The organism is Paraburkholderia sp. WS6 (genome assembly GCF_030464835.1).
Taxonomy (GTDB): Bacteria; Pseudomonadota; Gammaproteobacteria; order Burkholderiales; family Burkholderiaceae; genus Paraburkholderia; species Paraburkholderia madseniana.
In genome coordinates this window covers 1-57,671 of the sequence record NZ_JALQCK010000034.1, presented here as the reverse complement: position 1 = coordinate 57,671, position 57,671 = coordinate 1, and the positions used below count along the sequence as shown (strand labels likewise).

The window sequence follows — 57,671 nt, the reverse complement described above, 5'->3', positions numbered from 1 at the left end:
GTGTTCGACTTCGCGAGCGGCTTCTCGTCACGCGAACTTGCCAGTTTCCAATCCTGCTTCGCCACGGGGGGGATAGGCTGGGTCGGCATCCTCGCCGTGCCTCAGCTAACGAACGAACTTCAGCGCAGTGTGATCCGGCGGTATTTCTCACGGTTTGTCACCGTTCCTTATGAGCTCGACAGCCTTGTCGATACCATTGGGCATGAGCATGGCATGATGGTACTCAGCACGGAACCAGATCCGCTCACGGTTGACAATGAAATGGTCGGTACCTGTCGTACGATGAAAGAGCTGTTTCGCGCCATAACCAAAGTTGCGAACAGCGACGCACCCGTGCTGATTTCCGGCGAGTCGGGCACGGGTAAGGAATTGACGGCCGTGGCCATCCACAAGCGTTCGGTGCGGCGCAATGGCCCCTTGGTAGCAATCAATTGCGGGGCGCTTCCCTATCATCTCGTGCAATCCGAGTTGTTCGGGTATGAACGCGGAGCCTTCACGGGTGCGTTCCAACGTAAAATTGGCCGCATCGAGGCTGCGCACGGCGGCACGCTGTTCCTCGACGAGATCAGTGATTTGCCGTTCGAAAGTCAGTCTATCGTGCTGCGTTTTCTGCAGGACAGGAAGATTCAGCGGCTCGGTAGTACGGAGTCCATCGATGTGGACGTGCGGATCATTTCCGCAACTAATGTCGCGCTCGAAAAGGCCGTCGCCGAGCAAACGTTTCGCGAAGATCTCTATCACCGGCTGTGTGTGCTGCGCATAGCGGAGCCACCGCTCAGGGAGCGTGGCGAGGACATCGAGGTACTCGCATATCACATACTGGAAAAATACCGCGCCGACGCCGCTCATCGGATCCGCGGATTCTCCGGTGAAGCGATTAAGGCGATGTACGCGCATAGCTGGCCCGGTAATGTTCGCGAACTCGTGAACCGCATCCGTCGTGCGATCGTGATGTCGGATAGGCGCGTGCTTGGCCCGGCCGAGCTGGAACTGGACTATCTGTTGAGCGAAGGCGACAACACGCTGACCCAGGTGCGCGAAGCCGCGGAACGAAATGCCATTGCAGCGGCCCTGCGTCGTCATCGCGGCCGGTCACTTCACGCAGCACGCGAGCTCGACATCTCGCGTGCGACACTCTACCGGCTAATGGCGAACCACGACGGCCGTGCGCATCGGGACGGCATTGCCGCTTCCACGCGATGCCCGGATGTCCCCGCCGCATGCGACGCGGAACAGGAAGCGTGGGAGGATCGCTACGCCAAAGTGGGCAACACCCGGCGCAAAGATTGAGCGCGTCAGGAATGCATGCGTCCATAGTTGTCCTCGAACCTGACAATGTCATCTTCGCCCAGATACGTACCGGACTGCACCTCGATCATCTCAAGCGCTGTCTTGCCCGGGTTGCTCAGGCGATGCACCGTGCCGAGCGGAATATAGGTGGACTGATTTTCACTCAGCAGGAAGGTCTTTTCGCCGCACGTCACCTGCGCTGTCCCGCGAACGACAACCCAATGCTCTGCCCGGTGGTGATGCATCTGCAGCGACAGGCTGCCGCCCGGCTTGACGACGATACGCTTCACCTGAAAGCGATCGCCCGAGTCCAGCGAATCGTAAAAACCCCACGGCCTATGCACCATGCGATGGTGATCCGCTTCTGAACCGTGCTCAGCACGAATACGTGACACGACGGACTTGATCTGCTGGGCGCTCTGCTTGTCCGCGACGAGGATCGCATCCGCTGTTTCGACGACTACTACGCCGTTCAAACCAACGCACGCAATGAGACGACCTTGGGAGTGCGCAAAGGTGTTGACGGTGTCTTCGAAGATGACCCGGCCGCGCGCCACGTTTCCACTCGGATCCTTCGGCATCATCTGCCAGACGGCATCCCATGAGCCGACATCGGACCACGACGAATCCATCGGCACAACAACGCCGCAGGTGCCCTTACATTCGCCGAGTCGTTCCATTACACCGTAATCGATCGATTCGTCAGGACAACCGTCGAAGTCTCTCGCAGCGAGATGCACGAACTTGCCGACCAGTGAACGGTTGCGGTGTGCGGCCTCGCAGGCGGCGTAAATCGCCGGGTGCAGCTCATGGATAACCGATAGCCAGACCGAAGCCCGGACAACGAAGATGCCGCTGTTCCACCAATATTCGCCGGACCGAACGTACTGCTCCGCAAGCTCACGGTGTGGTTTTTCGACGAACCGGTCGATGACGAAGCCGTCATCGCTTCCCAACGGCACGCCTACCCGAATGTATCCGTAGCCCGGCTCGGCGTGGCGGGGCACGATGCCGATGGCGACGACGGCGCCGTCGGCGGCATAGTGCGCGGCGCGCGACACGGCGCTCTGGAATGCGGGTGCGTCGGGGACAACGTGATCTGCAGGCATCACAACGAGCACGGCATCCTTGTCCCCGGCGACCGCCTCCAGCGCCGCCGCAGTAAGCGCAGGCGCTGTGTTGTGTGCTGACGGTTCAAGGAGAATGCGAGACGGTTTGCCGCACTCGCCTAGCTGTTCCGCACTGATGTGGCAATGATTCTCGCCACACACTAAAAGCAGGGTGCTGGAAACCGGCCACAACGTTTCAAGGCCATCAAGGCGTCGTGCGGTCGTGGCCAGCAGGGACTCCTCTCCAATCAGCTCGATGAGTTCTTTCGGATATTGCTCGCGGGAGAGGGGCCACAGTCGCGTGCCGGCCCCGCCCGCCAGAATCACCGGCTGGATCGATAGTCGCTCGTCAGTCATGGACGTGAACTGCAGCAGTTTCGATTGAGGCGCAAATGCGATAGTCATCCGGCGGCTCCGTTTTAGGTGGGCAAGCCTTCGTCATTGCGAAGGGTCTCGCCCTGATTCAGACAACGAAGTGGTAACGGGGACACCATATGTCGGTAACAGGAGCCTCTCTGTGCGGATTCGAACTTAACGATTTGCGACGTGGTTATGTAATACGCGAAGCATGGTTAGCCACGCTAATCCGCGCGTCGTTTAAAGTGATGATTCGTATGATTAGAAAGAGGAACGCAGGATAGCGAATTAATCATCCAGACGTGATGTCTGGAGTTTAAGCATGGTTCAGAACTGAGACACTTTTGGTTCGAACTCGGGTGTTCGGCGCTGCCCTCTCTCGCGCTCGCGGGGCGTATTGCGAACCCTATCTTCCGCCATAGCCCGCAGGGCGTACGTCTATCTCGAAACGCACCGCGTCGCAGCAATTATTGCGCCGCGCCACAGAAATTCGCTGAGCCCGCAAAGTTGTTCAGATATGAGACGGTTCGCGGACCGAATCCGGCGCCCGATCTACATCTATTAATAAAGTCCTTTAAAAACAGTCGTTTGAAACGTATGGCACGCCTCTGGCTAAAGAAGGAATGCCCATGGGGTAATGCCTTCGGGCATTTCTACCGGGCACTTCAGTGGACTATCGCAGTGCAGTAATTTTTAGGCGGTAAACCGTTGCCCTCACACTCTGCATGCCTTTTGGTGTGCTAAGACCGGCAGGAAACGACCATGCTCGACTTTACGAACTATCCATTCGCGAATCACCTGCTAGCCGTCGTACCGGAGCCCGAGATGGCATTGATGGCTCCTCACCTCAAGCTTCAGCGACTACACGCTGGTGAATTACTCTCGGACTCAGGCGAAACCGTCAAACACGTGTATTTCCCGACTACGGCGATTGTGTCGATGCTCTTTCTGATGGCGGACGGCGCGACTGCGGAGGTGGCCGCTGTCGGTAACGAAGGCGTGATCGGCGTTCCGGTGTTGATGGGCGGCGCGACGATGCCCAACCGTATCGAAGTGCGCAGCGGCGGCTATGCCTACTCCATGAGCGCCCAGATATTCAAGCGCGAGTTCGAGCAGCATGGCCCCGTGCATAAGCTGATGCTGCTTTACATCCAGGCGTTACTCACCCAGATCGCTCAGAATGCGCTTTGCAACAGGCACCATCACATCGTCAAGCAGGTGAGCTCCTGGCTCCTGCTCACCCATGATCGGCTGAAGTCGGACGAACTGGTCGTCACCCAGCAACTGATCGCGACCATGCTCGGCGTCCGTCGCGAGGGCGTGACGGAAGCGGCGGGCAAGCTCCAGGACGCCGGACTCATCAGCATGCGTCGGGGTCACATTACCGTACTCGACCGCGAAGGTCTGGAAGAGCATGCCTGCGAGTGCTATGGGATCGTCAAACGGGAATTCCGCCGGCTGCTGCTCGCTAGTGCGGCAGAGAAAGAAGGGGCCACACCGATTGCCCCGCCACCGCCCGTGTACCGCAGAGACAGGGAGCGCGAACGCCAGGTGGTCTGTAGCGGACGTTGACGTCTGAAAGTCACGTGGCGGGGCAGCACCCAGAGTCAGTTGCCGCTTTTGTCATGATCGCGAGTTCGCAGCACGGCCGCCAGCCAGCGCCACGTCATGCGCTTGCGGAACGGGGCCCGCCGCACGTGCCGACGCACGCCGGCAACCTGCCGTCGGGCCTCGACTTCGTCGTGCGATAGCGCGCGTTCCGTTCGTTCATCGGTGCGCCGCGCCGCCACGCATAACGATACGGCAAAAATTACCGCAACGATTTCGAGTATGGCAAGGATGGTCAAAAGGCGCATGGCGTCCACGAAAAGTCGCGCTGTGTCGCGCGGAATAATGGGTTGACAGTCATAGTGTGACATACGGCTCGGGCCGGGCATTTTTGAAAGAACTGCCAATATTCGCCGCTATTCGACGAATAGCCGTGGTCTGCGATCGGGCGGTGGCCGGTTACGATTCGGCATCCGAACCACTTTGTAACGATCCTGATGCGGAGCCGCCGGAAGGGGCTGTGTTCGCATTCGCACATTGCTCATGATTTGGGGCGGCTACAGTCACTGCGCAATGTATTCCCTCCTCCTCTTACGACGATGCTTAGACGCAGCCTGCTCGCCAACTATGCTGGCCAGATTGCTACCGTTGCGCTCGGCATCGTCATGGTGCCGGCGTACGTTCGATATCTTGGCGTCGAAGCGTATGGTCTGATCGCGCTCAATGCCGCGTTGCAAGCGTGGGTGCAGATATTGGATCTTGGACTTTCGCCCACATTGTGTCGCGAACTTGCGCGCGCGCAGGATGAAGCATCAAGGAAGGAGGCGAGTGTCCTCCTGCAGTCACTCGAAAAATTCGTGGCGGCCATGTGCACGCTGCTCTTCGTGCTTTCTTTGCTGGTGGCACCGTTCTTTGCGAAAGACTGGTTGCACGCGGCAGGGTTGCCTGCGCACGAAATCGAAATCGCGTTTGTCTTGATGGTTTTAACCGCTTCGTCGCGTTGGCTTTCTTCGGTCTATCGAGCAGGCATGGTGGGCATAGACAGGCAAGCCACGCTCAACGGAGTGGTTGTGGGCTTTGCCGTCATCCGGGCTGCGCTCGTTGTTCCCGTCATCGCGAGGTGGCCGCAAATCGACGTTTTTTTCCTGTGGCAACTGGGCGCAATTGCCGGCGAAAGTCTGGTCATGCGATTGCTGCTTGCCCGCGTGATAAAAGCGCCGCTACTCACACGAACGTTTTCGCGCACCGCATTATCGGCGCGCGCAAGATTGTCACTGTCCATCGCGTTCTCCGCGCTCGTGTGGGCGACCACCACGCAGATCGACAAGGTCATTCTGTCGAAGGTTCTGTCTCTGCAAGCATTCGGCGTATTTAGCATGGCCACGCTTCTCGCCAGCGGTATCCTGCTGCTGGCCAATCCGGTCCAGCAGGCGTTTATTCCGCGCTTTTCCGCCAACGGCGTGGGCGATAGCCGGAACATCATACCGAGCTATCTGCTCGCGAGCGAGATCACGATGATCGTGGTCATTCCTGCTGCAATGATCTTTGCGATAGCGCCTGACCTCGTTCTCAGGCTGTGGTCAGCGAGCGCGCCCTCGACGCCGGAAGCCTGGCGTGTCCTGCAGTGCTATGCAATCGGTAACGCATGTTCCGCTATTGCGGAGTTGGCTTTCCTCGTGCAATGCGCGCAAGGAAATCTGTCCCTGCAGATCAAGGGTAACGTCGCATTCCTGGTGATTCTCGTACCGGCCGTTTTCCTGGGTTCGCTCAACAATGGGGCAGTCGGCGTGGCTTATGCGTGGCTTGCGTTAGGTCTGTTCCGGGTGCTCGTCTGGGTCAGTATCGTGCACCGCAAATTCCTGCCAGGTATCAACATGAGGTGGTACAGGGATATGGTCGCGCGCACTGTGGCGACGGGATTAGTAGGCTTCGCATTTCACTACACAACCCTGCTTCGCGCATCGAGAACTCAGATTTTCGTTTTCCTCCTCCTCATGTGGCTGTCAATGATGGTGGCCGCCGTGGCTGTCTCACCGATCTCGCAACGCAAAGCGCGCAGTCTCGCCGGGCGTCTCGTCTTCAACTGAACGCGTTGCATGTTCTCTTCGACGTGATCGTCGGCGACGTCGCAAATTCATCGTTCAGCCGGAAGGCCTTCTGTGCGAATCCGAACCGAAGGGTAGCAAGGTGCCGCCTAGGATCGGCAGTAATGGCGCACTGCGGCATGACCGCGCCACGGTTGCTGAACCGTTCAATCATGGAGGTATCGCGATGCGGGTTGCAATTGTTCATGAATGGTTAGTGACATTTGGCGGGTCCGAACGCGTGGTTGAACAGATGCTCGAATGCTTTCCTGAAGCCGATGTCTTTAGCTTGATCGACTTCATGGATGATCGTGCTTTTTTGAAAGGGAAGAGGGCGACGACCTCGTTCGTGCAAAAGCTGCCGTTCGCCAAACGCAAGTACCGTAATTATTTGCCGCTCTTTCCGCTAGCGATCGAGCAGTTTGACCTGTCTGCTTACGATCTCGTTCTTTCAAGTTCGCATGCCGTTGCGAAGGGCGTGTTGGTAGGACCCGATCAACTTCATATCAGCTATGTTCATTCGCCCATCCGCTATGCGTGGGATCTGCAGCATCAGTACCTGACGGAAGCGAATCTGCTGAAGGGCTTTCGTTCGTTGTTCGCGCGCGTCGCGCTGCACTACATACGCACGTGGGACGTGCGTACGGCGAACGGAGTCGATACGTTCGTTGCCAATTCGGACTTTATTGCGCGCCGTGTTAATCGTGTTTACCGCCGCGATGCGACAGTCGTTTACCCCCCGGTAGACACCGAAGCGTTCGAGTTAGGCACGCACAAGGAGTCGTTTTACGTCACGGTCTCCAGAATGGTGCCGTACAAAAAGGTGGATCTGGTAGTGGAGGCCTTTTCGGCCATGCCTGAACGTTCGCTGGTGGTGATCGGGGACGGTCCGGATATGGAAAAGATCCGTTCCAAGGCAGGACCCAACGTCGTAATCCTGGGGCATCAGCCCTTCCCCGTCCTCAGGGACTACCTGCAGCGTGCGCGGGCATTTGTATTCGCTGCAGAGGAAGACTTCGGCATCTCGATTGTGGAGGCACAGGCATGCGGCACCCCTGTGATTGCGTTCGGTAAGGGCGGGGCGTGTGAAACGGTGATCGACGACACACAGCCGCAGCCGACGGGTGTGTTCTTCGACGAGCAGACAGTCGAATCAGTGCAAGCTGCGGTACGCAGATTTGAAGCGAGCGCCGATCAATTTTTGCCCGACAGTTGTCGCGCCAACGCGGAGCGGTTTTCCGAGGCGGCTTTTCGTCGGGGGTTCCTGGCAGTCGTCCTGAAGGCCATGGAATCGCACCGGAATTCTCGCGTCTGGCGCAAGCTCCGTGCGTCAATTCGACCGCCGGTGTGCGCCATGGCAGTCGAAGAAGAACCGGCGGAGTTTGGCGTGACTTCGCTTCCATCCTAATCGGTCTGGAAGGTCTGCCGGCTGCTCAACACGAGGAAATGCCAAGTGAACTCAACCATCAGAATCGAATACGCATCACTGCCTGAACTGGGCGTCACTCCATTTCCTGCCCTGACGAATAAAGTCGCACTGGCGGCCGCGGACATTGTTGGCTTTACTGTGGCACTCCTGGTGACGAATCGCGTGCTGGGCAGCTTTGTCGCCGAGTCGCAGAAGAGCGTGTGGTCGATCTTTTCACATCAGCCCATGCTGATCTACCTGGCGCTAGCCTGCATTGGAACCGTGTGGTTCTGGGCGAGGTTGCGGCACTACTCCTGTCGCAGGCCCATGTGGCGTGAGCTCCAGGAGATTTTCCGGATGTTGATCGTGCTCGCGGTCATTCATCTGGCGCTTACCGCACTGGCCAAAGGTACGTTTTCGCGCGGATGGTGGGCCTTGACCTGGAGCGGCGCCCTGATCTGCGTGCCCGTGTTCCGATCGGTGACAAAGCGCGCACTCGACTGGGCAAACCTGTGGAAAAGGCCGACGCTCATTGTCGGGTGTGGGGAAAGCGCGTTGGAAGCCAGGCGGGCACTGTCGAACCAGTCGTTTCTGGGCGTGGACGTGATCGCCTATGTCGCGCCGGACGCCCAGGCTGCTGTGGACAAAGAGGCGATCTTTGTCTCGGACGCCCCCATTCTGCAGGGCATTACCCCCGCGACGTTCAGATCGTTGCCTGGCATACAGGTTGTGATAGCGCTGGAGCACGATCACCGCGCTTTGCGCGATATGTGGGTTCGTGGACTCACGAAGTACGGCATTCGCGACGTCACTGTGATGGCGTCAATGCGTGGCGTGCCGTTATGCGGTACCGACATATCGTACTTCTTCGGCCATGAAGTGATGATGTTGCGCGTGCAAAACAACCTCGCGCGTTTTTCGGCCAGAGTTCTCAAGCGGATTTTCGACGTCGTGGTGGGAGGATTTCTGTTACTCATGCTGCTGCCCATCTTCGCGATCATTGCGGCCCTGGTGGCCAAGGATGGTAGCTCTGCGTTTTTTGGGCACACGCGTATCGGACAAAACGGCAAAAAGTTCAACTGCTACAAATTCCGTTCGATGGTGCCTGATGCGGAGAAGGTGCTGAAGGAATTGCTCGAACGCGATCCAGTCGCAAGGGCCGAATGGGAGAGGGATTTCAAACTGAAGGACGATGTCCGGATCACGTCAATTGGTGCGCTACTGCGCAAAACAAGCCTCGACGAATTGCCGCAGTTGTGGAACGTGCTGCGCGGGGATATGAGCCTTGTGGGACCGCGCCCGGTAATCGAAAAGGAGATCGTCCGGTACGGTGAGGAATCCGCTTACTATTTCTTGGCAAAGCCGGGCATGACGGGTCTCTGGCAGGTGAGCGGTCGCAATGATACGGATTACGCGCGGCGCGTTTTCCTGGATGCGTGGTATGTGAAAAACTGGTCGCTTTGGTACGACATCATGATCATGTTGAAGACGGTCGCCGTGGTGATCCGGCGCGACGGCGCATACTGATCGACGGGATGCGGATACCGGCGCCGGCTACTCGGACCGACGACACCGTAGGTTACTGTCTATCAGCAATGAGGTAACGGGGCATCGGGCCCACTCGCCAGTCGAAGCTTTGTGCCGTGATCGTTACAGGCGTATCGACACCTTGCCAGTCGCGCTGAACATATCTTCCGGCCGGCAGGTGTAAGGAGGCCGTACTTTCCTTGCCGTCGGTGGTCCAGCCGACGACGACCGGATCATCGGTTCCGTACTGATACGCCTTGACGCTCTCGGCGTCGACTAGCGCCTTTGCCCAGTTACGCTTGCCGACCGTGCTGCTCAATACGGAAGCAGCGACGAACGCCGGTTTGGGCGTCAAATCGTGGTGCAGCAAGCCAAAGTTGTGCTCGATGTTGTTGACGTCGGTGCCATCGTCGACAAAGTCGTACCAAAACACCACCTTAACCGTGCCATAGCGCCGCGACAGCAAATAGGTGCGCACGAGATTGGACGCCTGCGTTGCTTCATCTTGCCCCGGGTCTTTAGGATTCACAGGCCAGCCTAACTCCGTCACCCAAATCTGTAGTGGTCGCCCATCTGCTTTCACATTGTCTGCAGTCAGTCGTTTCAGGTAGGGCCATACCGTTGGGATGCTCACGAAATCGATCGGCGCGCCCGTGGCTCGATAGCCTCTCTCTGGCGTATTGGGCGGCATATAGGGATGTACGCTAAAGCCGTCCTGGTCGTTCAGCCCCCCGTCCTTCATCAATCCAACAATGCAATCACCCCCCGGGCCGCCGCCCGAGCCGCCGCCGCCGCAGGAAATCACGGATGCGTCCGGACTTCGTTGCTTGATGGCGCCGAACGTGTCCTTCAAAAGGGCAAGGTAGGTGGGGTAGTTGATCTTGCCGAAATCCGGCTCGTTCCAAACCTCCCAATGCTTAACCGTCCTACCGTACCGGGCGACCACAGCATCAACGTATCGGGCAAACCGCGCCCGGGCCTCGGGTGACTGCGGAAAGTTCGATTGCGAAAAGAGCGCCGGGTAAGCAACCGGGTTACCGTAGTCGAGAACGACTAAAGGCGAAATGCCGAACTGGGCACATGCGGCAAGGTACGTATCGAAACGCGCGGGAAAGTTAAAGCGTCCTGGCGTTCGTTCGATTGCCTCCCAATAGAGTTCGTCTCGAATCCACGAGAACCCGGCCTGCTTGACGAGCGGCAACAGTACCGAAGGCGGCGGTGTGCCGCCCTGAGCAAAATGGGTGACGACACCGAAGTCGGAAGGCCCCACTTCGTCGCGTTTCGTGACGACGGCCAGCGTGGTCGCTGTCTTGTCGAGCGTTTCTCCATCTGGCGATTTGAAGGTCGCGTCGACGCGGAACAAACCAGAGCGCGGTACGGCTATGCTGACGTCGATCGCCTTGCCTCCCGGTATGTCGCTGATGGCTTTCTGGTACGTGGTGAGCGCAGCCGGCATCAATTTGCCGTTGCTGTCATAGGGGAACACGCTAACCGTTAACTTTGCCTGGCGCATATCGTCCGGCGTCGCGACGACGAACCGGACGATCTTCTTTCCGTTTATCGGCATGACTAGCGAGCCCGGCGGACTAGCGAGGCGTATCTGAAACTGAGCATATGAGGCGCTCGAGAAAGCCAGAAAAAAGAATGCGGACAGCGTAGTGCGCCGGAGTAGGGATGGTTTGAAAAGGCTTCGATGGAGGTGAATCGTCAGCATGGGATCATCCTCGTTGAATCGCTCGTGGAAATAGCCCGTTCGGTTCGACGAGCAAAGATGCGGGTGCTGAGAGGCCACGCGGGATGCCGCTTTTTCTGGGCAACAGGCCAGACCAAAATAGGGTGCGCGGCTCCACTCATCAGTACGGAATCGAACTTTCAAAGCGGTCGGCGGCGCACTTACGTTTGCCGCCGGGCCTTGTGTGTGAAACCGTACTGAGGGAGCTTCCCGCGAGATTGCTTAATGCAGCCTTGGGATGGCTGGCGACCGGCTTCGGCACCCGCACCGTCTGGCACGCCTGAATGGTGCGACAAATCGGAAGGCGACGTAATTCGAACGTTGCGGGCGAAACCTGGGCGCACGGCGCTGCGGTCTCAGGATCATCTGGGGAGATATCTGATGGACGAGTTTGCGGAGCGATCCAACACTCATCGGAAAGTTGTTTCCGTTCCGACGGCGACGCCAACCGACGCTGGCGCGATGCAAAGTCGCAACTGGCCGGTACCGTTTGCGGGGTTTGCAATTAACGGCAAATTCGCATCGCAGCGGATCACTGGCGTGCAACGCGTTGGCTATGAACTGGCGATGGCGTTTCAGCGACTGTTTCCCGAGGACACCGACCTCCCGTTGCTACTTCCCGTTGACGCGCGCACGGACGTCGCGCTGCCGAAAGCAAAAACGGTCGGGCGCTGGTTGAAGGGTTCTTCGTGGGAGCAACTTGCGCTGCCGTTCGCGACCGGCGGGCGAACACTGCTTAGCCTCTGCAACATGGGGCCGTTGTTCGCACGTCGTCAGGTGGTCATGATGCATGACGTGGCGGTCTACGATTTGCCGGAAAACTATTCCTGGAAATTCAGACTCTGGTATCGCTTCGCGTTTTCAATCTTGAAGCACAGCGCCAGTCACATCGTGACGGTGTCGGAATTCTCGAAGAAAAGAATCATGGCGCGTCTCGGGATAGACGCGTCGCGTATTTCGGTCGTCTGGAATGGCGTGGACCATTTCGACAGAATCGCGGCGGACAAGTTGATTTTGTCACGGCTGAATCTACAGCACGACGGTTATGTCCTCGTGGTCGGCAATCTGTCAGTAGGAAAAAACCTTGCCCGTGTGCTTGCCGCAATCGAGCGCCTGAGTGAGCGTCACGACTGGAAGTTTGTGGTTGTCGGCGGGTGCGATTTGCGGATCTTCAATCCTAAAGCCAAGGTGGGCTACGACCTCTCGGAGAACATCGTCGCCGCCGGCTTCGTATCGGACGGTGAGTTGCGTGCGCTGTATGAAAATGCAGCCTGTTTTGTGTTTCCCTCGCTTTACGAAGGCTTCGGCTTGCCGCCGCTCGAGGCGATGTTGTGCGGTTGTCCGGTGGTTGTATCGCGAGAAGCCTCGCTGCCGGAAATATGCGGCGATGCCGCGGTCTATTGCGACGCGCGCTCTGTTGAAGACATCGCCGACAAAGTGGCGCAGTTGATGGGCGACGCAGCGCTACGCGACGTCTGGCGCGCACGCGGCAGAGAGCATGCGCGCCAGTTCCGGTGGGAGCGCTCTGCACGTCAGTTGCTGGATGTTCTCGAGCAACAGCTCGGGGCGGGCGGGGCCGCTCGCCCGGTCTGCGCACCTCCCGTCGCATCAAGGTTTTGACTTGTTACGCTTGCCTGGTAGCCAGGGATCAGAACCGCAACTTGAGCCTCGGTGCGATTCCGAACATAGCGTTTCATATGCCACCAAGTACTCTTGCTTGGTGGAGCGCACCGCGCTTGCTTGACAAGAGGCAGGCATGCAGCAATACAGAGTCTTGGTTATCAACGATTTCGAGCAAAAGGGCGGGGCGGAGGTCGTCTATCGGCAGTCCGCTGACCTTCTACGCGCAATGTCCGGCGTGGAAGTGGAATGCTTTGACGTCAGCCGATTCCAGGGGAGTTTGTCGTTGCTATCCAGATCGTGGAACCTGGCGGCCGCGCGCGCGCTCAAGCAAACTCTTGGCGCCTTTCGGCCGGATAGGATTCTTGTCCACAACTACCACAATGCTTTATCAGCATCGGTACTCGGCGTGATCGCTCGACATAAGCGAGAGTTAGGTTACGCCGCGTATATGACATGTCACGATTTTCATCTTATCTATTACAACCCGACGCTGCACTACATGGTGAACGGCAATATCGAGCATTTGACGCTCGACGCGTTGCAAACGGGGCATGTCTTGATGTTGCGCGTCAGCGCAAAAGGCGCAATCCATGACATCTTTTCGAAAGCCTACTGGCATACAGTGCGCGCGGTGTACAAGCCAGAGCGCATCTTCGATCGGATAATTTGTCCAAGTGATTTCATGCAGGAGGCTTTGCATCGCAGAGGGATCGACAACACGGTGGTCCTTTACAACCCCTCGGTCGTCGGTGTGACGAACAAGCCGGTGAGCGTGCGCGATCGGGAGCGCTTCAGCCTTGCATTTGTCGGACGCGTTGTACGCGAGAAGGGTCTCGCAGAATTTATCGCGCTCGCGAGCTCGATCGATTTTGCGCGTATCGAGCGCATAGGTGTTTTCGGCGACGGTGCCGACCGCGAAGAGATCGAGCAACGATATGCGCCGCTGGTCGAGTCGGGAAAGCTTGTTTTCTTCGGCAGCCTGCCGCAGGACCGGTTGTTCTCGGAACTGCGACGTTTTGCCGATGCGATCGTCCTGCCCTCAGTGGGGGTGGAAGTCGCACCGCTTGTCATTGTCGAGGCGGCGATGCTGGGGTTGCCCACGCTGATCCGGGAGGGTGCCCATCGGTTGGATTTTGGCAATGCCGTCGGCAGCAAGATAACGTATCGCGATGACCCTGAAAGTCTTCGAGCGGCGCTTGATGGGCTTGCCGCGCATCTCGCTACGCCGGAGCGGCGTTACGACGTTAGCCCATTTTTGCCTCAGTGCTATGCGGAGCGGCTGGCACATATCATGCGGATGACATAGACCCAGACACGGACCGCCGGCAGCACGCATGGCAGGCGGTCTCCATAGGTGACGGTGGTCGAAAATTATTGAACATATCCAAGCGTAGAAAAGTCGATCGGGCAACTGCTCTGTGGTGGATGCGCGCGTAACTCGCGCACCATCTCCTCCTGTATTCAGAGAATCGGTGAATAACCACGGACTGACCCACTATGGCGCACGGAATATTGCGGAACATGCTGGCCCTGTCGGTCTTGCAAGTGGCGAATATGGTGCTGCCGCTCGCGACGTTACCGTATCTGTTCCGCGTGCTGGGTCCCAACCACTTTGGCGCCTACGTTTTTGCTCAGGCGGTGGTGACCTATCTGGTCCTGCTGGCCGACTACGGCTTTAACTGGTCAGCTACGGGTGAGATTGCAAGGGTGCAGAACGACCGCGACGCTGTTTCGAGAATTTTCTGGAAAACGCAGGTGGCCAAAACGCTGGTAGCGTGCGTTGGCCTTGCGCTTCTGGTACTTGGCGTTTTGCTGGTGCCGAAGTTCATTGAGATTCGGCCCATCATATTTGCGACCTTTCCGTTGGTGATCGGCACCGTGTTATTTCCGCAATGGCTCTTCCAGGGTTTGGAGCGGATGTCCTTTGTCACCATATCAACGTTGAGCGCACGCTTGCTTGTCATACCCGCTACCTACCTCCTCGTCCACTCGCCCGACGACACGTGGCGAGCGGCGCTCATCGCATCAATGAGCACCGTCGTCGCCGGGCTGATCTCACTGACGCTGATCGCGCGCATGAGATTGATCTCGTTCTGGCTTCCGGGCGTAAGCGATGTTATCGGAGCCTTCAGGGACGGATGGCACGTGTTCATGGCGACCGCTGCAATCAGTCTTTATACGACGACGAACAGCGTGTTGCTCGGATTTCTGGCGGGCAACGTAACGCTAGGTTACTTTGGTGCCGCCGACAAGATTCGCAACGTGGCGCAGTCCCTGATCGCGCCGCTCAGCAACGCCATGTATCCGCGCGTCAATGCACTGTTTGCCGAGGACACCGTGAAGGCCTATGCGCTCGTGCGCAAGGCGCTTTACGCGATGAGCACAATCATGTTCGCCGTATCGGTGATGCTCTGGGCGCTTGCTCCATGGATCGTTCGCATTGGTATGGGACCTCAATATGCGCCGGTGGTCGACGTTTTACGGTGGATGGCGTTTGTGCCGTGGATGGTGGCGCTAAACAACGTGCTTGGGCTCCAGATGATGCTACCGCTCGGCATGAAGAAAAAATTCAGCGAGATCCTGCTGGGATCCGGTGTGTTCAACATCGCGCTGTTGGTGCCGCTTTCGATTCGTTTTGGGGCGCAAGGCGCAGCGATGTCGATACTTGCGACAGAAGCGCTTGTCACCGGCTGCATGGCGCTTTACCTGGTTAAGAAAAGAGTTCCGATTTTCCTGGCAAGGGCATCGACTGATTAATGCCAAATGCACGAGTTTGTTAAAAGGAGTTGACGCATGAACACATCGCATCCAGACGTTGAGGCACGCAGAATGGCTGTAGTGATACTTGCGTGTCGCGACTATGCGGCGCTCGAGTTGGCGCTTGCGAGTCAAATGGCTTACCGACCGCCGGGTGTGCCGTTCTACGTGCTGCAGAATTGCCGCGGCGGGTACGACGCCGAGCGGACCCTCGGTGTGGCCCGGCGCTACGAAAGACTGTTTCCCGGTGTCGTCAACGTCGTCGACGACATCGTGCCAGGGGACCCCTATCGGTCGATCAGGAAGTTACTGTCCAAACCGGAGTTCGAAAACATCGACCTGGTTTGCAAGGTCGACGACGATGCATTCCCGATTGCGCATCAATGGCTCGACCAGATGGTCGAGGCCTATGACAGCGCTGAGCGAGGAAATGGCCGGAAGCTGGCGTACGTCACGCCGCTCATCAATAACAACGCATGGGGTTTTCCTCAGCTGCTGAAGGCGATGAATCTGGAGCAGGAGTACTTTGCCACGCAGGCGCATCCGCATTTCGTCGGGTCGGGCAGCAGCGGGCGCTTTCCGCTGCGGATCATTCCGGCGGAGCAGATCGAGACCGGTACGAACGGCACCATATGGGGCTATCCGCACATCGCGCGCTGGCTGCACGAGCGCACCACCCTTCAGCCTGACGCATTCATCGCTGCGACGCAATCGCTGGAGCAGTGCGATGTGCCATCGCAATCTCGCTATTCGATCGGCTGCATCCTGTTTCGCAAGTCGCTGTGGAATGCGATCGACGACGGAGGCCGCGATGACGAGCATATGATGCACATGCATTGCGAACGCAACGATCTCCGTATCGTCTGCGTGCGCCGCGTACCGTTTGTTCATCTTGCGTACTTCACGCAGCGCGAGGAGAACCGCGACATCGTGGACACGGCGCTCGCGCTCTATGGCCCGCGGCTTGCGCACCCGTTTCCTCTAGTGCTCTACGCTGATCGTGAGCGGGAAAATGAGGCGCGATTGCGCTGGCTTGAAGATCGATTGAATGCACCGGCCGCGCCCAGGTCGGAGTGGCTTGGGAAGCTTACGCCGAAACGGATAAAAGGTGCCGTGCGGCGGCGCCTGGTTTGGCTTTGGCCGGCGCGCAGCGCGCGTGGCGTGCCAGGGGAGCTGAGATAATCGGGCGCGAAGGCATTTTTGAAATTGGGGGGCTGAGTAGATCCGGCTTTAGCGATAGCGGGAGAGACGCAAGGGAAAGAAGGCGGGTGAATGACGAGGGCTGCCCGAGACGCGCGCGTGAGTTGACGTGCACGGCTTGCCCCGGGCAGCTTGATCAGTTAAAGGCCATAGGCATGGACCACATGGTCGCTGCCCGCGACGAAGACCTGACCGTTCACGACCGACGGCGACGAGAAGTTACCCTCGCCGGATTGAACTGGCGTGTAGTGGTCGTGGAAAAGTATGGCTCCGGTTGTCGCGTTGAATGCATACACATCGTTGCCCATCCCGTCGGCGTAGTAGACCACACCGTTTGCGGCGACCGGCGGAATAGCCGGATTGAAGTTGGGGCTGTTGATGCCGACTTGCGTCTGCCACACAGGTTTGGGGGTGACGGAACAGGTGCTACCGATGGACAGTGCAATGAGCCCGTGTTTATATAAAGTCCCCGAATCGGAGGGAGACACGACGTAAAGCTGATTGAGCACCGGGTCGAACGCAGGCATGCCTATGTTGCTGCCGTCGTTCGAACTCTGGGCAATCGTCAACGTTTGAATGGGACCCGCCTGCTGAATGGTGGCCCGGTTATAAATAAACAGAGGGCCCGACTTGTTGTAGGCAGCGAGCATCGTCGGGCAGTTGGGACGCTGGAACAGCAATGCCGTAGCGCCGAAGTCGATGTCTGCGTTGGGCGAGGGAGTCAGTGGCGAGTTCGACGCGGCCACCGCCAGGGTTGGGGTGAGCTTCACGACGTGTTCGGCGAACCCTGCGTTTTCGGGGGTGGCGAATGCGTTGCCCGTCAGTGCATAGACGACTGTACCGTCAGGTGGAATCGATACGCCCCCAAAGCCCCATATGCCGCCCCCGTTCGGTCCGGTTGCCCCGGTGGGGAACCAGCGTTGCAGAATGGCGGCTGGGTTGGTGGTCGAGGCGCGGATAACCTGTCCGTGGTACGGCTGCGTATCGCAGGGGTCACCGGCCGTCGCAACGTATATTGAGGAACCGTCGGGACTGAGCGTCAAACCGCCGTACACCATCGTTAGCGGAGAAGCATTCGCCGCGTCGAGGAGAGGCAAGTTGAAGCCCGGGAGATCGACGCCGGTCGCCATATCGTACGCATGCAAGTAACCTTTCCCGCTCGCGACGAACAGGCGGTTGTTGGCATGGTCGATTACGGGCGTCCCCTGCACACCAATCTTGCCTTGGAATAGCCCGCTACAGCCCTGCGACAGAGTTGCCTGAGGGATGGGGGCACTCTTCCAAATGGTGGCCCCCGTCGTGGCATTCAGCGCCCATGTTGTGTTTCCCTCCGTCGCAACATAGACGATATCGGTCGGAACGTTGTTGATCAACACGCCGGTAGCCAAAACCGGCTGAGTCAGGATGGCGCCGTCAAGAACAGGGGACGCCCAGTGTTGTTTCAGCGTGCTCACGTTGGTCGCGTTCAGCACCGTCTCGACAGGGTTATACCCGGTCCGCTGCCTGTTCATGCCATACGTCGGCCAGTCGGTTGCTGTAAAGGTCGCGGCGGTGGAGGCTCCCGGTATCCGGGCCAACGTAGCAGCGGTTGCTAGTTCGGGAGCCTGGAATGGCGTATCGGCGGCCGGCCCGCTATCGTCGCGGAATCGATTCGGATTGACCGTGTTTCCGCCGTTCTGTTTGTCTATCTGCGATCCGTCGAGCGCGCTGGCGGGCGCGACGTGCGGTCCGTTGCCGAACGGGTGGAGGCCATGAGGGAACGGGAACGGTACCTTTGCTGCCGCCGCTGCGGCTGCCCCAAGATCCGGCGCGAGCGCCGCTGCTGGTGCTGCGTTCGAGCTTTGCGCCTGTACGCCTGAACCGGCCATTCCGGTGAGCATCAAAGCGGCAACAAGTCGAGCAGCGTTGATTCTGTTTAGTGCGTTGGTCATAAATCCACCTCCTGAACATCAAGTTATTGCAATGTTGAGAAGTCCGCAAACAGGCGACTTCTAACCACGATTTACGACAAGGACGCGCGTTGCAATCGTGAAATCAATCCTAGGAGGCGATCAGAACCGAAGCGCAAGAAAAGGCGTTATTTGACTAAGCTTTGTCGAAACGACAGTTCTCCTTACGAATGATAAATATTAATAGCGCGCTCCATGCGAGGAGGAAATGACGCTTCAACTGTAATGTGCGGGTATGCGGCGGTAGGCCTATCAAGGGAGGTCGTTTGCTGCGGGCCCCGTCGGGCTCAGGAATCGCCAAGCGATCTCTTCCAGTCGGTCGGTCTGACCGTATCGAACTGCCTTCGACCCACTGCCTGTTCAAAGTAGCGGACATAGAGCACGATGACGCTAAAACGGCGATCACCGAAGACGAGAATACGAACAAGCCTTCTTGCAAAAATCGATGCGGCCCAAAATGGCGCGGGACCGCGATGCCTGAACACCATATCGACATAGTTGCGCAGCCCGCACGCGTACTTCCACTGCGTCGCTGCGGGCATGCGCCTGGTCTCGATCCACGCGCGCAAAGAGCGCGGACGCTGGATCATATCGCGGTTTTCTCCGTCCTTGTGTGTCATCTGGGAGGCGGTTACGCAACGCAGTTCACCAATGCGGCTCAGGCGCGCGGTATATTCGACGTCGTCGTTCCACACAAAGTACTCGTGGGCGGGGAACCCTACGCGTTGAATCGCATCGTGCCGAATGCACGCTCCAACGAACGACATATAGTCGGTCTTGAAGGAAGCAGCCGCGTGGTGCTCGGGCATTGACACAATGAGTCGCATCCGTTCGTCGAACGTTCCCTGATGCCAGAACTGCACACGCCGATCGATGCCAAATACCGTGCCGCACAGCGCAACAACGTCAGTGCGTGCGGCGTCCTTGGACACCAGCAGTTTTTCGAGCGCATCGGGCATAGGCTCTGCGTCGTCGTCCATGAGCCAGTACCAATCGAAGCCTTTGGCAAAGGCAGTGCTGATGCCCCTTGCGAACCCGCCGGCCCCGCCGGTGTTGCTCTCCGACAGAACGACGAAAACCCTGTCGTGCTTTGCCTCAACGGCAGCCAGATACTCGCGCGAACCGTCGTTGCTGCCGTTGTCGACTACGTAAATCGCATCGACGGGCCACGTTTGAGCAAGCAGCGCTTCGACGCATTCTTCCAGCAAGGCTCGCCGGTTGTACGAAACAACGATTGCGGCAGCGCTTACGGGGTTCATTCGATCAGCTCCTCGGCGGCTTTCAGCGCAGCGCCCACAACCTGGTCCATGTTGTAATAACGATATTGCGCGAGCCTTCCGACAAACGTGACGTCGGGCGTGGCCTCCGCGAGTTCGTGGTAGCGCTTGAAAAGCGCCTCGTTCTCGGGACGAGGAATGGGATAGTACGGATCACCTTCGGCTCGCGGATACTCCCTCACAATCGACGTGCCGCTATGCTGCTGGCCGGTCAGATGCTTGAATTCCGTTATCCGGGTGTATTCCTGGTCGTTAGGGTAGTTGATCGTCCCGGTCTGCTGGAAGCGTTCTACTTCGCCCAGATGTTCATGCTGAAAGAACAGGCTGCGGTAGGGGAGCTTGCCGAAGCGAAAGTCGAAATAGGCATCAATGGGCCCCGTATAGATTGTGTGCTCGCGTTCCACGATCGACCTGATGGCGCGAAAATCCTCTGACAGGCGCACCTCGATGTTCGGATGTTCGAGCATCTTCTCGAACATCGATGTGTAACCCTGGGCGGGCATGAACTGGAACGCATCGGTAAAGTAGCGGTCGTCGTCGTTTGCGCGGGTCGGTATGCGTGCAGCGACCCCCGCTGACAGTTCAGAGAGGTCGAGTCCCCACTGCTTTTGCGTATAGCCGCGGAAGAATTTCTCGCAGAGATCATGGCCGACGCTGCTTAACACGACGTCTTCGCTCGTCGCGACAGAGTCCCGGGGCTCGCGAACGGATTCGAGGTACGCCGTCACGCCCTGCTCGTCCAGATCAAGGTCGTATAGCCTGTTGATCGTCGTCCGGTTGATAGGGATGGGATAAAGCTCTCCGTCCACATGAGCGAGTACACGGTGCTCGTAGGGCCGCCAGTCGGTGAAATTCGACAGATACTCGAAAATTCGCTTGCCGGATGTGTGAAAGATGTGCGGACCGTATGGATGGATCAGCACGCCGTTCTCATCATGACAATCGAACGCGTTTCCGCCGATGTGGCTCCGCTTATCGATGATCAGCACTCGCTTGCCGGCAGCGGCAAAGCGCTCAGCACACACTGCGCCCGCAAAGCCGGCCCCCACGATCAAGGCATCATATTTCATCTCTCGAAGTCCTCTAGAGAAACGCGCAACGGTGGCGGCCATTCAAGTCATCAGCAGCACATGAACGGCCGTGGAGAGCTCGGGCACCCAACGGCATCGCGGTGGAACGGGCACGCGCCGGATCCGGCACTGGTCACCTTCGAAAAACGCGGCCGCGCTGCAAATCAAAAGCAGGCATGAGCAGGACGGGGCCGGGAATGCGGTGTCTTGCACGCGACCGTGCAGACAACGTCACCGAGGAGAAGGGTGCCCACTTGATATTTCGCCTTCGGTACGTTTGCGCACACAGCGCAAATCCCGTCGTGTACCGCGCGTTCGGGTGTCGCGAGCTAATTTCTTGCGGTTGACTACTTCGGCGGTGGCCGATGTTTTTGTATGGAGAGCGAATCACATGGACCGCGTCACCTTCAGTCTGCCGAACGGATATTTATAGACGGTTTGATTGGGGTCGCATGGGATTTCGATGAGTCCACTGCACCTTTGATTATTTAATGTGAAGAAAGCGTAAATTTGATTCGCTGAATGAGGGAAATTACCTACTTAATCAATTTGTCTGAATGCCGGATTTATTAATCATACAAATTGGAGGGGGCGATCTGCTTGCATATTCGTATGAATAAATCCATTGCCGAGTGGTTTTTTATAAGGGGCGGATAGCGTGGTAAACCGGGGAATCGCCCGGCGGCAAGCCGCGAGCACAAAATTAAACTTCTGTGAATAGATAATTAACGGAACTAATTCTTTTTTTTCACCGCGTGAATGCAACAAAGATATGTGCGCGCGCACACACTCGTTCTCATTTTGCGTATCAGTAATGCAGATATTTACCTTTTGTATTAGGTATGGAGAATGATCGCCTTTTCGTCGGATTTTTACATCCAGTTACAACATCGGAAAAAGTGTGACGCATATACTGCGATCCCCAAACAGAAATGCGTAAGTTGTACTCATGACCTTATCTAAACGATCAAGGAATCAGACACATCTTCTGGATTCCGTCCCCGCTTTAATTCCCACTGCATCTGTCCCTCGAAGGAAATTTCTCGCCGGCCTGGTTGCGGGCGCAGGGTCCTTCGCCCTTTCGGCATGCGGTGGCGGTGGCGCAGACTCGCCCGGCGCGGTAGCCAATAGCGCGAAGGTGGCTAACACGGCAACCCCAAGCAGTTTTACGGTGACCGCCCCGACAGCCAACGCGACTGTATCCGGTTCTGTCACGGTGACAGGCACCGCGGGCAGCAATTGGGTCAACGTATGCGTATTCGACCACGCGAGCGGCGCCAAGATTGGCGCCGACACGAAACCGAGCAACGGTACGTTCGCTATCAAGGTTGACACGACCAAACTGTCCACAGGCTCGCATCAGTTCGACGTGATGGGATTTACCGTCGCGGCCGGACAGCCGGGCGGCACCAAGACCACGACGTCTGTTTCAGTCACCGTCGCCGCACCGAGTTCCGGCGCGCTGTTCTACGGCATGAACGGCCATCTTGCCTACCCCAGCGGCATCTACCACACCATGTCGGCGGCCGCGCAACTGGCATTGCTCAAGGATCTCGGCGTCACGAATTATCGCGTTGACGTCGCCGATGGCGGAATGGCTCAAACGGTCGCCAACGCACTGACCGGTGCGTTTGCCGGCAGCGGCGTCGCCATCATGCCGGTGCTCAATCCTATTTCGGCTGGCTGGAATAAGAACGGCTCCGAATCGGCGGCGTACACCTTGGGCTACAACCTGGCGGTCGCATGCACCAAGCCGCTCAAGGGGCTCGTCAAGTACATCGAGTGTGGTAACGAACTCGACGCGACTGGCCTGATCACCACGGGTAACGGCAGCCTGACGAGCAACTACAGCCCCGCCATCTGGCCGGCGTTCCGCGGCGTTATCCGTGGCATGATCGACGGAGTCAAGGCGATCGACTCGTCGATTCAGTGTGGCGTGAATGTCGGTATCCCGCTTGCATACCGCGGCTTGCAGATGCTGTGGTCCGGTATCCAGCCTGATGGCAGTGCCAACGGCGTTTCGGGTCAGCAGCAAGTCCGCTGGGACTACACGACGTACCACTGGTACGAAAGCTCAGGCGATATCACCTGTGGATGGCAAAACAACGCGTGCCTGAACGTACTGCAGGTTCTGAAGGACTCCTTTAACGTGCCGATCTGGTTGACGGAATGGGGTTGGTCGGGCAGCAAGGACAGCGCGGCGCAAGCGGCCAGCTACACGACCGCGGCGCTGAAGGAGTATCGTGCGCTCAAGGATCAATACAACATCCAGTCGATCATGATGTATTGCCTGATCGATCCGGCTTATGGCCTCGTGCAAGAAGATGGTGTCACGAAGAACCCGGCTTACACGAGCTTCAAACAATTCGTTGCCGCGAATCCCGTCTGATCCGCCATTTCGCTAGCCTGCTAGCGTAACAAGCCTCTACCCGTGCAGCCTACGTGCTTTCTGCAAGCCGTAGGCTGTTCTTTTTTCGGAAACACCATGGGTGGCGCGATTTTGGAGTCGTGTGCGGTAAAGCACAGACCGCGTTGCTGCGACGCCACAATCTGCGAAGCGAGACACCACCCGCATGCGAGCTCGCCGGACCCATAGATCCAGTCTTTTGCGCACTACAGTCGGCGCAGCGCTTTCGAGGAAAGCGGTTCGCGAGCCAGCGATTCGTTCCGGTCCCAACACACAAGGAGTCCGACGTATGAATACGAGTGTTTCCGGTAATCCGCCGGTTGTGCTGCGGAATAACGTGGACGCGTTCTCCGGCGGCGAACTATGGCGGCTGATAGTCGACAATCTTGGGCTGGTCATCTGCATTGTTCTCCTGGTGACGGGCGCGTCTGCGCTGTACGCTTTTATCGCGACGCCTATGTATTCCGCGGATGCATTGGTCAAGGTCGATTTCCCTCAGCCCAACGCGCTCGGTGAGGCTTCGAAGGCGCTGGACCACGTCGTCCCGTCCACGCTGCCTACCGAGGCGGAGATTCAGATCATCCAAAGCCGGAGCGTGCTTGTGCCGGTGATCAGTAAATTCAAGCGGGACACCTCAATTACGGCGAACGACATCCCGGTTATCAGCGCGATCACCCGCCAATTCGCCACGCCGGGCACGCCTATGCCGGCACTGGGCGGTTTGAGCAGCTATGCATGGGGCGGAGAGGACGCGTCCGTCGGTTCACTGACCGTTCCCGCCATGCTTGAAGACAAACCGCTAACGTTGACCGTCCTTAACGGCGGCCGCTACCGGCTCGCCGTTGCCGGGCGCACGCTCCTCGAGGGCGCCCCCGGCATACCGGCTGAGGCCAACGGCGTGGCACTCACCATGGAGCGGCTCGTAGCGCGCCCTGGAACCCAATTCACGCTCGTGCGCTTTAGCGACGTCAAGGCAATCGAACGTCTCTTGCACCAGTTGAAGGTCAGCGAGTCGGGCAAGGAGACGGGCGTCGTACAGATCGTTTATGAAAACCCCGATCCAGAACTGGCCCAGGCCATTGCCAACGGCATCGCCCAAGGCTACATCGCTTCCCACATCGCACAGCATCGCGCAGAGGCGCTCCAGACCCGCGAGTTCATCGTCGGAGAATTGCCGCAGCTTCACGCGAACCTGACCCATGCAGAGGCCGAACTGAGCCAGTACAGAACCGCGTCGAGTTCGATGCAAGCGGGTACCGAAGCTTCGTCGTACCTTCAGGGCAGCATTGAATTCGACCGCCAGATCGCGATGCTCAAAGTACAAAGAGCGGCGTTGGCCAGTCACTTCACACCGACCTCACGTGACGTGCAGACCGTCGATAGCCAGATCGAGCTTCTGCAAAAAGCTAAAAGCGCGTTCGAAGCGCGCTTCGACCAGTTGCCCGCCTCCGAGCGCCGGGCTGCCGATCTCACTCGCGACGTAAAGGTCGCTGAGGACATTTACGTCGCGATGGTCAACAAGTCCAACGAGCTGGCTGTGACGCAGGCTGGCACGCTCGGGAATGTGCACATCATCGACACCGCGCTGTTGCCCGTGGATCCCGTGAAGCCGAAGCGGGCCCTGGTGATAGGCGTGGGTGCCATCGGCGGTTTGATGGCGGCGATTCTGTATGTCTTTGTCCGGCGCCTATGGTCGTCCACGCTTGAGCACTCGACGATGGCCGGGCGCCATCTGAACCTGGCGGTCTTTGGTCAGGTGCTGTTCAGTGATGAGCAAGCCCGACGGGATCGTGCGCTGAATTCGAACTCGCAGTCAACGAAGGGTCGCCTCACTGGTGGAGCGCAACAGAAAGTATCCGGAGGCGCAACCGGATCGCCTCCCAGATTGGCCTATAGTGGCGCTGCTTTGCGAGACGCAGAGTGGGCCACCGGCCGCTTCCTGCTCGCGACCGACGGGCACGATGACATACCGATTGAGGCGTTGCGGGGCATATGTGCGTCGTTGCAGCGGCAAATTCAGGACGCGACGAATAACGTGCTCGTCGTGACGGGTGCGACACCCGGCACGGGGAAAAGCTTTGTATCGTCAAATCTGGCGGTCATCAATGCGCAGGCCGGCAAGCGCGTATTGCTGATCGACGGCGATATGCGCCGGGGCCAGTTGGCCTCCAATTTCAAGCAGACCGGTGCCGGCGGCCTCGCCGAAGTCCTGAACGGTCATGTCAACGTTGATCACGTGATTCGGAACACCGATGTTTATGGCCTTTCGTTTATTGCCGCAGGCCGGTTCCCACACAATCCGTCGCAGTTGCTCTCGACGCCTCGCATGCAGCAACTCGTCGGCCATCTTGGCAAGCTGTATGACTTGATCATTATCGATACACCGCCGGTACTAGCAGTCAGCGATGCAAATCTGATCGCCTCTGTCGCGGGATCGACGCTGCTCGTGGTACGTCCGAACGCTCAGAGCGAACGGGAACTGGAAGAAACCGCGCAGCGTCTCGATCGCGCCGGCGCGCGTCTGGTCGGCATGATCTTCAATGCAATGCCGCGACGGCGCAGCGAGAAACGCAGCTACGGCTATGCGGCAGCCTATTCTGCAGCGGGTGTCCCGCAAGAGCATGCCGAATCGTGATCGTCGCCGGCGGGGCGTGTAGAGTTGCCGGATGAGCCGGCTAGGACCATTCCGCGCGACTGGAGGAGTCAAGAGTAAGCGTCTTGCCCCGCGCGTTTTTGCATTGAGAAAACAATGTACTCCAGACTGATATCCGCGCTGTTCTACATGTTTTTTACCTGCGTTATTCTGAATCCGCAGGTGAACGGGATCACGTTATATTTTTATCTCTTGATCCCGTTTCTCGATCCGGAGTTCGCGCGCTTCCTGAGCGGCACGGCTCGTCGTTGGGCCGGCCCGTTGCTCATCGCGGTCGTGGCAAGCGCGTTGACTTCGCCTTCGGCTGCAGTACGGGTCCTCTCGATTGCCATCTGCATAGGCTACCTGATGTACACGGCTGAACGCCGCATCAGCTATCTTCATCCATGGATGGTCATCAACATCCTGTTCGCAATCGTGCAGTTCGCGATGTACTACATCGACCGTGATTTCGCGATGCAACTCGGACCGACGAATCTCGCGAAACTGATCTGGGGGAACTATGCGACCAGTACCTATACGAACTTCTTCGAGGTGTTTTACTTTGCTCGCGTCTCGGGATTTTCGCGTGAGGCGGGATTCTTCTCTTCGCTGCTGGTGACGTCTTTTATCGTGTACCTGCTTAGCGATTCACCGAATAAGAAAATCATTGCTATTTACCTTATCGGCCTCTTCATTAGCTTCTCGAAATCGTCGATGACGCTGTTCCTCTTTGCCGCGCTCTATCCCGTGCGTGCAAGATTGCGGTCGGTCCACCCACTGATGACAATGGTTGCGTACTTTGCGGTGACCGCGGCCATTTCGGTGTACCTTGCATCGAACGATTTCTTCGACTCAGAAACGTTTGGCCACCGGCTGGCCGGCTACGCGTTCCTGTTCGATGCGCGGCTGGGGGATATCGTCAGCGGCATCACCGCACACGACATCATCACGCACTACAAGTACCTTCCCTACATCCGTTTGATCCAGGGCGAAATGGAGGACGCCGGAGTGCCATTTGCCGGTCTGGCTGCCACGGTCGCTGAAATGGGGATCTTCAGTGCGCTGATTCTTTTTGGCGTCATCGCGTTTACCGCGAGCGACGGCTTCGTCATGCTGATTTTCCTGCTCATCAGCGCCACCGTGAGCGTGACCACTGTCACATCCTTTATTCCGCTTGCGTACGTGATTTGCTACTGGCCTCGGTTTTCGGCATACAGCGCTCACCGCGTGGAGCTTTCGCGGCAGTTCGAGCCACTGCCACGGTACGGCAAGACTTAGTCTTGCTGTCTCGTGCGACGCGTTGCCGCTGGAGGCCGGCTGTGACGCGTTATCGTCTCGATTCGTCCTCCCATTTTTTTCGGCGATTGTGCGCCCGCGCATCGAGCGGGACTGCGGCGCGCCCCTCGAGTTATCGAGCAGAAGGCCCGAGCCGCGGAACGGCGAGACTGTCGACAGCGCGACTTCCTGCGATGCTTTCGAAGGCTCACGTTCGTCCGATGATCAAGGAATCGATAGTATGGTGAGCCGATACGGTTCTGATCAAATAGCAGGGGTCGTCGTGGGTGCCTCGCTGAACGGTCTCGGCGTGGCGAGGTCTCTCGCGTGTGCACGCGTTCCGCTCGTCGTAGTCGATACAAAAATCACGCGCTCAGGCATGTGGTGCCGCTACGTACGCGCGCACTACATCAAAAGCCTGATCGGAAAAGCCTTCGCGGACGACATGATCGAACTCGGCAAGAAATTCAAGCAGCCCCCGGTTCTTATATTGACCGAAGAAGAGGCGGTGCACGCGGTGTCGGAAAATCGCGAAGCGCTTGCGAACTGGTTTCGCTTCCGCCTTCCGGCGGACTCGACCGTCAAGATGTTGTGCAGCAAGGCAGGATTTCACGACTTCGCGCTGAAGCACGACTTTCCGGTTCCACGGTCCGTGACTATCGAGAGACTGTCCGACCTGGAATATCTATCGGAATTACGCTATCCGTGCGTACTGAAGCCGGACGACAAACGCAATGTATTGAGAGGCGAGAGGGAGCGGGCGGTTCGGGTCGACTCTCTCAGCGCTGCGCGCGCGCGAGCTATCGCCATGCTTGCCACGCCCGGCGGCATCATTGCGCAGGAGTGGATCGAGGGGCCCGACAGCAACATCTATTTCACGCTTTTCTATCGGGGGAGCGGCGGGAGTGTGATCAGCATCTTTACTGGGCGCAAGGTCCTCAGTTCCCCGCCGGGTATCGGCAATACCGCCATATGCGTTGCCGCACCCGAAGCGCGCGAAGTGCTCGAGTCGTTGACATTGTCGTTCGCCGAGCGGGCCGGCTTCGAGGGCATGGGGAGCATCGAATACAAGTGGGACGACAACCGCAGGCGGTTCGTGATGGTCGAGCCGACGGTCGGCCGTACGGACTGGCAGGAAGAAATCGCCACGCTGTGCGGCGTCAATATTCCGCTTGCCGCTTACCGGCATGAACTCGGTCTGCCGCCCATACCTGACCAATCGTGCCGGGTACCGGTCGCGTGGCGCGCGACGTTTGCCGACCGGGTGCCGCCTCATCTGCTGGGCGAGCGCACGAAGATCGTTGACGGATATTTTCGCTGGAGCGATCCCGTTCCGGCGCTGCAGTTTTATGGCCTGCTCAGTGCGCTGCGGCGCTTGAAGCGCGCGTGGAACGTGACTATGGCACTCAAGCTGCTGCAGGTGAAAGTTTAGCGTGGGCTGGTATTTGACAACGTGTCGCGCTTCGCGACGCTGGCCTCGAGCGTGGGCGCCTGGAAGCCCTGAGTGCCGTCCCTGGATGGAGATGAGCAATGTCCTTCACCGACACCGCAATAATTGGCGCAGGGCCGTATGGGTTGTCTTTGTCCGCACACCTGAGCGCCGCAGGTGTGGTCCATCAGATTCTCGGGCAGCCGATGCGTGCCTGGATCAATTTCATGCCACCAGGCATGCTCCTACGTTCCGAGGCGTTCGCTTCGAACCTCCATGCGCCGCTGTCCGGATTCACGCTCGAGGATTACTACCGCCAGAAGGGTATGCGCTATCAGCCGATGGGTATGGAACTGCCGCTCGAGACGTTTGTGGATTACGCGCGTTGGTTTCAGTCGAATCTCGTCGAAGATATCCAGGCAGTCGACGTTGTCAACCTGCGACGCGTCGACGGGCATTTTCAACTGGCGCTGAGCGACGGCCGCTCCCTCCTCGCGCGCAAGGTGGTGATCGCTTTGGGACTCAAGGGGTTTGCGCAAACCCCTGTCGCACTGCGAGGCCTGCCTGAACGCTATGCATCTCATTCGGCGCTTTATGGGGACCTCGCGTGGGCGCAAGGCAAAGACGTCGTGATAGTCGGCGGCGGACAGTCGGCGCTGGGGCTCGCCGCGCTGCTGCATGAGCAAGGATCGCGTGTTCACGTGCTCATGCGCGAAGCGGGCGTGATATGGCATCCACGGCCTCAAGCTTCTCGCGGCATTCTATCCAGGCTGGCGCGTCCTGACGCTGGCTTGGGACGAGGCTGGCGCTCGCTCTTCCTGTCTGAGTATCCGGGCCTTTTCCACATGCTCGATCAAGGGCGGCGCAAGCAGATCATGGAGCGGTCGTACGGAGCGTCCGGCGCCTGGTGGCTGCGTGATCGCGTCGTCGGCAAGGTGAAGATCTCGTTTCGGACCGAGGTTCGCTCCGCCGCTATCGACAACGATCAGGTCATCCTGCGCGGGATAAGCGAGGACAAGGAATCGGCCGTTGCCGCCGACCATGTCATCGCCGCGACGGGCTTCAAGACCGATATGAGGCAGCACGCGTTTCTATCGAAAGAAATCGTAGACGCGATTTCGGTCAATAGTGGGCTGCCAGAACTCACCTCCAACTTCGAAACAAAGGTTCGTGGCCTCTATGTGATCGGGCCGGCTTCCGCTCACAGCTTTGGGCCCGTCATGCGTTTTGTCTACGGGGCGAGGCACGCAGCGCCCAGTGTGGCGCGGCATATAGCCCATTCGTTGAAAGCGGACGCGAGAGATGGCGTGTGGTCCTCTGCCGAAGGCCATGTGCTCGAGCGAACGGGCGAGTAGCCGCATGCGTTCCGGCAGTCCGTCCGCTCCTTGATGTCGCGATTCAGCACAAGACAGCGCAATTATCGCGGCACCAGGTTCTTCGAAATGCACAGAGCGGAGAGGTGAAATGAATCGAGGTAAGGCATTACTTAAAGAGATCCTTTCTGCGCTCGTCGTTTTGACGGGCATTGCCCGAGCGACGCGCGCATGGCTATGGCGCGACCGGGTGGCGGTCCTGCTCTATCACGACCCCGACCCGGCGACACTCGACAGGCATCTCACCTATCTTCGAGAAATATGTGATCTGGTGCCGCTGACAGACGTCGCTGCGCCCGGCCGGGGACGTCCACGCGCGGCCATTACGTTCGATGACGGGCATGCGGGCAACGCAGCGTTGCTGCCTATCTTCATCAAGCACAAGGTGCGGCCGACGATCTTCCTCTGCAGCAGCATCGTCGGCCGTCCGCGCAGCCATTGGTGGTTGCATCCCGGCTCAGTGCGGGCGGGCCACGAACGGCTGAAGCGTATGACGAATGCGGAACGCCTGACCGAACTCGCGGCACATGGTTACCGCCAGGACGCCGACAATCAGGCGACCGGCCTTAGCATCGAGCAGATGGAAACCATGCAGGCGTACGTGGACTTTCAGGCTCACACACGATTCCATCCCGTGTTGACTCGTTGCAGCGATATCGAATGTGCGGACGAAATCGGCAACAGCAAGCATGAGATCGAGGCGCTGCTGCGCAATGTCTGCGAGCATTTTGCCTACCCGAACGGAAACTATGGCGATCGCGAAGTCAGTTTCGTAGAAGCGGCGGGATACAAGAGTGCACGCACATGCGATGTCGGTTGGAACGATCACCAGAGTGACCCGTTTCGACTGCGCGCGATCATTGTCGACGACAGTGCGTCGACGCGGCGATTCGCGGCGCAATTGACCGGTATCCCGCTTTTCTTGCATTACCTGAAGAAAGGTGGCGGTTGGAGCGGACGATTTCCTCAGTTTTGATGGTGCGCTGCACATCCTGTTGCGCTACGTGTCCTGGCAAACACAGCCGTTGGGTACGACACGCTAGCATCTTCCGAGCGAGGAATTCCAGCTATACCGTCCACGTTTTGCGTGATCCCATTTGTGCAGTCAAAGAGGAGCGGGGAGATGCAGCGCTGGAGGGTATTGCTGATCAACGATTTTTTGCATATGGGCGGCGCGGAGATTGTCTATAAACAATCCGCAGGGCTTCTGAGCACTCTATCCGGGGTTGAGGTCGAGCGCTTCGACGATAGTCGATTCGTCGCGCAGACTTCCATGTTGTCGAGAATATGGAATGTTGCTGCCGCTCACGCGCTCGAGAAAGCAATTCTCGCGTTTCGGCCGCATCGGGTGCTGGTGCATAACTACCATAACGCTCTCTCGCCTTCGATCCTGAGCGTTATCGCACGGTACAAGCGCGATCTGGGCTACCGCACTTACCATACGTGCCACGACTACCATCTCGTCTATTACAACCCGATGATGCAATACTTCGAGAAGGGCAAGCCCCTGATTCTGCCGCTTGAAATGTTGAGTACGCGCACGGCGTTCAAGCTTCGTTCGTCGCCAAAGGGCCTCATGCATGACCTCATGACAAAGGCGTACTGGCATGCCGTGCGTGCGGCGTGCCATCCGTCGCGCGTATTCGATCAGATTCTTTGCCCCAGTGCCTTCATGCAGGAGGCACTGCACCGCTGCGGGATCCGCCACACGGTGATCCTGCATAATCCGTCCGCTGTTCCGGCTGCGCTGATTCCCTCGGCCGTCCGTAACAAAGACCGCTTCAATCTTGCGTTCGCTGGAAGAATCTCGCAGGAAAAAGGCCTCGCGCAGTTCATCGAGCTCGCGCAAGCGGCGGATTTTGAGCATATCAACGCTATCGGTGTTTATGGCGAGGGTCCCGAGCGCGCGGTTATCGAGCAACGCTTCGCATCACTCATCGAATGTGGCAAGCTGATTTTTTTCGGCAGCTTGCCGCAGGAGCGGTTGTTCTCGGACATGCAGCGCTTCGCCGACGCGGTCATCGTACCGTCGGTGTGCGCAGAAAACGCGCCGCTCATCATCATCGAGGCGGCGATGCTCGGCCTGCCTGCGCTCGTTCGCGATGGCGGAAGCATGGCGACGACCGCGGACGCTGTAGGCAACAAGATCAAATTCCGCACTGATCCGGAGAGTCTGAAGCTGGCGCTTGGGCAACTGGCCACGCATCTTTCGAACCCTGAGAGAAGATACGACGTCGACCAGTATCTTCCTGAGTATTATGCTGAGCGCCTTGCCGAAATCATGTGTATCGGCGAAGGCGCGCCACCTTCCGCATACCCTGCGTTCGCCGCAGACAGCTCCCAATCTTCTAGCGTGTTGCGATAGCCGCGAACGCTGCCTGAGCCTGACTGTCTGTAAGCGCGACGGATGGGTTGCGTCAGTGCCGCGCGTTAGACAACCTCGCCATGCATGGAGGCGTCCGCTTCTTGTGCATCGCCGATTCTAAAGACAGCCACTGTATCGCGCAGACCGCTTGCCCGGCTGGCCATGGATCGCGCCGCAGTAGAAACTTGCTCGACGAGTGCCGCATTCTGCTGGGTGACCTTATCCATTTCGGCAACGGCGTGGTTGACCTGCTCGATGCCCGCTGTTTGCGTGGTCGATGCATGCGCGATCTTGCCCATGATGCCGGTGAGCTGATGCACCGATCGCATGACCTGGTCAATCGTTGCGCCTGCCTCGGTAACGAGGTGGGCGCCGGCTACGACGTGCCCGGCTGACTGCTCAATCAACGCCTTGATTTCCTTTGCCGCTCCCGCGCTACGCTGCGCCAGCGTGCGCACCTCGCTCGCGACCACCGCAAATCCACGTCCTTGATTACCGGCGCGGGCCGCTTCGACAGCGGCGTTCAGTGCAAGGATATTGGTCTGGAACGCGATGCCTTCGATCACACTGATGATCTGCCCAACTTTCGAAGAACTCGTGGAGATGTCCTGCATGGTCGTGACGACGCGTTTGACGACGTGGCCACCCTGGTCGGCGGTGTCGGAAGCCATGTTCGCAATCGCGCTTGCTTGCATGGCGTCCTCGCTGTTCTGCCTGACAGTGGTAGTCAATTCCGCCATGCTGGCAGCCGTTTGCTGCAGCGAGGCGGCTTGCTGCTCGGTACGCTGCGAAAGATCGACATTGCCTTCGGCCGTCTCGACGGCACGTACAGCGATCGACTCTGCTGAAGTCTTGATTTGCGTGACGATGGATGTCAGTTGCATGCGCATCGTGTCGAGCGAGGCCATCAGGCTATGCGCGTCGCCTTTGTTCAATTTGACTGTCACCGCAAGATTGCCGGCGGCGATCTCCCGTGCGATGCGTTGTGCCTCGGCGGGTTCGGCACCAAGCTGCCTGAGTATGCCGCGCGTAATCAGAAACGCCGCCGTCAAACCGATCAGCAGCGCGGTTGCCACCGAGGCGGCGGTGACCACCTGCAAGGTCGCATAGGTGGAAGTGGCGCGGTTCGCTGCGGCCCGACTGCGGGTTTGTTCCAGTGCAAGCAGTTCGTCGAGGGTGGATAGCCACACGACCTGTTTCGGACGTACTTCACTCACGAGGACCTTCACTGCCGCGTCCTGATCAGTCGACAGCGCCCAACTCCGTGCTTCCTTTTCGACGAGCGGTAAGGTTGCGGCTTCTTCCTGCCTGAGCATGGCGAATAGCCGGCGCTCGTCGTCGGTCGTCAGGGGGGACGCGTTGAACAGGCGTCCAAGCGCCTGATAGTTCTCTGTATAAACCGTTTCCTGCTTCGCAATGGACGCCTGCTCGCTCGCAACGTCTTTCTCGTCAGTCAACAAGGCCATATTGCGGATCGCAATGGCAATGCCGCTAACCGCGCCCCGCAGGTTAGTCACACGAGCTGTCTCGACGTCGTGGACCTCGACGATGTCGTCGAGTTTGCCGCGGATACTGGCCACACCGCTCATCCCCACAGCGGACATGGCCGTGAGCAGTAGGAGGACGGTGCCGAAGCCAAGCGCCAGTCGCGCAGACACATTAATTTGAGCCATGACGGTTCTTTTTTTGGTCGTTAGGCTGCGCGTCGATTGACGTATTTGAATGCGTGCGCTCGCCGGTTTATTGTTAGCCGGGCAATGCTAGTGCGCTTCTCGTAGTGGAAGTAACTGTTTTTTTGAGATTTGCAGTACGTAGATTCGGGCGGTACGGGTTTCACCTGGCCCGATCAATTTCTTCGGCCTGGAGTGTGCCAATCTGGTTTGGCCTGATGGCGATTCCATCCGATGCGGCTCATGCCGACGCCGCTCTTAAATGGATCAACTACATCTTGCAGCCAAAAGTTCATGCTGCGATCACGAATGAGGTGTTCTACCCCAACGGAAATCTGGCGTCCAAGCCCTATATCAAACCTGAACTCGCAGCGAACCCACAGATTTTCCCAAGCGAGACTGAGTTGGCCACAATGTATCCGGAACTGCCCTTGCCGGCAGACGTTCTGCGCTTGCGCAACCGGCTCTGGCAGAAATTCAAGACCGGGTATTGAACGTCTGTAGTGCAGGCCGGTGGAGTGATCTCCGCCGATCGATACGGGCTTGGCGCGTTAGTCCTGAGTGGCCACATCGGTAGCGTCGGCGGCCTGTACCAGTGCGCGCACGAGCAGGTACACGGCTGGCAGATTGTCGTCGTCACGCCGCCAGTCGACGGGTTCGTCGAGATCCATCCCGGACAAACGACTGTCCTCGAACCGGACAAACGTGGAGCGTACTGCCTCGTTGTGCCTCGCCAGGAAGCCCCGATTCTCAAAGACCTGTTCGTCGATTGTCAGCAGCGTGCGCCAGGTCGGCGATCGCGCGCCGCTTGAGTAACGGCGACGGCCACTGTCGAGGTGACGACCTGCGACCGTGGCAATGATCTGCTGGAGGTCGAGCGACGCGCTGCGGAGTGCGCGTTCGAGGGCGACAGGATTGATGTCGTGGACATCCCTATCAAGAGCAGAGTCGTTAATCATGCTGTTATCTTCCTGAGGACTCGCAGCATCAAGGTTGATGCTTCAACAACGCCTGGTTTCGCTGTGCCAACAACTGGCGGATCTGGGCAAGATGGTTATCGCCGACGGTGCAGTCTTCAACAGGCCGGCTATGTTGATGAGGCGTTGGTGGACGTACGCCGAGATAGCGGCACACCGCTGACAGATATGGTTTGCCGTTGCCTCCCAGATGCCGTGCAGCGGCAGCCACGCGCACGTCTCCGACATGCTTGCGCAACCACGCAAGCGTTTCGCGATCACCGTCGTTCAAGATGCGGATGAGCTGGTTCATGACCGATCCTGTATATAAAAACAGTACTGTGAATTTATACAGTATTTGATCGGGATGCAAGTCAATTCGCAGGTCTACTCCACCAACCGAACGGTCGTCGTGTCCAGGTTGGAGCGAAATATTCTCGATTGCCGGCGGATCAAGGGATTTCCCTGGTCCAGGGATTACGCACATATTTCGCGCACCTGGCCGAGGAATGGCAGCCCGCGAGCGCGCAACGCGCAACTCGATGGTGGCGAGTGCGCACGGATAACTTGCTGTATTTAAAGGTGATCCTTCCGGTTTGTCCGGTTTTCGCTGCGGTGCAAGGTTCAGGCTTGAGCGAATCTCGACGTCGACAACTGTTGTCGAGATTCATTTAACTTTGAACAGGGCATGCCGCTACGATAAGGTTCGCCGACCGTGCTGCTCAGGTAACTTTGAACCCTTGGGTCACCTAAGTTTGAACTATCCGATGTTTGGTTCATTTAACTTTGAACTTTCTTGACGAGCCGCTGGCGATTTCATCCAACCGCTGGTTGTCGAAGTTCCGGAGCTAGCATCATATCCAGATGCCCGGAATCATTAACGCAGCATCGCATTGCGTTTAATCAGTGACCTTCTGGCCGACGCGAGGTTTCATGGCCGCAGTATGCTGAATATCGCCGATCGAGCAGGGCGGCAGCGTGGGGCAGCAGTCGGCCAACTGCAGCCGTTCGCCCTCGTCCTTACACGGCCATTCAGAGGGCCGTTCCGGTCAGATAACGGACCTTCGCGCTGGGACACGGTCGAGCGCCCAAGCGGACGCGAACTTGCGAACCAGCCTGGAAGTCCCGCGCCTCAGCCTCCGCGGGGAGATCTGACACGCAGGTTTGGACCCGGATCCACGGGCAAGCAACAATCTCACAGCCAAGTTCGGGTGTCGTCAGGAAGCGGAAAAAATCGTACGTTAGTCGCACCGCACAACGACTAGAATCAACCACTTTTGGTTGCAGCCGGCCGCCGCGCTGATTGTCGACAAGCGCGGAAGAAATATTTTTCCTACCATTGCATGAGGCAGCCGCCTTCAGGAGATAAGCGGTGGGAAGCGTTGCAGAGTGGTTGGAGTCACTCGGCTTGTCCGAATATGTTCAGATCTTTGCCGAGAATGGTATCGATAGCTCGGTCCTTCGCGATCTCACGGACCAGGATCTCAAGGATCTTGGCGTCTTGCTTGGGCATCGCCGCAAAATGCTGCGCGCGATCGCCCAACTTGGCGACAGCACCGTTGCAATATCTTCAATCGCGGCCACGCACGTGCCACGTGATGACGCGGACCGACGCCAGCTCACCGTCATGTTTTGCGATCTCGTCGGCTCGACTGCCCTCTCGAAGCGGCTCGATCCGGAAGACATGCGGAAGATCCTCGGCGCCTATTACCGGGGTTGCGCGGATGTAATTACCAGGGCCGGTGGCTTCATTGCCCAGTACATGGGGGATGGTGTGCTGGCCTATTTTGGTTATCCTCAGGCCCAGGAGGACGATGCCGAGCGGGCTGTACGTGCTGGGCTGACGCTGGTGCGAGCCATCGGCAAACTCGATTCCGGGACCGACGAAAGTTTGCGAGTGCGGATCGGGATTGCTACCGGCGTAGTGATAGTCGGTGATGTGACGGGTGAGGGCGAAGCCCAGGAGCGTGGCGTCGTCGGTGAGACGCCCAATCTCGCTGCTCGGCTGCAGACATTGGCCGAGGCCGGAACAGTGGTGATTTCTACGAGCACGCAGCGGCTTACGGCCGGGCTGTTTGACTACCGCGACATGGGCCTGGCGACAGTGAAAGGTTTTGACGAAGCAGTGCGGGTTTGGCAAGTGCTCGGCCCCAGCGGGGTCGAAAGCCGCTTCGAGGCGCTGCACGCGACCACGTTGACGCCAATTGTCGGGCGCGGCGAAGAAATCGAGCTGTTGCTCAGCCGATGGCAGCGGGCGAAGAACGGTAAGGGGCAGGTTGTGCTGCTTTCGGGCGAGCCGGGTATCGGAAAATCGCGGCTGACCACCGCCCTTGAAGAGCGGCTTCAATTCGAGCAGCACGACCGCTTGCGGTATTTCTGCTCGCGCCGCCATCAAGACAGCGCCTTCTATCCGTTCATTTCCCAACTCGAGCGTGCGGCCGGTTTGCGGCGGGACGATACCGCTGAACAACGCCTCGACAAACTTGAGGCGGTGCTCGCGTTCGCCCCCGACGATTTGGGCGAAGCTGCTCCGCTGGTGGCGGCGTTGCTTTCGATTTCGACGGAAGGTCGATACCCAAAACTTAACCTCACGCCGCAGCAGTACAAGGATAAGACGCTTAGCACGATAATTGCGCAGGTCAAGGACCGGGCAAGACGCCAGCCGCTGCTGATATTGTTCGAAGATGTGCATTGGGTCGATCCCAGCTCGCTTGAAGCGCTGGACCATCTTGTCGATCGTATTGAAACCCTGCCTGTCCTGCTGATTGTCACCTTCCGGCCTGAGTTCGTATCTTCGTGGATTGGCCGCTCAGAGATGATGCTCCTTACTCTCAATCGTCTGCCCCCTCGGCAACGAGCCGAGATGATCGAGCGGGTAACCCTTGGCAAGGCACTGCCGAAAGAGATTACAGACCGGATCATCGAGCACACGGATGGAATACCGCTATTTGTCGAAGAACTGACCAAGACAGTGCTGGAGAGCGGTGTACTGCGCGAGCAGAACGGGCGCTACGTCCTCGATGGTCCGCTGCCACCACTGGCGATCCCGATGACGCTGCACGCTTCGCTGATGGCGCGTCTCGATCGCTTGGCCCCGGCGCGGGATGTAGCACAAATCGCCGCTGCAATCGGCCGGCGATTTTCTTATGAGCTCATCAGCGCGGTCGCGTCGATGCCCAAAGAGCGCCTGGACGACGCATTGGATTATCTCGTCAGTGCCGAGCTGGTTTTCCGGCACGGGGCACCACCGGATGCGGAATACACCTTCAAGCACGCCCTGGTGCAAGACGCCGCGTACAGCTCCCTGCTGCGGGACAGGCGACAGCAACTGCATGCCCGCATTGCAATGGAACTCGAGAATCATTTTTCTCACGTAGCGGCGCAGCAGCCGGAAATCCTGGCCGAACATTGCGCCCAAGCCGGATTGACGGAAAAGGCGGCCCGGCTGTGGCGGCGCGCCGGTCACGATACTGCAAAACGCGCCGCTCATCGTGAGGCGTCGGTCTTGTTCGAGAAAGCCCTGACTGCCTATGCGGCCCTGCCGCCCTCGGCCGAAATACTTGGTGAAATCATCGATATCCGATGGGAACTTAATCACTCGCTTTATCCGCTCGGAGAATTGACACGGGACCGGGCGAATCTGGAGAACGCGAAACATCTCGCCGAAGGACTTGGCGACGAGGTACGCCTATCGCGCGTTCTATCAAGGTTGGCTTTCACCCTCGGTTCGTTAGGCGACCTGGTTGGCGCCGTTGAGGCAGGCGAACGCGCCCTGGCGTTGGCGGAGCGGCGAAGCGACCCCGATGCGAAGGCTTGGGCTGCCATGATGCTGGCAAGGTCACAGTATGGCCGCGGAGACTATGAACGCGCGATGGGACATGCCCGACACGCGCTAGATATCCTCCATGAAGGCCAGGGTCTCGGACCCCATGAGGATTACGTAAAATTCACGCGCGTCAACGGACGTATCTGGTTGGTGCTGTGTCTTGCCGAACTCGGCCGATTCGACGAGGCTGCCGTCCTTGGACGGGACGCGACCGACATGGCCCGAGGGATGAATGAGCCAGAGGAACTGATCTTTGCTGGCCACGGTGTCGGAAGGATGCACCTTATTCAAGGTAATCTCGACGTTGCTGTCGAGGCACTTGAGCCAGCACTGGCCATGTGCAAGAGCGCTGAGTTTCCAATCTACGTTCCTCGGGTAGCCTCCTGCCTGGGGGCGGCGTATGCCTCAGTGGGCCGGACCGATGAGGCACTGGTTCTTCTGGAAGAGGCAGTTCGCCAAGCGGCGGCGAGTAATTTAACGTTCGGACAGTCGCTAGTGCTCTCAAATTTCGGTCGAGTGTGCCAGCTCGCTGGTCGACAGGATGAAGCCCTCACTCATGCACATGACGCCATTGATCTTGCTCGAGCCTCCGGCGAACGAGGCAACGAAGCCTGGGCCTTGTGCCTGTTGGGGGATCTTGTCTCGGATGGCAACGCTACCGCACCTCGGATTGAGAAAGCTCACAATCACTATCGCATGGCGTTGATGATCGCCCAAGACCTGGGAATGCGTCCGTTGCAAGCACAGTGCCTAAATGGACTTTCTCGGCTGCAAAAAGATGATCGGAAATGAAGCATTGGCCGAGCAACATGCAGCAGACTCCACCTCGCTTTGGCGGGAAATGGGCGCAAAAACCCCATGGCCTGCTAGAACCTCATTTCACCTTGCACCGTTCGCCGCGAACCATTCGCGCGGCGGTCTGCGTCAAATCTCGATTACCACAGTCGCATTACTTACCTAGCGACCGGTTTGCCTTTTCGGCTGCCGCGTTCAGTGCCGCGGCGGGTTGAGCCTTTCCTAGGTAGACGGATTGCATCGCATCCGAAACGGCCTTCCCGGTGTCTTCCCACCCAGTGACAGTCGGTGCGAAGCGCGCGTTCTGCAACAATGCGATAAATGCCTTGGTGTCTGGGCTATTGAGTGCCGGATCGCTGGCTTCGGCCTTCGTCGTGGGCAGAAAGCCTTCCGTCTTCGAGAATTCGACGCGCGGGCCCTTTGTGAAGAGGAAGTCGAGAAACTTCCAGGCGCCCTTCTTGACCTTGGAATTCTTGAACATCACGATTGAATCGGTCACCGCATAGGTGGCCTGCGTCGTTCCGGTCGGAATGGGATCGATACCGTATTTCAGATTCGGCGCCTCCTTCGCGATCTGCTTCGACAGGAAAGGCAACGAGATAACCATCGCCACACGCCCCTGCTTGAACAGGTTCTGTACGCCTTCACGGTTATACCCGGTGACCCCCGGTTCGGTCAGACCTTCGTCTATCATCGTTTTGTACAGCGTTGCGGCCTTCACGCCAGCCTGCGAATTGAAAGCAGCCTTGCCGTCCTTGCCGATCACGTCTCCTCCGTAACTCCAGAGTCCATAATAGAAATAGACATCTGTCTCGATCTCTTTGCCTTGAAGACCAAAGCCGGCGATTCCCATCGCCTTCAGCTTCGTCGATGCATCGATTACGTCGTTCCAGGTCTTCGGACCATTCGGATAACCAGCTTTCGCAAGCAGGTCCTTGTTGTAGTACAGCGCGCGTGCTGAAGCAGAGATCGGCAAGCCATACACCTTGCCTTTGATTTCACCCGGCGCCAGCATCTGGCCAATGAAGCGGTCCTTGAAGCTCGCGTTCATGTAGCCATCAAGGGGCTCGACGAGGTCGTCCTTAGCGAAGTCCAGCAACCAGCGGGTACCGACAATCGCCAGGTCCGAGTTTGCGCCACCCATGATGTCCGTCTGGAGTTTCTGTTGCAGCGTGTCCCAGTTTACTTCTTCGATCTTGATTATCGTACCAGGGTTAGCTTTCTCGAACTCCTGAGCCATCTTGTTGAAGTATGGACCAGTCGCGTCACTGTAGTGCGAGACGGTGATCCGGACCGTGTCGGCGTGTGCCGCTACTGCCACACCTGCAAACGCAAGCGCTATGGCAATCTTGTCCAGCGCGAAAGACGTACGTACTTGCAAAGACATCTTCCATCCTATGGGTCAGCTGCGGTCGCCAGCCGCCGGTTGAATTTTGTCTCTTGTGAGAACTCTGGCACTAGCATTACCTGGTGCTTGAACTGCCTTTCACGCGGCATGAATCACCGAACAAAACAATGGCCGAAGAACTTTGGAAGCCGCCATTCGCCTCTCGCGTGCAGGAACGGCCGAAGAGGGTCGGACTGAGACAAACAACCACCGCCCCACGACGCTGGCCACCGACCTGCGCCGAACTTCCGTACCCGACCCGGAGGAGACGGTCGGCTGTCTGCGGAACGGACGTTCGTGACGAACGATCAACGATAAAGCGCCGGCACGAATTTGAGATCGAATCCCCATACGCGACCGAACTTTCTCGGGCGTAATTCCGAGCGGCGTCAACCCTGCATTTCCTGCGGAATGTGGGTCTATCCCGTCGAGCGTGATGCGCGAACGGGAATTACAGCTTGTGGTTGATGCGGACGATTACATCCCTGCGCCGCCGCAGACTCTCATTCTCTGCTCCGAAATATTCCGACACGAGCTTGCCCCCGAATGTCAAACCGGCACCGACTGCGGCAGCCGTCGCCGCAGTCGCAGCGGGTGAGCCGGTCATCGCATTCGATACTGCGCCGGCAATAAGTCCGACACCGAGGTCCGAGACCGAAAACTTGGCGTATTTTTTCAGTGCCGTATCGGCCTTTAGCTTGGAAGCGATGCCGGCGATCTCCTCCTTGATGAGCACTTTCTGGTCGTCGCTATTGCAATACGCAACCTCGGCAATCGTATCCTTGAGCTGATTCAGCAGCTCAGAATCGTTCTTGATCGCGATGATGTCATCCCAAAGAGCCTCTGACAGATTTGGCACCTGTATGGAATTGACGATTTGATCAGTTTTCGGGTTAAGGATCCCACCTGTCCGGACATAGTCGTAAACGAGCCGGTCACCCGGTAGCGCATCCAAAAGACTCGATGAATATTTGCTGGCGACGATGGAATGGATGAGTCCCATCACCAGAATTTCTGCCTTGTCCCCGAACCACATTGGATCGCCCTTCAGTAGCCCGTGCGACGGCGAGTCATCACTAACTTCAAGGCCAATCGGGCCAAGACGCACACCGGCCGAATATTGGGCCTGCTTAAACCGTTGTGCAATTTCCTTGATCACGTCCGGCTTTTTCTGGAAATCAGCGACTGACTTCCTGAGCAACTCGACTTCTGACTCAACAGCTACCTCCCACGGTTGAAGCAAGATATGCCCGGTGTCGACCATAGGCTGAAGCTTAAGCATCTGGGCGACGAGCGGCGACAGTGTCGCATTGAGGAACGCGAAGCGCTCGGAGATGTCGGTAGACCAATAGTTTTTCCACGGCGAGGTTATTAGGGGAGTCTTGGAATAGCTCTTGTTACCCCCCTCTGGCAAGCGATTCCAGAGCGCCGAAGCGCGCGGTGCCAACAGACTGTACAGGGGATCCGGCAACATGACCTGCTTCGAGAACAACAGAGGTAATGCAAGCTCTTCCGCTCGCTTTCTGCCCTCGACAATCTCTGTTGCCATGTGGAGACTCTGATTGAAGCGCCCGACCGATGGAGGCGGGGCTTTCAAGTAACAATTTTGGATGTCATCGGCCATTTGCCCCGCGGCTTTCCGGCTAAATTTATTGAAATCAAGGTTGGGACGATCGAGTTCCCATTTTCTTATAACGCCAAAAATATCCATTTTGCCGTGCGCCTCAGTGCCTCGCCGAAATGATCAATATAGCCGTGCAATCCGCTTTGCAGAAGGCGGCCGCTGTAAGCGCTGAGTCTAACCTAAGCTTCCCCCTGCGCAACGCCGCGTCAGATGAAGGAAAACAACGACTCCAGAAGCCCATACACTGATCCTCAGCCGGTCCCGCTTTAGACCGGTCTCCACCCCGGCTCAAAATTCAATCGGCGGATGGCGCAAAATTCCGTCGGCGCGGACAACGCAAAAGACACGGCTGCGCCTATTTTCGCCAGCGCCTTACTCGAATCTCGTTTAGCTTCGACTCTTTCGAAATCTGATCAAGCGCAGCAGTGACGGTTTCTGCGATCGATTGTGTTTCAGCACCACGCATATGCGCCGCGCGGTATAGGTGATCGACTAGCATTCGCAGGGTGTCGCCCTGATGTTCCCTGAATAGTGCGACAAAGTCATCGGCTGAAGCCTTCAACAGTGACTCTGCCATTCTGTCGCTCCACTCCTTTTCCTCCATCAGTAGCGTTGCCGTGGACGCCAAATCAAGAACGCCGTCCTCTTCTGTTAGCACTTCGGCAAAACGCTTTTTGAGCCTTTCGTCATCAACGTCCCGGGACCAAGGCGATTCGTCGATCCTGAACAGTCCCGGACGGTCTGCGTTGAGTTCGACGTACCTCTCAATCACTGCATCTGCCTCATCGTCAAAGCCGAGTTCGCGAAGCAGCTTCACGGTACTGTTCAGGTTAAGGGGCGATATCACCGTCGCTGCGACGTTGACGGCGTTCACGAACGCGTGCATCAGATCCTCCGCGGTGCCGTCAATTCGGTCATGAAACAACTTCCACGCTTCGCTAAACACAGCATCTAATCTTGCCCTATCAGCAACTTCATCTAAAGCCTGGGCGTGCTTTGCAAGCTCCGATCCATGCGCGTAACCGTTCTCCAAAATCGATAGCACCTCCATGTCGAATTCGTCGCAAGCTAAAAATCCGACGCCATGCAGTTTCTCGCGCCACTCCTCTACAATGGTGTCCTTGCCAACACCCATGGCGATTGAGTACCAGTTGTAGCTGATGACCTGTTCGGCCGTCGGGAAACCAATCCCCCCTCGTACAACGCTCCTGCGAACACTGCTACTGCGATAGCAGCCTGCTGCTTTACCGCATCCGTGCAGTTGGGGATCACGCTTTGCACAGTTCGCAGTCCGTTTGCGATTTTCTGCACAGTGCGAATATTGTTGATGCCCAGCGTTTCAATATAGGGGGCCGCGAAATCTCGCAACGGCGTGTCTGCGGGCAACCCGAGTTCAACGGCTTCGGCCGCTGTGGTTAAGAATGCTAGCTTCTTGTCCACGACCTTTTCGCTGGCCTGCTCGTACTGCTTTGCGCGTTCGCCTAGCTGCGCTTCGTTGAACAGCAGGATGATCTTGCACTGAGACTCGACCTTGAGTTCGGAAACGAGACCCATCAGCTCATCCATGGCGATGCCCGAACCAAGGCGCTCGATGTCATCAATAATAATGATCGTCTTGTTGATCAGAGAGACGGCAATTGTTTCGAGCAGGACAGTCACCTGCTTTCCGCCATAAGGGATTTTCTCGGACAGCGTTGTAATGGTTTTCCAGATAGCATGTCCACGGCCTTTGCTGAGGACATGCTCGGTCTCGTCAACGATCTTCCCAAGCTTGTCACGTTGTACGGGGAAGCGCCTTGTTTTGATAAGAATCATTGAGCGCAGGTCGCCTATAGACTTTGCGCCGAAGGCAGACACGTACGAGTATCGCCCCAGCGATCCTTCGCCCGCGTACGATTGAACCAAAGATTGAAGCGCAAAGGTTTTGCCGACTCCCCATTTACCACTTATTGCAAGGACTTCTGGCTTTGTGCTGTCTAAAAATTCATCGATCACGCTTTCGATCACGGCCCGGGTCATTTTGTTGTTCCCCATTCCTGGCTGGTCTGGTGACCAGATACAAGCGCAAGCTAGCATTCAAGAAGGACTTATGCTCATCGTCGTGCGCGGGTCTGGTTCTGGAGCCGTGCCAGGGCTCCGCTAAGGTTCGGCGGCACTCGAGACAGTCGATCTCACGACGGCTAGGTTACATCAGCGAAGCTCGGGAACTTCAGTTCGTCGCATTCTGCAACGGCATTCCGCATATTGTTGACGATCTTGGTCGGAGCGTCGAGCGCCGCTTCATGGCCGAACTCAGCCCGATGATGACTCAGGGCGTGAAGCGGTGTTACGTACTCGCTGCCACGCGACGGCTGTTTCTCAGGTACGACAGTCATTCAACCAGTCGTGACAGCCGGCAAGTCGTTGGCCTTGCCGTCGCTCGCGTGCACACGTTGTCCGATGTTTTGCGGTTGCAAGACGAGATCATGTCGATCGAAAGGAATTCAGAGTTGCGCCTCTCGAACGGTCGCGCTCTGACACCGTGCCGCCTTTCGTACTCGGGCGGTATAAGACCGCATTCGGAGTCAAGCACTCAGACGAGCGGGGGCATCGCGGTCCCACGCATCTCACCTGAGGGCAATATCGCCATATTGCGCAGCTGACCAGTTCAACGCGTGGTGGCCCGCAGTGGGCGACGATCGACGTACACTGCCTGGTTCGGGGTTAAGCTGGTCCGCGCCGGCCCGCCTTGGCAGGCGAACAGCGTGGTGTTCGTGTCGCATGGTGATTGTTTCTACTTCGCCTTCGTCGCGAAGCTTCTGCAGCGCATACGCACGTGTGGATTCGTACAGCCAGTACAGAGCGCGTGGCCCCTCAAATTGCACATTCAGGAGAGATTTTGCGACGAGCGCGTCGATTCCCGCGATCGCACTGCTTAGGGAAAGCGTCGCGTCATATGCCACGACGCCGAGCGCTTCTAGCGTAAAGAGACCATCGAATACGGCAGTGCGCCGGAAGAGAGTCCGCTCTGTATGATCGAGCAACGCATGGCTCCAGTCAAAGGTCGCACGCAGGCTCTGGTGGCGCGGTCGTGCGGTACGATATCCACCGGTGAGAAACGCCATGCGGTCGTCCAGACAATGCCGTGCACCGTCGAGGCCAAGGGCAGCGACGCGGGCAGCCGCTAGTTCAATCGCGAGGGGTATGCCATCCAGCCGTCGGCAAATCTCACCGACAAGCTGGAGCTGCTGGCCGTCGGCGCCCACGGTCAGCTGCATGGCGTTTGCACGCTGGAGGAACAACCTGACCGCCGAATGCCCACGGATATCGACTTGCGAGGTATACGCCGGTGGCGTTTCAAGCGGATCGACTTTGAATGTATGCTCGGGCGATATGCGCAACCGTTCCCTGCTGGTCACGACGACGCGCACGTGGTTATTTGCAGCGAGCAAGGCGTCGACTATCTCCGCCACGTGCGCGATCAGATGTTCAGCATTATCGATAAATAGCAGCCCGCGCAGATCCGAAAGCGCGCACGCGACGCCTTTTTCAGGGACTCCAGCGCCCCCAGTCGGCCGACCGCAGCCTTTCATAATGGCATCGAGCATACCTTCCCGCGTCGTCACGCCAGATAGGTCGACGAAGTATGCGGGTTCGACCGAGTCTTCTTCAGTTCGACGCGCGACCTCGAGCGAGAGCCGCGTCTTGCCGATCCCCCCAGCGCCCACGAGCGTTATCAGGCGCGAACTTTCGAGCATCGCGAGGATCCGCTGAACGGCCGTCTCCCGCCCGACCAACGCGATGTTCGACGGCAGCTGGTTCGCGTCTCGCATCGACCCGCCCATCCAGGAAGTGAGGGCCACGTCCGTTTTTTGCACGCAAAGCTGATACCCGCGCCCAGGCACCGTGAGGACAAGATTCCGGTCGGGTCCGAGAATTTTGCGCAAGGCCGACAGATGGACATGGATGTTGTTTTCCTCGACGATCGTTTGCGGCCACACCACGCTCATTAACTCGTTTTTGGTGACAAGGCGGCCGCCAGCCGAAACAAGCACGGCCAGGATATCGAAGGCCCGGGACCCAACGGGTATTGCTACCCCGTCTCGGCGCAGTTCCCGCGTTCCGAGATCGACACGAAACCGGCCCAGTTCCATCACGCCGGTGGTGAGGTTTAGAGGACGATCGAAGGCTGCCATGTGAATGCTCGCGTGGGTCGAAGTGAAACGGAGTCTGCCGATCACAATCGCGCTTTAGGTAGGCGCGAGCAGGTAGTTGGCGCATGTCGCACCTGCTCAACCGTCGTTGTGCATCGGGACCGAATATCGCGTCCTGCCCGTCGTCGGCCGCTCTCGTCGCGAGAATCGCCCGATCAAGTGCACTTACAATGTTGTGGCAAGTGTGCCTGCTTTGCTTTTTTCGAGAAACTGGCCCATCAACGAAAGTATTTTGAAAATAGTTCAACAATGAATGTTACTTTGGATGAGCTTCAGGCCTTTTCAGCCGTTGTAGATACGGGCTCAATGACGGCCGCAGCGCACCATCTGAACCTGACGGTGTCGGCGGTAAGTCGCTTGCTCGGGCGCCTCGAGGAAAAGCTGAAAACGACACTGCTCCGCCGAAACACGCGCAAACTCGAGCTCACCGAGGAGGGACGGGTATTCCTTCAGCATGCGCGAGCGATCATCGACTCTGTCGAAACCGCAGAAGAACTGATGGTCGCACAGCGCGAAACGCCTTCGGGGCGGCTGCGGATCGACGCCGCGGCACCATTCATGCGGCATGTGATCGTGCCACTCGTGCAGGGCTACCGAGAGCGCTATCCGCATGTCACTCTGGAGCTCAACACCAACGACCGCATCATTGATCTGCTCGAAAGTCGCACCGATATAGCGATCAGAATCGCCCGCCTCAAGGATTCGACATTGCACAGCAGGCTCCTTGGAAATAGCCGGATGCGCATTCTCGCGAGTCGGGGCTACCTCGAGAAGCATGGTCAGCCGCGCAACGTTGAAGAGCTTGGCAAGCATGTGCTTCTGGGCTTCAATCAGCCGGAGTCGCTTAATGTCTGGCCACTGTTAGGCGCTGATGGTGAGCCTTATCGTATTGAGCCAGTCGCTTATTCGTCGAGCGGCGAGACACTTCGGCAACTGGCGCTTCAGGGCGTTGGAATAGTTTGCCTGTCGGACTTCATGACCGCACGGGACCGTGAGGCCGGACGGCTCGTCCAGATCCTCACCCGGCAAACGAGTGATGTTCGCCAAACGATCCATGCTGTCTATTACCGCAATACGGCTCTGTCTTCGCGGATCGCTTCCTTCGTGGATTACCTGATCGACGCCATAGGTGGCACACCCACACGGAAGGCGGTGCCTTGGGCGCAATGAGAGTAAAGCCATTTCGAGTACGCGCTGTTCGAATCGCGACCCGATTCACACGACTCGCCGGCACCCAGTGAATCGCCCGACATTTCTGTTGAGCCTCCTGCCGCTGCAACAATCGCGAGCGTGGTCGTGCCCTGCAATTTCGGTGACTTGATAAAACGAACGGGTTGCCGATTCAGTGACCGCAGAGCAGTTGCACGTCCGCTCACGACCACCCTCGACTGCCGTTCGTCACCGTGCGCCAGCAATGGCCGCTTGCAAGGTACAACGGCCGTTCCTTTTACCCGTTTGTCAGGCCGATCGTCGGCCAATGCGGCCGCTGGTCCATCAACGCGTCAACGACCGGTATAGGTTCCTAACCCGACGACAGCGAGCAATCTTGGTGAGCGGCCGCTTTGACCGTCGTCGAACGGCGGTGCACGATCCCACTCCGGCCGCTGGATCCCGCGCCTCCTTAGCGGCAACTTGACGACTGGTACGATCGATCGGTCCCATCAATCCACGACCCCTGATGCGTCTTGCAGAGATGTCGAAAAGACGCGTCCATCGACATCCGTCAGTTGCAGTGTCCGCGCGCTGGCAATAGCGTCCGTATGAACGGCCGCCGCCGGTAATGTAATGGTCGAAGCGGCGCCCATCGCCGCGCGCAGCCCGAATGGACCCGGGCCGAATTTGTTGTAGGCGTAGTCGTTGTTGAACGCGGCCTTTGGCATCTTTGAAAGTGCCTCGGCGTTCCATTGCGCGACGGGTGTCCTGTTCGCATCGAGCAACGCAGCCGCGACGACGTGCACCGGCGCTTCAGGGGTCCCGGCATCGAGAGTGACGTGAAAGCGCACGCTTCCATCAGCTAGAACAGCCACGCGAGCCAACGTCAGGTGATGGGCGGTCGGGCTGATAGGGCCGCTATGAAATGGCGTCACGACGGAGCCGCGGTAGTAGCTGTACGTCCCAACGTTGAACACGAGCACAAAGGTCAATACCGCGAGTGCGAGGTTGCGAAAACCGGTATCCGAAAGCGGCAGTGCCTTGCTTCCCGATGCCCATTGGAACCAGCCGCTGCTCGCCCGTTGCGGCTTGTTGCGCAGCAGGACATTGTCCAGCGACCAGGCCCCGCTGCCGCCCAGCATCAACGTCGCACCCATCGCCAGATTACAGGCCGCCATCGTCCATTCGTCGATGCACGTTGCCCCTTGCCAGCCGAACATAAGCATCAACAATACAGAAAACCCCATTGAAGCGAGTGCCGCGGCGCGCGTGAAGAGGCCCGCCATCAGCATGAGCCCGACGATCAGTTCGGCAGCACTGAAGAGAATGACGCCGCCGTACAGCAAATAGAAGTGATGCAGCATGAAGCTGATCACATGGTCCATGCCGAGCAGCGCGCCTGGCATCGCCGTCTGGAACTTGTTGGCCATCCAGTGTGCGGCATGCGGATTGAGCTTGCTGGGCCCATAAATGAATCGCCGCGAACCACCTCCCCAATAGATGAAGCCCTGAATGGCACGGACCGACACCAGGGAAATGGCCGAAATACGCCATGTGCGCTGGTCCCGCTCGCCCACAGCGCGCTCGTGACTGACCGCAGGGTATGCAATTGAACTCATGGAAGAACCTCTGAAGTGAATGTGCGTCATTTGACCGGAGGTTTGCGGCCCGCTCTGGCAGCGTCACCGATCGACCAATCATCGCTTTGCAGCGTATCGAAGGAAGGGGGGCCGTAAAAATACATTAATTGCATCGGCGCCATAATTTTTTGGTATCTAACTTAATGACATCGCGTTTTTATATTTGCCCATCGACGAGCACATCCATATAGACGCAACGCATGGCAGAGATATCAGTATTGTATTTTTCCTGAATGACCGACGTCCCTACACTGAGTCCATGCACTCCCGACAATTAGTCGATCGCAACGGGCTGCATATTCAACCCAAGTGTAAGGACCAAAAATGAGCAAGCTTTTCTGTTCCGCCGCCCCTGTCGCATTGATACTCACGGCAGCGCTTTTCTGTTCGGCAGCCAATGCTGCTCAACAAGACGCCGGTGCCTCGCGGCCGCAAGTTTCGCAAACCCAACAGGCACCCTCCGACCCCGCTGTCCAGCAGGCGCACGGGCTAACGCGCAAGCAGGTCTATGACCAACTGGTTCAGGCAGAAAAGGATGGCTCGCTAGCACGCCTCGATGCCACGCTGTACGGACCGTGAGCGTAGTGCGCACTCGCGCATGCATCGATGCTCGTTCCTTCCCGATGTCGAGCGGTGCATCAGCTTTACCTGCCCCGCAACAGATAAATACCGCAGTGCCGGGACCGAGCGCGGCGAGGCGACCGGCACGCTGATCGTCGACAACCTGCTGCCCGGCAGTGTGTTGTGGCTGCTGACTACCGGCACGGGTCTCGCACCATTCATGAGCGTGATTCGCGATCCGGCGGCATACGAGCGTTACGATCACATCGTGCTCGCCCACACCTGCCGGTACGTCCGTGAACTTGCCTATCGCGACTACATTATGACGACGCTCCCTAAACACGAATTCCTCGGTGAGCAGGTGCGTGAGCAACTGATCTACTACCCAACCGTCACTCGCGAGCCGTTTTCTAACAGCGGTCGCATTACCGATCTGATCGACGCCGGAACGCTGTTTTCCGACATCGGACTACCGCCATTTTCGCCCGAACGCGACCGCATCATGCTGTGCTGGAGCTCCGCGATGCTGCGCGACACGCGCGCCTTGCTCGAGGCATGTGGCTTCGATGAGGGCAGCCAGTCGGCTCCTGGACACTATGTGGTCGAGCGGGCCTTCGTTTCATGACCCGGGCGGCAAGCCAGCGTCATTCACCTTTGATACATCGCCATTGAGAGAATTAGTCATGAACAGAATCAAAACTCTTTTCGCTACCGCGCTCGTTGCGGTTGCCTCTGCGTCAGCGCTCGCAGCGCCGACCGATCCAGCCGGCTTCTGGACGACACCCACGATTCAGGGCTACGGCAACATGCACTATCTGCCCGACAGCGCGTTCAAACCACAGCCTGGCCATACCTACAAGGTGGTCTTTGCGCTGACTGAGGCCGCCGCACAGCCTGACAAGGCCAACCCAGCGCTGGATCACGTGGCGCGCACGGTCAATCTCTATGCCGCTTCAGGTGTACCACTGGCGAAACTGAAATTCGTAGCTGTTGCGTATGGCGCGGCGACACCGATCGCGCTCGACGATGCGCACTACCGGGCAGCGTTTGGCGTGCCCAACCCCAATCTCCCGCTGATTGCCGAGCTCAAGAAGGCCGGCGTGACGATCGCGGTATGCGGGCAGGCAGTGGCCGAGCATCATTTCCAGTACGACTGGATCAATCGGGATGTCACGCTTGCGCTGTCCGGCCTGACCACTGTCACTGCGCTCCAGCAGCAGGGTTACGCGCTGATGCAACTGTAACTGCACGTTCGTCGCGCGTGCGGGTGGTGCGAACTGCCGTGCAGTGCGCGTACCTTCGTTGATCATCTGGAGTCCACTGTATGTCAACCATCAACCGAAACACGCTTGCCTTGTGCATGATGAGCGCCATCGGCGCCCTCATCATCGGATCAGCCCATGCGGAGGGCGAGCCGGCACCCGGCACTGCCGGCATCGCGCATAGCCAGGGCGTCTATCCACCGTGGCAACACGGTGCGAACAATGACAGTCCGGTACGCGGCCTGTCGTTCACCGAACCCGACGCGGACAATCTTGCCGATTTCCATGGCGACCCGGTTCATCCGTCGCTCGCGCTCTATGTCGGTGGCAACTACTTCTTTGCGATGGCGCCGCTCGTGCAGGCGTTCGAAGCGCGTTACCCACAGTACAAAGGCCACGTCTACTGGGAGACGATTCCCCCGGGCCTGCTGGTGAAGCAGATGGCAGACGGCGGCACGGTCACGGTCGGCAACATGACCTGGACTGTCCCGGCTGACGTGTATCTCGCTGGGCTGAAGGCTGTGCAAAAGCAGATTGACGTCGGACGCCTACAGGCGCCGGCGGTGCCGTATGTGACGAATACACTGACCATCATGGTGCCGCACGGCAACCCTGCCCATATCTCAGGACTCGCCGATCTCGGCCGGCCCGAGGTTCGGCTGGCGATGCCGAATCCCAAATTCGAGGGGATCGCACGGCAGATCAAGACGTCGCTCGAACATGCGGGGGGCGACACGCTGCTCAACGAAGTCTACGGCACCAAAGTCGCCGACGGGTCGACTGTGCTGACGCACATCCATCACCGGCAGACGCCGCTGTGGATCATGCAGGGCAAGGCGCAAGCAGGTGTCACATGGCAGTCCGAGGCGATGTTCGAGGAACAGGCCGGTCATCCCATCAGTCACGTGGACATTCCGGCGGCCGACAACACGACGGCGATCTATGCGGGCGCCATGACAACAAATGCGCCTCACGCCGAGGCGGCCCGACGCTGGCTGGACTTTATCCGCTCGCCCGAAGGGCTCACAATCTTCGAACGGTACGGGTTCAAGCCCTACCAGGCCGACGCCAACGGCAACGCGGGCTGAACGCGCACACCATCCGCTTGCATCGCGTGCCGGGTGTCCTCGGTCGCCCGGCATGCGCCCGTCTTACACGTCACAGCCCGGCATCTCAAAGTCGATCATCGAACTCGAAGACGAACTGGGCGTCGAGATCTTTACGCGCCACGGCAAGCGGCTGAGTGCTATCACCGACCAGGGCAAACTGGTCGTCGCGGCAGCCGAGCGGATTCTTCGCGAGGTCGAAGCCCTGAAACGCCGCCGCGCGGACTATATGGATGACGATCAGGGGGAACTGATCATCGCCGCCACTCATACGTACGCTCGCGATCTGCTGCCTAATGCGATCGCACGGTTCAGGGCGCGCTTTCCAAAGGTCGTAGTTTCGATCCTGCAAGGCTCGGCCAGCCAAGTGCAAGAGATGCTCCGCAGCGCCGAAGCCGACGTCGTGCATACGCTAGCAGAACTGCTGTGCCCGATGTCTTCGCGGGAACACGTTGAGCAGGCCATGCGAAACGCGGAGGCCACCGTGACAGGCCTCGCGGCCAACAACGTCACCGCGCTGCGGCATCCGCTGCGGCCCGCGCCAGCACCAGGTCGAAAAAACCCTGCGTACTCGGCGATAGCGATCGCCCCTTGAGCCACACCATGTGCAGCGGGCGCTCGATGCGAAGATCGTCCACTTCGAGCACCGTCAGCTCGCCGCGGCGCAACTCGTCCTTCACACTGAGCAGCGAAACGTAAGCGATGGCGTGCTGGACAAGCAGCATCCGCTTGATGGCTTCGGTGTCGCTGACGGACATTAGTGGGTCAATTTGCAGACCGATATGCCCGTAAGCCTCCTCGACAACCGCACGCGTGCCAGAACCGGGCTCACGCAGAATGACCGTATGCGCAGTCAGATCGCGCGACGATAGCTTCTGCCCGGCACGTGGATGTCCGGCCGCGACGACCGCGGCGATTTCGTCGGCGCCGATCAGACGGGAATGCAGAATCGTGTTATCGAATGGCCCCTCGATGAAGCCGAGTGCAAAGGCATGGTTGCGCAAACCGGCTTCGACCTGCTCGGTATTGGTAACCGTCAGGTCGATCGCGACCTGAGGGTGGCTTGCGTTGAATCGCGCGATCATCTCCGGCACGAGGTACACGCCGACCGTCGCGCTGGCGCCTATTTTCACATGCCCGGCGCTGAGACCGGCCAGTTCCCGCAGTTCCCATTCCGCCGCGTCGGCAAGCGAGAAGATCTGCTCGGCGTAGCGGAACAGCGTCGACCCCGCGTCGGTCAGCGCGACCCCTCTCGGCAGCCGGTCGAACAGCACAAGTCCAAGCCGTTCCTCCAGTTCCCTGATTTCCCGCGTGACCGCCGGCTGGCTCACGCGTAGGCGTTCGGCCCCCCCGCTAACGCTGCCTGCGCGTGCGACCTCGAAAAACGCCAATAGATGAGTAAAGTTCATCGCAACTGTAATTCCCGGAAACTGCGCATGCGCCGGACCTCGCCACACATGCCGTACCTGTCGCTAAGCCTTCCTTCGCAATGCAGTGCAGTCGCGTCCGCGCACGCCATTGGCGCCGATTCGCACTGCGTTTGCAGGCACAACCCCACATTCGCCTTTGAACGGCATGCGTTACAGATATGGATCGTATCCCAACAATATATTTTATTTCTATCTTCCTGGTGAATACGATGTGTGCATGGAGGCGCTAGACAAGATCTGCACATGCAACCCCCGGCTCACGCAGATTTGCGCCACGAACGCGGCAGACGAGCATCGTCCTGGCAGTCCCTGCTGGGAATAGAGTCAGGTTTTCTGTGTTCACCATGACGTAGCCAGTGTCTATTTCTTAATCATCAATTTAGGAATTCGAAATGAACAAGCGTTATGTGCTGAGCCTTTCCATGATCCTGCTCGCGTCGGCAAGCGTCGCTTCCAACGCGTCCGCCCAGGAGAAGACCCGCGCGGAAGTCCGTCAGGAACTGATCCAGGCAGAAAACAACGGCCTGCGTTTCGTGACCGACACGTCGTACCCCGACGGCAACCCGGTCTTTGCGCAACAGGCAGCCCAGCTCAAGCAGCAAAGCGAAAGCGGCACGGGTGCCGGCATGTCGGGTTCGAGCGCCGCCGGCCAGCGAGAAGCGGCCGGCAAAGCCGGCATCGGTCAAAGTCATGCGGCTATTCCTTCCTGCGTCGGACCGGTCAGCTTTTGTACGCCGTATTTCGGCAGCTGACGCAGCAACATGTCGCGCACGCCAACCGATTGCCCAGTACCACCCATCATTCATTGAAGGAGATCAAGTCATGAAGACGCTTATTTGCCTGACCCTCGTCGTCAGCGCGCTCGCGAGCCCGGCACTGACCTTCGCGCAAGCCACATCCGGCCAGTTGACCCGTGCGCAGGTGCGCGCGGATCTCATCCGTGTCGAGCAGGCGGGCTATAACCCCTCAGCAGGCGACGATCCGGACTATCCCGCCGATATCCAGGCCGCCGAAGCAAAAATTGCTGAACAGGACGGTGCCCGGCTCGCGGCCGACGCCGTGGGCGGTATCGCGCAGGCCGGTTCCTCACAGACAGGTATGGCGGCAAATGCAATTTCGCCCCGTTCCCTGTATGCCGGGCATTGACAATGTGTCAGTCCATTTGGGTGGTGTCCGGCAACGCACATTGGGCAAAGCGGAGACGCGCCAGCAGCGGGTGTCTGCCGCCGTCTACCGGCATGGCGAGCGACGAACCCGATGCGGCAATCCTGATATTGCGATCCGCTTTTGCTGACTGAAGCGTTCACAGTGACTTGCCGGCTTGTGCAGCCAAGCTACTGCGAGAAACCAATGGAAGACCTGATAAGTCGCGCGATTTACCACCCGCTCGTCGTGCTCCCGACGTTCTATCTGACCGATCTGATGTGTAACGTCGACTACAGCCTGGTCGGTGCCCTCCTGGTGTTGGCATTCGCATTAACGTTCCGGCTGGCGCGGCTTTCAAGCAGATGGTATCGCCGCAACAGAAGAGAATCCGGAAACTGATATTCCTTGGCACTGGCGTTCCGTCATGTGCGGTCGCGAAACTGTTGTTCGTGGGGACACACGCTTTGATGTCCGCTGGTACTCAGTAAGTTGCCGGTGACCTGACGCGAGGTCAAATGGCCAGAACGGGCCGGGTACTGCCGGTCCGAAACGGTCAAAGCAGTCGTTCACCAAGGTCGCTCGAACGTTGTCGGGTTAGGAACCTATACCGGCCATTGACCCGTTGATGAACCAATGACCGCAAAGGCCGATGAAGGAGCGTTCGTCTTCGACAGGCGGATGGCCGGTTACGGGGCGGAGCCGACGCCTGAACGTCCGACCGACTACGCATCGGAACGGCGGCTTGTGGCCGATCACGGTCCGATGCTGATTGCATAGGGTGCTCGCCAGAGATCGACTCGCGTCGGACCGTCATCGACCCACTCCGGCCGCTTGAATTTGCCGAAAGCGGCCATTGATCACGACATTGCAGCGGCGTTGGTACTATTCGCTGAACCAGTCAAGTGATCGAGGCACTATATGGACAGCGATATCCCGCAGGAGGACCTGTACGTTACTCAATGTGAGCAGGTCGGTTCGGCATTGGAGTTGCGCTTCGTGCTGGACTTCCATCCCGACTCTCCGCCCAACGATCAGGTGTTGCAGATCACTTTAGCTGGATTAGACAATGTGCCGACGTGTGTTGATTTTTTTCGCGACCTGCTGCACAACAAGCCGATCTATCTACAGCGTGAGGGCAATAGGCTCACGGCTACGGCGGGCCATGGTACTTCGCTTTCAATGCAAGCAACAACTCTAACGATTCGCCATGACCGATTGAATCGGCAGGAGTTGCTCCGGCAGGTAGCCTTGATCCATGATTGGTATCTTGCGGCTAATCGTGGCCTTGTCAAGTCTTCCGCACGTATCAGCGCTGTCCGTACCTTGATATCGGAATCGATACGCCGAACTGACTTGAAAGCATCCGGGCATGATCGCGACGGGTTGGTGTCTGTTTTGTATGCGCAGCAGGTTCACACGCTCAACAGGATATTGCGGCTGCTCGACGAATAAAAGGTCCATCGGAGCGCGAAGGCTGTGCCTGAGGGTGGACGTGTGAAGACCCCTTGTCTATCACCACCGCCGCCTGCCGACCCACAAGGGGCCCCTTCAACTTTGCCTGAAGCGGCCCTTCAAATCGGGCATCATTCAATTTCTTCCAACAACTAGCAGAAGTCGCGGCTCGCATCCTCAGCCGAATCAGATAAAAACCAATGAACCTCATCGCGAAGATTTTCGGGACTCGCTCGCCTTTGACGGCGCCTGCGCATACGGTCTATATAGTGCCAGGCGAATCAATGCCCCTTCGCACCGCGATTGAGACCATTACCGCCAGCATCGACAATGAATTCGTTGCGTTATGTATGTCCCACTATTCAGGCTATGTCAGAGAGGCGGCGATTGGCCGGGCGGTCGAACTCGGCTGCAGTTCATTTCTAGTCTCGATAACAGAGCGCGTGAACGACTGGGTGCCCGAGGTTGGACGGGCTGCGACGAACGCGTTGCTTACACTTCTCGCAACCGTTCCCGCCGAGAACTTCGTTTCGCTCATCCCGCGACTGCGCGGCCTCATGTCGGCCACGCGTACGGACCATCGGTCTTGGTTGTTCGAGTTTGAACAGCGACTCGTGGAAGCGGGTGGGGCTGCAGCGATCGTCGCGGCAACGAACGGCACAGATTTTCGGCTCAGGCGCGCCGCATTTCTTGTAGCGGTAGACCATCAACTTCTATCGGTTACCGAAATGGTAAAGCTTGGCCTGAGCTCAGGCGACATAGTGCTCGCGCAACGCGCAGTTACGCTGCTAGACCGCGTACCGGTTTCAGGCCGAGCTATATACATCGCCCTTGCTGCCGCGTCCCCGTTTGGGCCAGTACGCTTTGCCGCTTTCAAATTCGTTGTAAACGGTCACGTCGATTTCGATACCGAGCCGTTTCTGTGGCGTACTATATTTGACTCACAAGGCAGCTTGCGGTCCGCTGCTGCCCAGTTGCTCGTCGAGAGTGGCCGGGATGTTGTTGGCCGCTGTAGCGCGATGCTCGATGCAGGGGGGCTGAATGTCAGGCAAGTCC

44 protein-coding genes and 3 pseudogenes (1 of these 47 running past the window's edge) are annotated in these 57,671 nt (G+C 58.3%); 30 read left to right on the top strand and 17 right to left on the bottom strand.

Going from position 1 to position 57,671, the window contains the following annotated elements:
* Nucleotides 1–1,290, top strand: the 3' portion of a protein-coding gene (locus M0D64_RS31635; RefSeq protein ID WP_266260704.1) for a sigma-54 dependent transcriptional regulator. 318 nt of this gene lie to the left of the window's left edge; 1,290 of the gene's 1,608 nt are visible here — the last part of the coding sequence; its start codon lies beyond the left edge, outside the window; it ends in the stop codon at nucleotides 1,288–1,290.
* 5 nt (nucleotides 1,291–1,295) lie between these two features.
* On the opposite strand, the gene M0D64_RS31630 is transcribed toward M0D64_RS31635, so the two are convergent.
* Nucleotides 1,296–2,756, bottom strand: coding sequence for a mannose-1-phosphate guanylyltransferase/mannose-6-phosphate isomerase (locus M0D64_RS31630; protein ID WP_266260684.1), 1,461 nt, complete (start codon nucleotides 2,754–2,756; stop codon nucleotides 1,296–1,298).
* Nucleotides 2,757–3,518: 762 nt separating this feature from the next.
* Between M0D64_RS31630 and M0D64_RS31625 the strand changes: the two genes are divergently transcribed.
* A complete protein-coding gene (locus M0D64_RS31625) occupies nucleotides 3,519–4,328 on the top strand; it encodes a Crp/Fnr family transcriptional regulator (protein ID WP_266260682.1) in 810 nt (269 codons plus the stop codon).
* A 35-nt stretch (nucleotides 4,329–4,363) separates the two neighbouring features.
* Here M0D64_RS31625 and M0D64_RS31620 read toward each other — a convergent pair whose 3' ends face one another.
* On the bottom strand, nucleotides 4,364–4,621 hold the full coding sequence (locus tag M0D64_RS31620) for a hypothetical protein (RefSeq protein ID WP_266239596.1): 258 nt from the start codon (nucleotides 4,619–4,621) through the stop codon (nucleotides 4,364–4,366).
* A gap of 282 nt (nucleotides 4,622–4,903) precedes the next feature.
* On the opposite strand from M0D64_RS31620, the gene M0D64_RS31615 reads away from it, so the two are divergent.
* From M0D64_RS31615 to wbaP, 3 genes are all read left to right on the top strand, one after another.
* Entirely contained in the window at nucleotides 4,904–6,391 is a 1,488-nt protein-coding gene (locus M0D64_RS31615) for a lipopolysaccharide biosynthesis protein (RefSeq protein ID WP_266260681.1), read from the top strand.
* Nucleotides 6,392–6,575: 184 nt separating this feature from the next.
* On the top strand, nucleotides 6,576–7,796 hold the full coding sequence (locus tag M0D64_RS31610) for a glycosyltransferase family 4 protein (RefSeq protein WP_154559472.1): 1,221 nt from the start codon (nucleotides 6,576–6,578) through the stop codon (nucleotides 7,794–7,796).
* A gap of 45 nt (nucleotides 7,797–7,841) precedes the next feature.
* Nucleotides 7,842–9,323: an undecaprenyl-phosphate galactose phosphotransferase WbaP gene (wbaP, locus tag M0D64_RS31605; RefSeq protein ID WP_266260679.1), complete on the top strand. Its 1,482-nt coding sequence runs from the start codon at nucleotides 7,842–7,844 to the stop codon at nucleotides 9,321–9,323.
* A gap of 52 nt (nucleotides 9,324–9,375) precedes the next feature.
* Here wbaP and M0D64_RS31600 read toward each other — a convergent pair whose 3' ends face one another.
* Nucleotides 9,376–11,037, bottom strand: coding sequence for a beta-glucosidase (locus tag M0D64_RS31600; RefSeq protein WP_266260678.1), 1,662 nt, complete (start codon nucleotides 11,035–11,037; stop codon nucleotides 9,376–9,378).
* 480 nt (nucleotides 11,038–11,517) lie between these two features.
* Between M0D64_RS31600 and M0D64_RS31595 the strand changes: the two genes are divergently transcribed.
* The 4 genes from M0D64_RS31595 (at nucleotide 11,518) to M0D64_RS31580 (ending at nucleotide 16,617) form a co-directional block, all read left to right on the top strand.
* The gene (locus M0D64_RS31595) at nucleotides 11,518–12,675 is read left to right on the top strand and encodes a glycosyltransferase family 1 protein (RefSeq protein WP_266260677.1); all 1,158 of its coding nucleotides are present in this window, start codon (nucleotides 11,518–11,520) and stop codon (nucleotides 12,673–12,675) included.
* Nucleotides 12,676–12,811: 136 nt separating this feature from the next.
* Nucleotides 12,812–13,984, top strand: a complete 1,173-nt coding sequence (locus tag M0D64_RS31590; RefSeq protein WP_266260676.1) for a glycosyltransferase family 4 protein — start codon at nucleotides 12,812–12,814, stop codon at nucleotides 13,982–13,984.
* A 215-nt stretch (nucleotides 13,985–14,199) separates the two neighbouring features.
* Complete coding sequence (locus M0D64_RS31585; RefSeq protein WP_233468869.1) at nucleotides 14,200–15,435, top strand: flippase; 1,236 nt, start codon at nucleotides 14,200–14,202, stop codon at nucleotides 15,433–15,435.
* Nucleotides 15,436–15,471: 36 nt separating this feature from the next.
* Nucleotides 15,472–16,617 (top strand): hypothetical protein, encoded by a 1,146-nt coding sequence (locus M0D64_RS31580; protein WP_266260675.1) that lies wholly within the window; start codon nucleotides 15,472–15,474, stop codon nucleotides 16,615–16,617.
* Nucleotides 16,618–16,775: 158 nt separating this feature from the next.
* On the opposite strand, the gene M0D64_RS31575 is transcribed toward M0D64_RS31580, so the two are convergent.
* The 3 genes from M0D64_RS31575 to glf form a co-directional block, all read right to left on the bottom strand.
* Nucleotides 16,776–18,566, bottom strand: coding sequence for a PQQ-binding-like beta-propeller repeat protein (locus tag M0D64_RS31575; RefSeq protein ID WP_266260674.1), 1,791 nt, complete (start codon nucleotides 18,564–18,566; stop codon nucleotides 16,776–16,778).
* A 305-nt stretch (nucleotides 18,567–18,871) separates the two neighbouring features.
* Nucleotides 18,872–19,843, bottom strand: a complete 972-nt coding sequence (locus tag M0D64_RS31570; protein ID WP_154559463.1) for a glycosyltransferase family 2 protein — start codon at nucleotides 19,841–19,843, stop codon at nucleotides 18,872–18,874.
* Nucleotides 19,840–20,931, bottom strand: a complete 1,092-nt coding sequence (gene glf, locus M0D64_RS31565) for a UDP-galactopyranose mutase (RefSeq protein ID WP_171926965.1) — start codon at nucleotides 20,929–20,931, stop codon at nucleotides 19,840–19,842. Before glf ends, M0D64_RS31570 begins: the two co-directional genes overlap by 4 nt.
* 1,171 nt (nucleotides 20,932–22,102) lie before the next feature.
* Between glf and M0D64_RS31560 the strand changes: the two genes are divergently transcribed.
* The 7 genes from M0D64_RS31560 (at nucleotide 22,103) to M0D64_RS31530 (ending at nucleotide 32,415) form a co-directional block, all read left to right on the top strand.
* Nucleotides 22,103–23,320: a glycosyl hydrolase gene (locus M0D64_RS31560; RefSeq protein WP_266260673.1), complete on the top strand. Its 1,218-nt coding sequence runs from the start codon at nucleotides 22,103–22,105 to the stop codon at nucleotides 23,318–23,320.
* A gap of 307 nt (nucleotides 23,321–23,627) precedes the next feature.
* Nucleotides 23,628–25,973, top strand: coding sequence for a polysaccharide biosynthesis tyrosine autokinase (locus M0D64_RS31555; protein ID WP_266260672.1), 2,346 nt, complete (start codon nucleotides 23,628–23,630; stop codon nucleotides 25,971–25,973).
* A gap of 114 nt (nucleotides 25,974–26,087) precedes the next feature.
* Complete coding sequence (locus M0D64_RS31550; protein WP_266260670.1) at nucleotides 26,088–27,251, top strand: hypothetical protein; 1,164 nt, start codon at nucleotides 26,088–26,090, stop codon at nucleotides 27,249–27,251.
* A 238-nt stretch (nucleotides 27,252–27,489) separates the two neighbouring features.
* Complete coding sequence (locus M0D64_RS31545) at nucleotides 27,490–28,680, top strand: carboxylate--amine ligase (RefSeq protein WP_308102523.1); 1,191 nt, start codon at nucleotides 27,490–27,492, stop codon at nucleotides 28,678–28,680.
* Between the two features lie 98 nt (nucleotides 28,681–28,778).
* The gene (locus M0D64_RS31540) at nucleotides 28,779–30,032 is read left to right on the top strand and encodes an NAD(P)-binding domain-containing protein (protein WP_266260668.1); all 1,254 of its coding nucleotides are present in this window, start codon (nucleotides 28,779–28,781) and stop codon (nucleotides 30,030–30,032) included.
* Between the two features lie 109 nt (nucleotides 30,033–30,141).
* Complete coding sequence (locus M0D64_RS31535; RefSeq protein WP_266260667.1) at nucleotides 30,142–31,026, top strand: polysaccharide deacetylase family protein; 885 nt, start codon at nucleotides 30,142–30,144, stop codon at nucleotides 31,024–31,026.
* A 165-nt stretch (nucleotides 31,027–31,191) separates the two neighbouring features.
* The gene (locus M0D64_RS31530) at nucleotides 31,192–32,415 is read left to right on the top strand and encodes a glycosyltransferase (RefSeq protein WP_266260666.1); all 1,224 of its coding nucleotides are present in this window, start codon (nucleotides 31,192–31,194) and stop codon (nucleotides 32,413–32,415) included.
* Between the two features lie 65 nt (nucleotides 32,416–32,480).
* On the opposite strand, the gene M0D64_RS31525 is transcribed toward M0D64_RS31530, so the two are convergent.
* Nucleotides 32,481–34,088 carry a methyl-accepting chemotaxis protein gene (locus M0D64_RS31525; RefSeq protein WP_266260665.1) on the bottom strand — a complete coding sequence of 536 codons (1,608 nt, stop codon included), beginning with the start codon at nucleotides 34,086–34,088 and terminating at the stop codon, nucleotides 32,481–32,483.
* 215 nt (nucleotides 34,089–34,303) lie between these two features.
* Between M0D64_RS31525 and M0D64_RS31520 the strand changes: the two genes are divergently transcribed.
* The gene (locus M0D64_RS31520) at nucleotides 34,304–34,579 is read left to right on the top strand and encodes a hypothetical protein (RefSeq protein WP_266260664.1); all 276 of its coding nucleotides are present in this window, start codon (nucleotides 34,304–34,306) and stop codon (nucleotides 34,577–34,579) included.
* 57 nt (nucleotides 34,580–34,636) lie between these two features.
* Here M0D64_RS31520 and M0D64_RS31515 read toward each other — a convergent pair whose 3' ends face one another.
* Nucleotides 34,637–35,044 carry a DUF2471 domain-containing protein gene (locus tag M0D64_RS31515; protein WP_266260663.1) on the bottom strand — a complete coding sequence of 136 codons (408 nt, stop codon included), beginning with the start codon at nucleotides 35,042–35,044 and terminating at the stop codon, nucleotides 34,637–34,639.
* 28 nt (nucleotides 35,045–35,072) lie between these two features.
* The gene (locus tag M0D64_RS31510) at nucleotides 35,073–35,354 is read right to left on the bottom strand and encodes a hypothetical protein (protein WP_266260703.1); all 282 of its coding nucleotides are present in this window, start codon (nucleotides 35,352–35,354) and stop codon (nucleotides 35,073–35,075) included.
* A 1,095-nt stretch (nucleotides 35,355–36,449) separates the two neighbouring features.
* Here M0D64_RS31510 and M0D64_RS31505 point away from each other — a divergent pair.
* Nucleotides 36,450–39,659 carry an adenylate/guanylate cyclase domain-containing protein gene (locus M0D64_RS31505; RefSeq protein ID WP_266260662.1) on the top strand — a complete coding sequence of 1,070 codons (3,210 nt, stop codon included), beginning with the start codon at nucleotides 36,450–36,452 and terminating at the stop codon, nucleotides 39,657–39,659.
* A 157-nt stretch (nucleotides 39,660–39,816) separates the two neighbouring features.
* Here the strand turns inward: M0D64_RS31505 and M0D64_RS31500 are convergent, their stop codons facing one another.
* The 6 genes from M0D64_RS31500 to M0D64_RS31475 form a co-directional block, all read right to left on the bottom strand.
* Nucleotides 39,817–41,049: an ABC transporter substrate-binding protein gene (locus M0D64_RS31500; protein ID WP_266260660.1), complete on the bottom strand. Its 1,233-nt coding sequence runs from the start codon at nucleotides 41,047–41,049 to the stop codon at nucleotides 39,817–39,819.
* Between the two features lie 451 nt (nucleotides 41,050–41,500).
* Nucleotides 41,501–42,760, bottom strand: a complete 1,260-nt coding sequence (locus M0D64_RS31495) for a hypothetical protein (protein WP_266260659.1) — start codon at nucleotides 42,758–42,760, stop codon at nucleotides 41,501–41,503.
* Between the two features lie 268 nt (nucleotides 42,761–43,028).
* A complete protein-coding gene (locus tag M0D64_RS31490; RefSeq protein WP_266260658.1) occupies nucleotides 43,029–43,808 on the bottom strand; it encodes a hypothetical protein in 780 nt (259 codons plus the stop codon).
* Nucleotides 43,781–44,692 carry a P-loop NTPase fold protein gene (locus M0D64_RS31485; protein WP_266260657.1) on the bottom strand — a complete coding sequence of 304 codons (912 nt, stop codon included), beginning with the start codon at nucleotides 44,690–44,692 and terminating at the stop codon, nucleotides 43,781–43,783. Before M0D64_RS31485 ends, M0D64_RS31490 begins: the two co-directional genes overlap by 28 nt.
* A 161-nt stretch (nucleotides 44,693–44,853) precedes the next feature.
* Nucleotides 44,854–45,048: a hypothetical protein gene (locus M0D64_RS31480; RefSeq protein WP_266260656.1), complete on the bottom strand. Its 195-nt coding sequence runs from the start codon at nucleotides 45,046–45,048 to the stop codon at nucleotides 44,854–44,856.
* 231 nt (nucleotides 45,049–45,279) lie between these two features.
* Nucleotides 45,280–46,848, bottom strand: a complete 1,569-nt coding sequence (locus M0D64_RS31475) for a winged helix-turn-helix domain-containing protein (RefSeq protein WP_266260655.1) — start codon at nucleotides 46,846–46,848, stop codon at nucleotides 45,280–45,282.
* Nucleotides 46,849–47,115: 267 nt separating this feature from the next.
* Between M0D64_RS31475 and M0D64_RS31470 the strand changes: the two genes are divergently transcribed.
* Nucleotides 47,116–48,036 carry a LysR family transcriptional regulator gene (locus M0D64_RS31470; RefSeq protein ID WP_266260654.1) on the top strand — a complete coding sequence of 307 codons (921 nt, stop codon included), beginning with the start codon at nucleotides 47,116–47,118 and terminating at the stop codon, nucleotides 48,034–48,036.
* 491 nt (nucleotides 48,037–48,527) lie between these two features.
* On the opposite strand, the gene M0D64_RS31465 is transcribed toward M0D64_RS31470, so the two are convergent.
* Complete coding sequence (locus M0D64_RS31465) at nucleotides 48,528–49,637, bottom strand: TQO small subunit DoxD (RefSeq protein ID WP_266260653.1); 1,110 nt, start codon at nucleotides 49,635–49,637, stop codon at nucleotides 48,528–48,530.
* Nucleotides 49,638–49,982: 345 nt separating this feature from the next.
* Here M0D64_RS31465 and M0D64_RS31460 point away from each other — a divergent pair, with 345 nt between their 5' ends.
* The 5 genes and pseudogenes from M0D64_RS31460 to M0D64_RS31440 all read left to right on the top strand — a co-directional run.
* Nucleotides 49,983–50,237, top strand: a complete 255-nt coding sequence (locus tag M0D64_RS31460) for a hypothetical protein (protein WP_266260652.1) — start codon at nucleotides 49,983–49,985, stop codon at nucleotides 50,235–50,237.
* 115 nt (nucleotides 50,238–50,352) lie between these two features.
* Nucleotides 50,353–50,844: pseudogene (locus tag M0D64_RS31455) on the top strand (ferredoxin--NADP reductase); the annotation flags it as partial.
* A gap of 58 nt (nucleotides 50,845–50,902) precedes the next feature.
* A complete protein-coding gene (locus M0D64_RS31450; protein ID WP_266260651.1) occupies nucleotides 50,903–51,463 on the top strand; it encodes a DsrE family protein in 561 nt (186 codons plus the stop codon).
* An 80-nt stretch (nucleotides 51,464–51,543) separates the two neighbouring features.
* Nucleotides 51,544–52,569, top strand: a complete 1,026-nt coding sequence (locus M0D64_RS31445; RefSeq protein ID WP_266260650.1) for a substrate-binding domain-containing protein — start codon at nucleotides 51,544–51,546, stop codon at nucleotides 52,567–52,569.
* A gap of 64 nt (nucleotides 52,570–52,633) precedes the next feature.
* Nucleotides 52,634–52,990 (top strand): annotated as a pseudogene (locus M0D64_RS31440) (LysR substrate-binding domain-containing protein); the annotation flags it as partial.
* 106 nt (nucleotides 52,991–53,096) lie between these two features.
* Here M0D64_RS31440 and M0D64_RS31435 read toward each other — a convergent pair.
* Nucleotides 53,097–53,996, bottom strand: coding sequence for a LysR family transcriptional regulator (locus M0D64_RS31435; RefSeq protein WP_266260649.1), 900 nt, complete (start codon nucleotides 53,994–53,996; stop codon nucleotides 53,097–53,099).
* Nucleotides 53,997–54,409: 413 nt separating this feature from the next.
* Here M0D64_RS31435 and M0D64_RS31430 point away from each other — a divergent pair, with 413 nt between their 5' ends.
* The 6 genes and pseudogenes from M0D64_RS31430 to M0D64_RS31405 form a co-directional block, all read left to right on the top strand.
* Nucleotides 54,410–54,769: a DUF4148 domain-containing protein gene (locus M0D64_RS31430; RefSeq protein ID WP_266260648.1), complete on the top strand. Its 360-nt coding sequence runs from the start codon at nucleotides 54,410–54,412 to the stop codon at nucleotides 54,767–54,769.
* A 70-nt stretch (nucleotides 54,770–54,839) separates the two neighbouring features.
* The gene (locus M0D64_RS31425; RefSeq protein WP_266260647.1) at nucleotides 54,840–55,163 is read left to right on the top strand and encodes a DUF4148 domain-containing protein; all 324 of its coding nucleotides are present in this window, start codon (nucleotides 54,840–54,842) and stop codon (nucleotides 55,161–55,163) included.
* Nucleotides 55,164–55,367: 204 nt separating this feature from the next.
* Nucleotides 55,368–55,562, top strand: coding sequence for a hypothetical protein (locus M0D64_RS31420; protein ID WP_266260646.1), 195 nt, complete (start codon nucleotides 55,368–55,370; stop codon nucleotides 55,560–55,562).
* Between the two features lie 234 nt (nucleotides 55,563–55,796).
* A complete protein-coding gene (locus M0D64_RS31415) occupies nucleotides 55,797–55,940 on the top strand; it encodes a hypothetical protein (protein WP_266260645.1) in 144 nt (47 codons plus the stop codon).
* A 141-nt stretch (nucleotides 55,941–56,081) separates the two neighbouring features.
* Nucleotides 56,082–56,615 carry a hypothetical protein gene (locus tag M0D64_RS31410; protein ID WP_266260644.1) on the top strand — a complete coding sequence of 178 codons (534 nt, stop codon included), beginning with the start codon at nucleotides 56,082–56,084 and terminating at the stop codon, nucleotides 56,613–56,615.
* 284 nt (nucleotides 56,616–56,899) lie between these two features.
* Nucleotides 56,900–57,671, top strand: a pseudogene (locus M0D64_RS31405) (hypothetical protein); the annotation flags it as partial.

Coding starts and splice junctions, on each gene's coding strand:
- M0D64_RS31630 (WP_266260684.1), bottom strand. CDS start 2,756: ATGACTGACGAGCGACTATCGATCCAGCCGGTGATTCTGGCGGGCGGG.
- M0D64_RS31625 (WP_266260682.1), top strand. CDS start 3,519: ATGCTCGACTTTACGAACTATCCATTCGCGAATCACCTGCTAGCCGTC.
- M0D64_RS31615 (WP_266260681.1), top strand. CDS start 4,904: ATGCTTAGACGCAGCCTGCTCGCCAACTATGCTGGCCAGATTGCTACC.
- M0D64_RS31610 (WP_154559472.1), top strand. CDS start 6,576: ATGCGGGTTGCAATTGTTCATGAATGGTTAGTGACATTTGGCGGGTCC.
- M0D64_RS31600 (WP_266260678.1), bottom strand. CDS start 11,037: ATGCTGACGATTCACCTCCATCGAAGCCTTTTCAAACCATCCCTACTC.
- M0D64_RS31595 (WP_266260677.1), top strand. CDS start 11,518: ATGCAAAGTCGCAACTGGCCGGTACCGTTTGCGGGGTTTGCAATTAAC.
- M0D64_RS31590 (WP_266260676.1), top strand. CDS start 12,812: ATGCAGCAATACAGAGTCTTGGTTATCAACGATTTCGAGCAAAAGGGC.
- M0D64_RS31585 (WP_233468869.1), top strand. CDS start 14,200: ATGCTGGCCCTGTCGGTCTTGCAAGTGGCGAATATGGTGCTGCCGCTC.
- M0D64_RS31580 (WP_266260675.1), top strand. CDS start 15,472: ATGAACACATCGCATCCAGACGTTGAGGCACGCAGAATGGCTGTAGTG.
- M0D64_RS31575 (WP_266260674.1), bottom strand. CDS start 18,566: ATGACCAACGCACTAAACAGAATCAACGCTGCTCGACTTGTTGCCGCT.
- M0D64_RS31570 (WP_154559463.1), bottom strand. CDS start 19,843: ATGAACCCCGTAAGCGCTGCCGCAATCGTTGTTTCGTACAACCGGCGA.
- glf (WP_171926965.1), bottom strand. CDS start 20,931: ATGAAATATGATGCCTTGATCGTGGGGGCCGGCTTTGCGGGCGCAGTG.
- M0D64_RS31555 (WP_266260672.1), top strand. CDS start 23,628: ATGAATACGAGTGTTTCCGGTAATCCGCCGGTTGTGCTGCGGAATAAC.
- M0D64_RS31550 (WP_266260670.1), top strand. CDS start 26,088: ATGTACTCCAGACTGATATCCGCGCTGTTCTACATGTTTTTTACCTGC.
- M0D64_RS31545 (WP_308102523.1), top strand. CDS start 27,490: ATGGTGAGCCGATACGGTTCTGATCAAATAGCAGGGGTCGTCGTGGGT.
- M0D64_RS31540 (WP_266260668.1), top strand. CDS start 28,779: ATGTCCTTCACCGACACCGCAATAATTGGCGCAGGGCCGTATGGGTTG.
- M0D64_RS31535 (WP_266260667.1), top strand. CDS start 30,142: ATGAATCGAGGTAAGGCATTACTTAAAGAGATCCTTTCTGCGCTCGTC.
- M0D64_RS31525 (WP_266260665.1), bottom strand. CDS start 34,088: ATGGCTCAAATTAATGTGTCTGCGCGACTGGCGCTTGGCTTCGGCACC.
- M0D64_RS31520 (WP_266260664.1), top strand. CDS start 34,304: ATGGCGATTCCATCCGATGCGGCTCATGCCGACGCCGCTCTTAAATGG.
- M0D64_RS31515 (WP_266260663.1), bottom strand. CDS start 35,044: ATGATTAACGACTCTGCTCTTGATAGGGATGTCCACGACATCAATCCT.
- M0D64_RS31510 (WP_266260703.1), bottom strand. CDS start 35,354: ATGAACCAGCTCATCCGCATCTTGAACGACGGTGATCGCGAAACGCTT.
- M0D64_RS31500 (WP_266260660.1), bottom strand. CDS start 41,049: ATGTCTTTGCAAGTACGTACGTCTTTCGCGCTGGACAAGATTGCCATA.
- M0D64_RS31495 (WP_266260659.1), bottom strand. CDS start 42,760: ATGGATATTTTTGGCGTTATAAGAAAATGGGAACTCGATCGTCCCAAC.
- M0D64_RS31490 (WP_266260658.1), bottom strand. CDS start 43,808: ATGGGTGTTGGCAAGGACACCATTGTAGAGGAGTGGCGCGAGAAACTG.
- M0D64_RS31485 (WP_266260657.1), bottom strand. CDS start 44,692: ATGACCCGGGCCGTGATCGAAAGCGTGATCGATGAATTTTTAGACAGC.
- M0D64_RS31480 (WP_266260656.1), bottom strand. CDS start 45,048: ATGACTGTCGTACCTGAGAAACAGCCGTCGCGTGGCAGCGAGTACGTA.
- M0D64_RS31475 (WP_266260655.1), bottom strand. CDS start 46,848: ATGGCAGCCTTCGATCGTCCTCTAAACCTCACCACCGGCGTGATGGAA.
- M0D64_RS31470 (WP_266260654.1), top strand. CDS start 47,116: ATGAATGTTACTTTGGATGAGCTTCAGGCCTTTTCAGCCGTTGTAGAT.
- M0D64_RS31465 (WP_266260653.1), bottom strand. CDS start 49,637: ATGAGTTCAATTGCATACCCTGCGGTCAGTCACGAGCGCGCTGTGGGC.
- M0D64_RS31460 (WP_266260652.1), top strand. CDS start 49,983: ATGAGCAAGCTTTTCTGTTCCGCCGCCCCTGTCGCATTGATACTCACG.
- M0D64_RS31450 (WP_266260651.1), top strand. CDS start 50,903: ATGAACAGAATCAAAACTCTTTTCGCTACCGCGCTCGTTGCGGTTGCC.
- M0D64_RS31445 (WP_266260650.1), top strand. CDS start 51,544: ATGTCAACCATCAACCGAAACACGCTTGCCTTGTGCATGATGAGCGCC.
- M0D64_RS31435 (WP_266260649.1), bottom strand. CDS start 53,996: ATGAACTTTACTCATCTATTGGCGTTTTTCGAGGTCGCACGCGCAGGC.
- M0D64_RS31430 (WP_266260648.1), top strand. CDS start 54,410: ATGAACAAGCGTTATGTGCTGAGCCTTTCCATGATCCTGCTCGCGTCG.
- M0D64_RS31425 (WP_266260647.1), top strand. CDS start 54,840: ATGAAGACGCTTATTTGCCTGACCCTCGTCGTCAGCGCGCTCGCGAGC.
- M0D64_RS31420 (WP_266260646.1), top strand. CDS start 55,368: ATGGAAGACCTGATAAGTCGCGCGATTTACCACCCGCTCGTCGTGCTC.
- M0D64_RS31415 (WP_266260645.1), top strand. CDS start 55,797: ATGACCGCAAAGGCCGATGAAGGAGCGTTCGTCTTCGACAGGCGGATG.
- M0D64_RS31410 (WP_266260644.1), top strand. CDS start 56,082: ATGGACAGCGATATCCCGCAGGAGGACCTGTACGTTACTCAATGTGAG.